The 55,572-nt window shown below is 66.9% G+C and carries 50 protein-coding genes, 1 tRNA gene and 5 pseudogenes (2 of these 56 running past the window's edge); 27 read left to right on the plus strand and 29 right to left on the minus strand.

From position 1 onward, the window contains the following. The 3 genes from ACT2FV_RS28710 to ACT2FV_RS28720 all read right to left on the minus strand — a co-directional run. On the minus strand, nt 1-1,891 hold the 5' portion of the coding sequence (locus ACT2FV_RS28710; RefSeq protein ID WP_059600343.1) for an ATP-binding cassette domain-containing protein. The gene continues 59 nt to the left of window position 1, outside the view; only the first 1,891 of its 1,950 coding nucleotides appear in the window; the start codon lies at nt 1,889-1,891; the stop codon falls past the left edge of the window. A gap of 162 nt (nt 1,892-2,053) precedes the next feature. Further along, nucleotides 2,054-2,458, minus strand: coding sequence for a DUF4399 domain-containing protein (locus ACT2FV_RS28715; RefSeq protein ID WP_059600451.1), 405 nt, complete (start codon nt 2,456-2,458; stop codon nt 2,054-2,056). An 11-nt stretch (nt 2,459-2,469) separates the two neighbouring features. Continuing rightward, the gene (locus ACT2FV_RS28720; protein ID WP_444505232.1) at nt 2,470-2,643 is read right to left on the minus strand and encodes a hypothetical protein; all 174 of its coding nucleotides are present in this window, start codon (nt 2,641-2,643) and stop codon (nt 2,470-2,472) included. A 12-nt stretch (nt 2,644-2,655) separates the two neighbouring features. Between ACT2FV_RS28720 and ACT2FV_RS28725 the strand changes: the two genes are divergently transcribed. The 3 genes and pseudogenes from ACT2FV_RS28725 to ACT2FV_RS28735 all read left to right on the plus strand — a co-directional run. Continuing rightward, the gene (locus ACT2FV_RS28725) at nt 2,656-2,838 is read left to right on the plus strand and encodes a rubredoxin (protein WP_006478164.1); all 183 of its coding nucleotides are present in this window, start codon (nt 2,656-2,658) and stop codon (nt 2,836-2,838) included. Nucleotides 2,839-2,985: 147 nt separating this feature from the next. Next, nucleotides 2,986-3,060 (plus strand) — tRNA-Arg (locus ACT2FV_RS28730). Nucleotides 3,061-3,344: 284 nt separating this feature from the next. After that, nucleotides 3,345-3,479: pseudogene (locus ACT2FV_RS28735) on the plus strand (Arm DNA-binding domain-containing protein); the annotation flags it as partial. Between the two features lie 300 nt (nt 3,480-3,779). On the opposite strand, the gene ACT2FV_RS28740 reads toward ACT2FV_RS28735, so the two are convergent. Further along, entirely contained in the window at nt 3,780-4,898 is a 1,119-nt protein-coding gene (locus ACT2FV_RS28740; RefSeq protein ID WP_444505233.1) for a right-handed parallel beta-helix repeat-containing protein, read from the minus strand. A gap of 399 nt (nt 4,899-5,297) precedes the next feature. On the opposite strand from ACT2FV_RS28740, the gene ACT2FV_RS28745 reads away from it, so the two are divergent. Continuing rightward, a complete protein-coding gene (locus tag ACT2FV_RS28745) occupies nt 5,298-5,729 on the plus strand; it encodes a hypothetical protein (RefSeq protein ID WP_444505234.1) in 432 nt (143 codons plus the stop codon). Nucleotides 5,730-5,772: 43 nt separating this feature from the next. Here the strand turns inward: ACT2FV_RS28745 and ACT2FV_RS28750 are convergent. Then, nucleotides 5,773-6,019 (minus strand): annotated as a pseudogene (locus ACT2FV_RS28750) (SDR family oxidoreductase); the annotation flags it as partial. A 2-nt stretch (nt 6,020-6,021) separates the two neighbouring features. Here ACT2FV_RS28750 and ACT2FV_RS28755 point away from each other — a divergent pair. Then, a pseudogene (locus ACT2FV_RS28755) lies at nt 6,022-6,279 on the plus strand (TetR/AcrR family transcriptional regulator); the annotation flags it as partial. Between the two features lie 81 nt (nt 6,280-6,360). On the opposite strand, the gene eco reads toward ACT2FV_RS28755, so the two are convergent. Next, a complete protein-coding gene (gene eco / locus ACT2FV_RS28760; protein WP_444505235.1) occupies nt 6,361-6,861 on the minus strand; it encodes a serine protease inhibitor ecotin in 501 nt (166 codons plus the stop codon). A 144-nt stretch (nt 6,862-7,005) separates the two neighbouring features. Here eco and ACT2FV_RS28765 point away from each other — a divergent pair, with 144 nt between their 5' ends. Beyond that, nucleotides 7,006-7,344: a hypothetical protein gene (locus ACT2FV_RS28765; protein WP_059605675.1), complete on the plus strand. Its 339-nt coding sequence runs from the start codon at nt 7,006-7,008 to the stop codon at nt 7,342-7,344. A 196-nt stretch (nt 7,345-7,540) separates the two neighbouring features. Here the strand turns inward: ACT2FV_RS28765 and ACT2FV_RS28770 are convergent, their stop codons facing one another. Next, complete coding sequence (locus ACT2FV_RS28770) at nt 7,541-7,942, minus strand: hypothetical protein (RefSeq protein ID WP_124626732.1); 402 nt, start codon at nt 7,940-7,942, stop codon at nt 7,541-7,543. Nucleotides 7,943-8,059: 117 nt separating this feature from the next. On the opposite strand from ACT2FV_RS28770, the gene ACT2FV_RS28775 reads away from it, so the two are divergent. Continuing rightward, a complete protein-coding gene (locus tag ACT2FV_RS28775) occupies nt 8,060-8,440 on the plus strand; it encodes a DUF5594 family protein (protein ID WP_059605672.1) in 381 nt (126 codons plus the stop codon). Between the two features lie 182 nt (nt 8,441-8,622). Beyond that, nucleotides 8,623-9,990 (plus strand): MFS transporter, encoded by a 1,368-nt coding sequence (locus tag ACT2FV_RS28780; RefSeq protein WP_444505236.1) that lies wholly within the window; start codon nt 8,623-8,625, stop codon nt 9,988-9,990. Nucleotides 9,991-10,015: 25 nt separating this feature from the next. Here ACT2FV_RS28780 and ACT2FV_RS28785 read toward each other — a convergent pair whose 3' ends face one another. The 3 genes from ACT2FV_RS28785 to ACT2FV_RS28795 all read right to left on the minus strand — a co-directional run bounded on the left by ACT2FV_RS28785 (nt 10,016) and on the right by ACT2FV_RS28795 (nt 12,356). Next, a complete protein-coding gene (locus ACT2FV_RS28785; RefSeq protein WP_151050298.1) occupies nt 10,016-10,594 on the minus strand; it encodes an AAA family ATPase in 579 nt (192 codons plus the stop codon). Then, complete coding sequence (gene otsA / locus ACT2FV_RS28790; RefSeq protein WP_124626726.1) at nt 10,587-12,008, minus strand: alpha,alpha-trehalose-phosphate synthase (UDP-forming); 1,422 nt, start codon at nt 12,006-12,008, stop codon at nt 10,587-10,589. Before otsA ends, ACT2FV_RS28785 begins: the two co-directional genes overlap by 8 nt. Nucleotides 12,009-12,146: 138 nt before the next feature. Further along, on the minus strand, nt 12,147-12,356 hold the full coding sequence (locus tag ACT2FV_RS28795) for a hypothetical protein (protein ID WP_124626724.1): 210 nt from the start codon (nt 12,354-12,356) through the stop codon (nt 12,147-12,149). Between the two features lie 248 nt (nt 12,357-12,604). Between ACT2FV_RS28795 and ACT2FV_RS28800 the strand changes: the two genes are divergently transcribed. Both ACT2FV_RS28800 and ACT2FV_RS28805 read left to right on the plus strand, forming a co-directional pair. Then, a complete protein-coding gene (locus tag ACT2FV_RS28800; RefSeq protein ID WP_175816146.1) occupies nt 12,605-13,195 on the plus strand; it encodes a hypothetical protein in 591 nt (196 codons plus the stop codon). After that, nucleotides 13,192-13,686, plus strand: a complete 495-nt coding sequence (locus tag ACT2FV_RS28805) for a hypothetical protein (RefSeq protein WP_124905481.1) — start codon at nt 13,192-13,194, stop codon at nt 13,684-13,686. Before ACT2FV_RS28800 ends, ACT2FV_RS28805 begins: the two co-directional genes overlap by 4 nt. Before the next feature lie 161 nt (nt 13,687-13,847). Here the strand turns inward: ACT2FV_RS28805 and ACT2FV_RS28810 are convergent, their stop codons facing one another. The 7 genes from ACT2FV_RS28810 to ACT2FV_RS28840 form a co-directional block, all read right to left on the minus strand. Continuing rightward, the gene (locus tag ACT2FV_RS28810; protein WP_059605653.1) at nt 13,848-14,279 is read right to left on the minus strand and encodes a hypothetical protein; all 432 of its coding nucleotides are present in this window, start codon (nt 14,277-14,279) and stop codon (nt 13,848-13,850) included. Further along, on the minus strand, nt 14,276-15,559 hold the full coding sequence (locus ACT2FV_RS28815) for a PAAR domain-containing protein (protein ID WP_444505237.1): 1,284 nt from the start codon (nt 15,557-15,559) through the stop codon (nt 14,276-14,278). Before ACT2FV_RS28815 ends, ACT2FV_RS28810 begins: the two co-directional genes overlap by 4 nt. A gap of 12 nt (nt 15,560-15,571) precedes the next feature. After that, a complete protein-coding gene (locus ACT2FV_RS28820) occupies nt 15,572-16,393 on the minus strand; it encodes a DcrB-related protein (protein WP_444505238.1) in 822 nt (273 codons plus the stop codon). 97 nt (nt 16,394-16,490) lie between these two features. Then, nucleotides 16,491-17,273: an ankyrin repeat domain-containing protein gene (locus ACT2FV_RS28825; RefSeq protein WP_151050289.1), complete on the minus strand. Its 783-nt coding sequence runs from the start codon at nt 17,271-17,273 to the stop codon at nt 16,491-16,493. Then, complete coding sequence (tssI, locus tag ACT2FV_RS28830; RefSeq protein ID WP_444505239.1) at nt 17,273-20,272, minus strand: type VI secretion system tip protein TssI/VgrG; 3,000 nt, start codon at nt 20,270-20,272, stop codon at nt 17,273-17,275. Before tssI ends, ACT2FV_RS28825 begins: the two co-directional genes overlap by 1 nt. 516 nt (nt 20,273-20,788) lie before the next feature. Next, on the minus strand, nt 20,789-22,126 hold the full coding sequence (locus ACT2FV_RS28835) for an ABC transporter ATP-binding protein (protein WP_059680481.1): 1,338 nt from the start codon (nt 22,124-22,126) through the stop codon (nt 20,789-20,791). A 22-nt stretch (nt 22,127-22,148) separates the two neighbouring features. Continuing rightward, nucleotides 22,149-23,906, minus strand: a complete 1,758-nt coding sequence (locus ACT2FV_RS28840; RefSeq protein WP_124621670.1) for an ABC transporter permease — start codon at nt 23,904-23,906, stop codon at nt 22,149-22,151. 505 nt (nt 23,907-24,411) lie between these two features. Here ACT2FV_RS28840 and ACT2FV_RS28845 point away from each other — a divergent pair. After that, the gene (locus ACT2FV_RS28845) at nt 24,412-24,678 is read left to right on the plus strand and encodes a double-stranded DNA-specific endonuclease (protein WP_014896379.1); all 267 of its coding nucleotides are present in this window, start codon (nt 24,412-24,414) and stop codon (nt 24,676-24,678) included. Between the two features lie 40 nt (nt 24,679-24,718). Here ACT2FV_RS28845 and ACT2FV_RS28850 read toward each other — a convergent pair whose 3' ends face one another. Continuing rightward, complete coding sequence (locus tag ACT2FV_RS28850) at nt 24,719-26,035, minus strand: ATP-binding protein (RefSeq protein WP_174920138.1); 1,317 nt, start codon at nt 26,033-26,035, stop codon at nt 24,719-24,721. Further along, the gene (locus ACT2FV_RS28855) at nt 26,019-26,744 is read right to left on the minus strand and encodes a response regulator (protein ID WP_059603692.1); all 726 of its coding nucleotides are present in this window, start codon (nt 26,742-26,744) and stop codon (nt 26,019-26,021) included. Before ACT2FV_RS28855 ends, ACT2FV_RS28850 begins: the two co-directional genes overlap by 17 nt. A gap of 224 nt (nt 26,745-26,968) precedes the next feature. Here ACT2FV_RS28855 and ACT2FV_RS28860 point away from each other — a divergent pair, with 224 nt between their 5' ends. After that, nucleotides 26,969-27,520 carry a Spy/CpxP family protein refolding chaperone gene (locus tag ACT2FV_RS28860; protein ID WP_124621666.1) on the plus strand — a complete coding sequence of 184 codons (552 nt, stop codon included), beginning with the start codon at nt 26,969-26,971 and terminating at the stop codon, nt 27,518-27,520. 70 nt (nt 27,521-27,590) lie between these two features. Here ACT2FV_RS28860 and ACT2FV_RS28865 read toward each other — a convergent pair whose 3' ends face one another. After that, complete coding sequence (locus ACT2FV_RS28865; RefSeq protein WP_151051068.1) at nt 27,591-28,289, minus strand: pirin family protein; 699 nt, start codon at nt 28,287-28,289, stop codon at nt 27,591-27,593. 369 nt (nt 28,290-28,658) lie between these two features. Here ACT2FV_RS28865 and ACT2FV_RS28870 point away from each other — a divergent pair, with 369 nt between their 5' ends. The 4 genes from ACT2FV_RS28870 (at nt 28,659) to ACT2FV_RS28885 (ending at nt 31,861) form a co-directional block, all read left to right on the plus strand. Then, nucleotides 28,659-29,435 carry an ABC transporter substrate-binding protein gene (locus ACT2FV_RS28870; protein ID WP_059603989.1) on the plus strand — a complete coding sequence of 259 codons (777 nt, stop codon included), beginning with the start codon at nt 28,659-28,661 and terminating at the stop codon, nt 29,433-29,435. Nucleotides 29,436-29,663: 228 nt separating this feature from the next. Continuing rightward, complete coding sequence (locus ACT2FV_RS28875) at nt 29,664-30,353, plus strand: ABC transporter permease (protein ID WP_059603702.1); 690 nt, start codon at nt 29,664-29,666, stop codon at nt 30,351-30,353. Next, the gene (locus tag ACT2FV_RS28880; protein WP_124621664.1) at nt 30,350-31,063 is read left to right on the plus strand and encodes an ABC transporter permease; all 714 of its coding nucleotides are present in this window, start codon (nt 30,350-30,352) and stop codon (nt 31,061-31,063) included. The genes ACT2FV_RS28875 and ACT2FV_RS28880 overlap by 4 nt, the downstream gene beginning before the upstream one ends. Before the next feature lie 18 nt (nt 31,064-31,081). Continuing rightward, nucleotides 31,082-31,861: an ABC transporter ATP-binding protein gene (locus ACT2FV_RS28885; protein WP_059527484.1), complete on the plus strand. Its 780-nt coding sequence runs from the start codon at nt 31,082-31,084 to the stop codon at nt 31,859-31,861. A 56-nt stretch (nt 31,862-31,917) separates the two neighbouring features. Here ACT2FV_RS28885 and ACT2FV_RS28890 read toward each other — a convergent pair whose 3' ends face one another. Then, the gene (locus ACT2FV_RS28890; protein ID WP_059603708.1) at nt 31,918-32,415 is read right to left on the minus strand and encodes a GNAT family N-acetyltransferase; all 498 of its coding nucleotides are present in this window, start codon (nt 32,413-32,415) and stop codon (nt 31,918-31,920) included. A gap of 136 nt (nt 32,416-32,551) precedes the next feature. On the opposite strand from ACT2FV_RS28890, the gene ACT2FV_RS28895 reads away from it, so the two are divergent. Further along, nucleotides 32,552-33,478: a LysR family transcriptional regulator gene (locus tag ACT2FV_RS28895; RefSeq protein WP_151051057.1), complete on the plus strand. Its 927-nt coding sequence runs from the start codon at nt 32,552-32,554 to the stop codon at nt 33,476-33,478. A 574-nt stretch (nt 33,479-34,052) separates the two neighbouring features. Beyond that, nucleotides 34,053-35,132: a porin gene (locus ACT2FV_RS28900; RefSeq protein WP_059603994.1), complete on the plus strand. Its 1,080-nt coding sequence runs from the start codon at nt 34,053-34,055 to the stop codon at nt 35,130-35,132. 141 nt (nt 35,133-35,273) lie between these two features. On the opposite strand, the gene ACT2FV_RS28905 is transcribed toward ACT2FV_RS28900, so the two are convergent. Beyond that, entirely contained in the window at nt 35,274-35,612 is a 339-nt protein-coding gene (locus ACT2FV_RS28905) for a P-II family nitrogen regulator (RefSeq protein WP_006398637.1), read from the minus strand. An 83-nt stretch (nt 35,613-35,695) separates the two neighbouring features. Then, complete coding sequence (locus ACT2FV_RS28910) at nt 35,696-37,417, minus strand: NAD+ synthase (protein WP_124621656.1); 1,722 nt, start codon at nt 37,415-37,417, stop codon at nt 35,696-35,698. A 109-nt stretch (nt 37,418-37,526) separates the two neighbouring features. Here ACT2FV_RS28910 and ACT2FV_RS28915 point away from each other — a divergent pair, with 109 nt between their 5' ends. Then, nucleotides 37,527-38,708: a GNAT family N-acetyltransferase gene (locus ACT2FV_RS28915; protein ID WP_444505240.1), complete on the plus strand. Its 1,182-nt coding sequence runs from the start codon at nt 37,527-37,529 to the stop codon at nt 38,706-38,708. Nucleotides 38,709-38,747: 39 nt separating this feature from the next. Here ACT2FV_RS28915 and ACT2FV_RS28920 read toward each other — a convergent pair. Further along, nucleotides 38,748-38,954 (minus strand): annotated as a pseudogene (locus ACT2FV_RS28920) (fibronectin type III-like domain-contianing protein); the annotation flags it as partial. A gap of 80 nt (nt 38,955-39,034) precedes the next feature. Between ACT2FV_RS28920 and ACT2FV_RS28925 the strand changes: the two are divergent. Next, nucleotides 39,035-39,916 carry a GIY-YIG nuclease family protein gene (locus ACT2FV_RS28925; protein WP_444505241.1) on the plus strand — a complete coding sequence of 294 codons (882 nt, stop codon included), beginning with the start codon at nt 39,035-39,037 and terminating at the stop codon, nt 39,914-39,916. 56 nt (nt 39,917-39,972) lie between these two features. On the opposite strand, the gene ppa is transcribed toward ACT2FV_RS28925, so the two are convergent. After that, on the minus strand, nt 39,973-40,500 hold the full coding sequence (ppa, locus tag ACT2FV_RS28930) for an inorganic diphosphatase (RefSeq protein ID WP_011885693.1): 528 nt from the start codon (nt 40,498-40,500) through the stop codon (nt 39,973-39,975). Between the two features lie 408 nt (nt 40,501-40,908). Here ppa and ACT2FV_RS28935 point away from each other — a divergent pair, with 408 nt between their 5' ends. The 3 genes from ACT2FV_RS28935 (at nt 40,909) to ACT2FV_RS28945 (ending at nt 44,615) form a co-directional block, all read left to right on the plus strand. Continuing rightward, a complete protein-coding gene (locus ACT2FV_RS28935) occupies nt 40,909-42,348 on the plus strand; it encodes an aldehyde dehydrogenase family protein (RefSeq protein ID WP_059603720.1) in 1,440 nt (479 codons plus the stop codon). Between the two features lie 75 nt (nt 42,349-42,423). Continuing rightward, on the plus strand, nt 42,424-43,182 hold the full coding sequence (locus ACT2FV_RS28940; protein WP_444505242.1) for an SDR family oxidoreductase: 759 nt from the start codon (nt 42,424-42,426) through the stop codon (nt 43,180-43,182). A gap of 128 nt (nt 43,183-43,310) precedes the next feature. Further along, nucleotides 43,311-44,615, plus strand: coding sequence for an MFS transporter (locus ACT2FV_RS28945; RefSeq protein WP_124621648.1), 1,305 nt, complete (start codon nt 43,311-43,313; stop codon nt 44,613-44,615). A 105-nt stretch (nt 44,616-44,720) separates the two neighbouring features. Here ACT2FV_RS28945 and ACT2FV_RS28950 read toward each other — a convergent pair whose 3' ends face one another. From ACT2FV_RS28950 to hemC, 3 genes are read right to left on the minus strand one after another with little or no spacing between them, the layout of a single operon-like run. Beyond that, nucleotides 44,721-45,908 (minus strand): heme biosynthesis protein HemY, encoded by a 1,188-nt coding sequence (locus ACT2FV_RS28950; protein ID WP_124901057.1) that lies wholly within the window; start codon nt 45,906-45,908, stop codon nt 44,721-44,723. Between the two features lie 2 nt (nt 45,909-45,910). Then, the gene (hemDX, locus tag ACT2FV_RS28955) at nt 45,911-47,887 is read right to left on the minus strand and encodes a fused uroporphyrinogen-III synthase HemD/membrane protein HemX (RefSeq protein WP_444505243.1); all 1,977 of its coding nucleotides are present in this window, start codon (nt 47,885-47,887) and stop codon (nt 45,911-45,913) included. Then, nucleotides 47,887-48,873: a hydroxymethylbilane synthase gene (gene hemC / locus ACT2FV_RS28960; RefSeq protein ID WP_174906298.1), complete on the minus strand. Its 987-nt coding sequence runs from the start codon at nt 48,871-48,873 to the stop codon at nt 47,887-47,889. Before hemC ends, hemDX begins: the two co-directional genes overlap by 1 nt. A gap of 218 nt (nt 48,874-49,091) precedes the next feature. Here hemC and ppc point away from each other — a divergent pair, with 218 nt between their 5' ends. Beyond that, nucleotides 49,092-52,106, plus strand: coding sequence for a phosphoenolpyruvate carboxylase (ppc, locus tag ACT2FV_RS28965; RefSeq protein ID WP_124621641.1), 3,015 nt, complete (start codon nt 49,092-49,094; stop codon nt 52,104-52,106). Nucleotides 52,107-52,254: 148 nt separating this feature from the next. Here the strand turns inward: ppc and ACT2FV_RS28970 are convergent, their stop codons facing one another. Then, the gene (locus ACT2FV_RS28970; protein ID WP_444505244.1) at nt 52,255-53,007 is read right to left on the minus strand and encodes a class I SAM-dependent methyltransferase; all 753 of its coding nucleotides are present in this window, start codon (nt 53,005-53,007) and stop codon (nt 52,255-52,257) included. A 182-nt stretch (nt 53,008-53,189) separates the two neighbouring features. Between ACT2FV_RS28970 and ACT2FV_RS28975 the strand changes: the two genes are divergently transcribed. From ACT2FV_RS28975 to argH, 3 genes and pseudogenes are all read left to right on the plus strand, one after another. Next, the gene (locus tag ACT2FV_RS28975) at nt 53,190-53,999 is read left to right on the plus strand and encodes a helix-turn-helix transcriptional regulator (protein ID WP_124901053.1); all 810 of its coding nucleotides are present in this window, start codon (nt 53,190-53,192) and stop codon (nt 53,997-53,999) included. A gap of 43 nt (nt 54,000-54,042) precedes the next feature. Beyond that, nucleotides 54,043-54,276, plus strand: a pseudogene (locus ACT2FV_RS28980) (FimD/PapC C-terminal domain-containing protein); the annotation flags it as partial. Nucleotides 54,277-54,387: 111 nt separating this feature from the next. Further along, nucleotides 54,388-55,572 carry the 5' portion of an argininosuccinate lyase gene (argH, locus tag ACT2FV_RS28985; RefSeq protein WP_124621635.1) on the plus strand. Its footprint extends 225 nt past the window's final position, so only the first 1,185 of its 1,410 coding nucleotides appear in the window; it begins with the start codon at nt 54,388-54,390; the stop codon falls past the right edge of the window.

Genomic DNA, 55,572 nt, shown 5'->3' on the forward strand with positions numbered 1-55,572 from the left:
CGTCATCGATCGCCGCGAACCGTTCGGTCAGGCGCGTGCCTTCCTGCGGATCCTTCGCGAAGATCGAACCATCCTCGAGCTGCGCATTGATCGTCTTCTGTTCTTCCTCGAGCGCCGCGATCTTCTCCGGCAGCCCATCGAGTTCGCGCTGCTCGTTGAACGACAGCTTCACCGTGCGCTGTGCGTTGCGGCCGGCCGCGCTTTTCGCCGCGTCTTCCTTGACCGGCGCCGCTTCCTTCACCGCGCGCTTCGCCGCCTCCTGCTGCGCGAGCTGCTGCGAACGCTCGCTCTGGATCTGCCAGTCGGTGAAGCCGCCGACGTATTCGCGCCACTTGCCGTCGCCCTCGGCCGCGATCACCGACGTCACGACGTTGTCGAGGAACGCGCGATCGTGGCTGACGAGCAGCACCGTGCCGTCGTAGTCGGCCAGCAGCTCTTCGAGCAGTTCGAGCGTCGGGATGTCGAGGTCGTTGGTCGGTTCGTCGAGCACCAGCACGTTGGCCGGACGCGCAAACAGGCGCGCGAGCAGCAGCCGGTTGCGCTCGCCGCCCGACAGCGACTTCACCGGCGAGCGTGCGCGCTCAGGCGCGAACAGGAAGTCGCCGAGATAGCTCATCACGTGCTTGCGCACGCCGCCGATCTCGACCCATTCGCTTCCGGGGCTGATCGTGTCGGCCAGGCTCTTTTCCTGGTCGAGCTGCGCGCGCATCTGGTCGAAGTACGCGACCTGCAGGTTCGTGCCGGTGCGCACCGTGCCTTCGTCGGGCTTCAGCTCGCCGAGGATCAGCTTGAGCAGCGTGGTCTTGCCCGCGCCGTTCGGGCCGACGAAGCCGATCTTGTCGCCGCGCATGACCGTCGTCGAGAAGCGCTCGACGACCGCGCGGCCGCCGTAGCGCTTCGTCACGTCCGTCAGCTCCGCGACGATCTTGCCCGACTTCTCGCCCTGCGCGACGTCGAGCTTCACGTTGCCCTGCGAATTGCGGCGCTCCGCGCGCTCGTTGCGCATCTGCTCGAGCCGCGCGATGCGGCCGACGCTGCGCGTGCGGCGCGCCTCGACGCCCTTGCGGATCCAAACTTCTTCCTGCGCGAGCAGCTTGTCGAACTTCTCGTTTTCCACGCGCTCGACTTCGAGCTGCTGCGCCTTGCGCGTCTGGTACGCGGAGAAATTGCCCGGATACGACAGCAGCCGGCCGCGATCGAGCTCGACGATGCGCGTCGCGACGCGGTCGAGGAACGCGCGATCGTGGGTGATGAACAGCAGGCCCGCGCGCTGCGCGACGAGCAGTTCTTCCAGCCAGCGGATGCCGTCGAAGTCGAGGTGGTTGGTCGGTTCGTCGAGCAGCAGCACGTCGGGCTGCACCACGAGCGCGCGCGCCAGCGCGACACGCTTCTGCATCCCGCCCGACAGCGCGTCGACCTGCGCATCGCCGTCCGTCAGGCCGATCTGCGCGAGCGTCATCGATACGCGCGTACGCCAATTCCACGCATCGTGCGCATCGAGTGACGACTGCAGCGCGTTCATCCGCGCGAGCAACGCGTCGTGCTCGGCGCCTTCGGGCGTCTCCGCAAGGCGGTGCGCGATCGAATCGTATTCTTCGAGCACTTCGCGCGTGTGCGTGAGCCCCGAGGCGACGGCCTCGAACACGGTCGCGCCCGGTTCGAATTCGGGCTCCTGCGGCACGTAGACGGTCACAAGCTCCTGCTGGCGCGTAATCAGCCCGTCGTCGGGCTTCGCCAGCCCGGCGACGATCTTCAGCAGCGACGACTTGCCCGCGCCGTTGCGACCGATCAGGCCGACGCGCTCGCCGGCCTCCAGCGAGAAATCCGCGTGATCGAGCAACGCGACGTGACCGAACGCGAGTTGCGCGCCGGTAATGGAATAAAGCGACATGGGGAGGCGGCGAAGAGAGAAATCGGAAGCGCCCATTGTACCGGTGGCGGACGCGTGCGCCGGGATGGCCGGACGGACTAGGCCGGTGCGCGGTTCATTTCGTGCCGTGGCGGGCATCCGGCCGCACCTTCCCGGCCGGGTGCCCGCATGCGGAAGATGCGATTACTTTACGTTGACCGAGATCGTCGAGCTCAGCTCGGGACCGTACGAGCGGTGCGCGCCGTCGCCGAGCTGCAGCGTCAGCGTGTGCTGGCCGGGCGGCAGCTTCACATCGGTTTCGGTCTGGCCCTTGCCAAAGTGCAGCGAATGGTCTGTCGCGGGGATCACGTCGCCCTTCGGCACCGGCTGGCCGTCGATCAGCAGGTGATGGTGGCCCGTGTCCGGCGTCATGTCGCCGGCCGGCTTGAGCCCCATGCCTTCGAGGCCGAACTTCACGTGCACGGGGCTCGACACCGTCGCGCCATCCTTCGGCTCGACGAAGAACACGCGCGCCTCGGCACGCGCGAGCGTCGACACGGCCAGTGCCGCGACACATACTGCACCCGCGATCCACTTCTTGTTGAGCATCGTTTTCTCCTTCAGATTGAAAGGCTCACGAAGCATACACTGCGTGCCCGGCCCGCGCGATGATGGAAATTGTTCGCGATGCGCACGTTTAAAACGACGTTGCGGAGGCGTTCGGCGAAATTCCGGTACCATTGCGCCTTTCGTCCGCCGGACAGACGGTGGGCGGCATCACAGATCTTCATCATTCCGAGCACCACATGAGCGAAGTAACCGAATACCAGAGCTGGGTCTGCCTGATTTGCGGGTGGGTCTACAACGAAGCGGAAGGCCTGCCCGACGAGGGCATCCCCGCCGGCACCCGTTTCGCCGACATTCCCGCCGACTGGCGCTGCCCGCTGTGCGACGTGGGTAAGGAAGATTTCGTCGTCGTCGATTTCTGATTCGGGCTTCCGGACACGATCGAGCGCGCGCGGCGCGCATCGGCACGCATTCCGTCCGCCGATGCGCCGCGCGTTTGCTATACTCTGCGCGCTGTCCACATCGCCGTCCCGTTCGCGTCTTCTGTACGCGAAACTGCGGACATGGCTCTCCCCGTAGTTCAATGGATAGAACAAGCGCCTCCTAAGCGCTAGATACAGGTTCGATTCCTGTCGGGGAGACCAGCCTAGTTCCCAATACTTCCCAAGCTTTACCAAAAAGTCGCGCACATCCTTGTGTCATCTAGGCTTTTGCTACCATCACTGCCCAAAGTTGCCCAGTACAAGCAACCCACCTTGGGGGCATTTTTTGGAACATGCCTCCATGCCCCCACGTCATGCCGAAGCGCGCTACCCCGCTCACCGAGATGCAGATCCGCAAGGCCAAGCCTGCCGACAAGCCCTATCGCCTCGCAGACGGCAAGGGGCTGTACCTAGAGGTAACGCCGAACGGATCGCGCTAATGGCGGATGAAGTACCGATTCGACGGCAACGAGAAGCGCGCCGCCTTCGGCGCCTATCCAGAGGTGACACTGGCTGAGGCTCGACAGGCCTGTCTCAATGCGCGGAAGCAACTGGCCTCCGGCACCGATCCGACCGAGCAGAAGCGAGAAGCGAAACGCACCCGAGCGATCGAGCCCGCATCGACGTTTGAGGCTGTCGCGCGCGAGTGGTTTACGATCCAGAAGGATGGCTGGACCGAAGTGTATGCGGCCAAAGTGCATGGATTCATACCAAGAACACGTTCGGGCGGTCGAGTCGTACCTGAAACCCGCATCGCCCGCATTTGCTGCATCCGGGCGCTGATTCGTCCACGTTCCCGCCTGGTCCCCTGTTCGGCCCCGACCACCTACGTTCGGGCTTTGCCACACAACACCCGCCCGCCTTGCAGCCTCACCGCCCCGTCACTGCATCAATCCGGTCCTGACCTGCGGCATCAGACTCGCATTCGCGCCCGTCACGGCAAACGTCCCCGTCGGCGACGCCCCGGCCGGCAGCGCCAGCAGACTGCCGTCCCCGAGCCGATTCGCATCGACGACGATCTGGTTCGCCGCGCAACCATTCGTCAACAGCCAGACCGGCAAGCCGGCAATCGACGAGAACGTGTTGCCCGTCACACTGAACGAACACACGTTCCCGTACGCCCGGAAACCCGCATAGCCGGAGCCCGCCACGCGGTTGTCCGCCACGGTGACATCCGACACGGTTCCCGACCATGTATCCAGCTCGATCGCGCCCTGCTGCGTCGGCTGCAGCCCGTTGTTCACGTTCGCGGTCTGGATGTTGGTCACGGTATTGCCCGTGATGACGACGTTCGAAGACCCGTAGGTTTTCCAGCTGTCCTCCTGTGCGACCAGAATTCCCGCCGCCTTCTCGACGCCGTCGACCGTATTGTTCGAGATCGTTACCGCCTGCCCGCCAACGACGGTGATGCCGCGCCCCCACGCGTTGCCCGACACCGCGTTACGGTCGATCAGCACGTTGTTGCTCAGGCGGCCGTCGCCGAGATAGCTGACCACGGCGATCAGGTCGTCACCGGTGCCGGCCACCGTATTGTTCTGCACCAGCACGTTGGTCGAACCGTAAGTCGTATGGATGCCGTCGGCCAGCGTCGCCCGGACAGTATTGCCCACGATCGCGATACCGTTGCCGCCGAACACGAAGATCCCGGCACTCGCGCCGCCCTGGATCGTCACGCCGAGCACCTGAACGTCCGAGCCCGTCACCTCGACTTTCGTCGACTCGGGCGTCGTGAGGCGCGTCGTGCCGGTGCCGGCCAGCGTCACGCCGACGAGCGTCGAACCGGCGCCACTCATCACGATCGTCTGGTCGGCCGGATTCGTGGCGGCCAGCGTCGCGCCGTATCCGGAAATCACCGCCTGGGGCACCGTCACGGCAAGCGAATGCCCGACGACGTAGCGTCCCGGTGCGATGACCAGGCGTTGGCCGGCACGCAGGCTGTCGAATGCTTTCTGCAACGCGTCGGCCTGGTCGCTGCCGTCGCTGGCCGGGAAAACCGTCACATCGGCGACGAGAACGGGTTTGGTGCCATTGGAAGGCAGAAGCGTCGCACCGGACGCCGTACCGGTCGCCCCGGCGGTCGACGCCGGGCTGCCGGAACTCGTCGATGAAGCCGCTGCGCCGGATGCAGCACCGGCAGGTGCGCCGGACGATGTCGATGTGCCCGCAACGGTCTGCGCGCCTGCGGCAGCGTTGTCGTCACCGCCGCCACATGCGGCAAGACAAAGGCAGAGCGCGGCAAACGTCGCCCGATCGACTGTACGCATACGAAGTTCCGCTAGCCCAAATTGGCGTCATCGTAAGTACGCTTGATCACTTTGTAAATGAATTCCGCATTTCACCTGTGAAATAGTTCGTTATCCTCTTCCATTCATCGCCGCGTCATCACGACGACATGCGACATGCGATCGCACCCGGACCTGGCGCAATCGACATGTACCGTAGATTACGTAGAATCCCGAACCTTCATCCGCACTCGGACCTCGACCATGACTCAAACACTCGCGGCCCTGGCCATGTCGTCGGCGCTGATCTGCACGGCGAATGCCGCCGATGTCGCAAGCGCGACCGGCACGGCAACGCCGAAGCAGCGATACGTCAGCCCCGGCGTCGCCAACGTCGCGGATGCGGCAACACGCCGGCCGGAACGCGCGTCGCCCGTTGCTCGCTGCAGCGAACTGGCCGCCGGCATCGATGCCGTCAAACATGCGCCGGACCGCGGCCACAAGGTCGTGCGCGGCATCGGCCCGGACGGCAAGCCGCGCAACGAGCTGCATGCTTACGACAAACGAGCGGATCTGGAGGTCGAGCATCGGCAGCTCGGCTGCCCGTAGTCAACGTCACTCCGTCCGATCGGGTCGCACCGGCCATCGCCCCTTACACATTCGCGCCGCCGTCGGTCGCCAACTCCGTCCCGTTGATCGACCTGCCCTTCCAGCCCGACGACGAGCGCGACGAGCGCCGCCACATCCTCGGCCTTGCCGTACTGCGGACCCGCCATCCGCGAACGTTGTGCGGCGGTGTGCTCACCATCGGCCGGATTCATGTCGGTATCGGTCGCCCCCGAATGCACGAGATTGACCGTGATGCCGTACGCGCCGAGATCGTGCGCAAGCCCCTGCGTTTAGCGGTGCGGTACGGCACACGCTGATCGCGATGCGCAAGCGGACGGTCGCCGCATTACGCGCGCGGCTTGGCGAAGGCGTGGTAACCGGCGAGCTCTCCGCGCACGCGAACTTCGATGCGATCGCGCGCTACTCCGTGACGGTCCAACTGGGGATGGCAATTCGGACGCGCTACGGCACGAGCCGTCGCGATGTGGAGGCGGTCGCGCAAACCGCGCTGGCCGCATGGCCGGCGCTCGCGGATGCGAGCGGCGGATAGTGACGGGCTCCGGAGAGAAGCCCGCAAGACCGGGCGGCCGCGCAGCGGCAAGCGCCCCGCATGACCGCGCCGGTCGGTGCGTTACTGCGTGACGGCGTGCTGCACGTCCTTCGACGCATGCCACACACGGTAGCGCACGTCGAAACCGTCCGGCACGTACACGACGAGCGGCAGGCGGCTGTTGTAGCGCAGCAGCTGGCCGTCACCGCGCACTTGCACGAAGCGCTGCTGCGGCGCCTGGCCCGGGCAGGCCATCAGCGTCGATGCCGGCCCCTTCACGTCGGTCAGCCGGTAGTACGTATAGCCCCAGCCCTTCACGTCCTCTGCGGTCAACTCGCCGCCGAACCATTGCTGGTTGCAGTCGGTCTGCAGCATCTTGCCGATCATCAGCTCGACGCGCGCATCGCCTTCGTTCTCGAGCGCGGGCAGCGCGATCACCGCGCGCTGCTGGCCAGCCGCCGGCTGCGGGAACATCTTGATCGATTCGGCCGGCACGGCGGGCGCCGATGCGAGCCCCGCCGCGCAGGCGGCGGCGGTCGTCACGCAAACGGCGGCCAGGGCGGCCCGGATCGCGAATTTCATCGATGTGCTCCTGATAAACAAAAATAGGCCCCGATGCTAACACTTTCGTCGCACGACCTTACGAGGCTGTAATTTGGCGACACAATTGCAAACAGCCGGCAATCCCCGCGCGCGGTACTTATAGGGGAACCAACGGAGAACATCATGCTGAAGCTCATTGCCGCCGCCGGCGTCGCCACGCTGCTGGCCGGGTGCGTCGTCGGTCCGGACGCCGGATACGGATACGGCTACGGACAGACCTACTATTCCGATCCCGGCTACGCGTACGGGCCGGCCTACGGGGCATCCCCCGTCTATGGCACGGTCAATATCTGGGGTGGCGGCGGCGGACGCGACTGGGATCGCGGACACCGCGACTACCGCCGCTGGGATCGCGATCGGGGCGATCGTGGGGACCATGGCGGCTGGGGACGCGGCGGCGGACGTCGCGGCGACTGGAACGATGGCGGCGGCGGACGCGGCGACGGCGGCCATCGTCACTGATCCCGCGGATCCAATTGCAACCGTTTGTATCCGCACGCGGCCTCGCGCGGCCGCCGTCTGGCGCCCAAAATCCGGCGCCCGAGAAACGACGAAGGCCCTCGCATCACGCGAGGGCCTTTCCTTTTGTCTTCCTGCACACCCGCGATTCACTCAATCGGCACCGGCCACGCGGCGACGAGCCCGATCACCGGCCCACTTACCAGCCGGCCGGCCGCGCATAGCCGCCCGACACCGGCGCGCCGCACACGTACGGGCGCTGATAGCGGTCGTAGCAATAGTCCTGGCCGTCGTCCTGGTACTGCGCCTGCTGATAGGTCGGATAAGCCGGCTGCTGGTAAGCCGGGGCCTGATAGTACGTCGGCGGCTGATAGGCCGGTGCCTGATACACGGGCGCCTGGTACGCGACGGGCGGATTCATCGCAGATGTCACGATCGCGCCGAGCACCGCGCCGCCGATCAGCGCGCCGATCACGGCGCCCCCGTCGCGACCATGCGCGGACGCCGGGCCCGCCACGGCGAGCGAACCGGCGAGGACACATACTGCGGCAATTCTTTTCATGATGGACTCCCACGCGAAGTGGTACTGGATGCGATGCATTGTGGCTGCGCGCGGCCGTAATAGATGCAGCAAGTGGTAACGCGCCATTACGCGTATCACGCACACCGAAACGCGGCGCGGCCGTGCTACGATTTTCGGCACACAGGAGACGCCTTCATGCAGCCCGAAACCGCCCGCCGTTTCGATACCGAATTCGCGCCGCGCATTGCGCAGGCGATCGCCGCCTACTTCGCCGATCACGTGCTGACCGACGTCGTCCCGTACGGCGGGCACGGGCAACCGACGCGCGTGCAGATCCGCAGCGCGCCGCACGAGCACGTGAGCGGCTTCGTGCATCCGCTGAACCTCGAACTGACCTGGGACACCGACGAGATCGAACGACTGATGGCACCCGACGGGCCCGCGCGATTCGAGCACTACCTGAGCGCGCTGCCGAGGAAGCTGAGCGCATGGCAGGGCGCGCGCGACATCGATCTCGCGTCGCGCACGCAGGCCGCCCCGCTCGTGCGGCTCGGCGGTCTCGACTTCGAAGGCTGAGTGCACGCACCGGCCGCCGGCCGGCGGCGGCGTCGCTCGACGCGGCCCGGTGATACACTCGACCGGTCCCGCTCCGGCGCCGCCAGGCTGACCGGGCCGTTCACCACCGCCTCCGCCCGCGAGCATGGTTGCGCACGCAACCGGCATCCGGGTACGCGGCCAATCACGCCTTCGCTCCCGTCATGAACGCCGATACCGGCCTGCCGCTTCCGCAACGCTACTGGGCAATCGTCTGCGTCGCATTGGGCATCACGCTCGCCGTGCTCGACGGCGCCATCGCGAACGTCGCGCTGCCGACGATCGCGCGCGACCTGCACGCGTCCGATGCCGCATCGATCTGGATCGTCAACGCGTACCAGCTCGCGGTCACGATCACGCTGCTGCCGCTCGCATCGCTCGGCGAACGCATCGGCTATCGCCGCATCTACATCGCCGGGCTCGGGCTGTTCACCGCGGCGTCGCTCGGCTGCGCGCTCGCCGGCTCGCTGCCCATGCTCGCCGTGATGCGCGTGATACAGGGGTTCGGTGCGGCCGGCATCATGAGCGTGAACGCGGCGCTCGTGCGGATGATCTACCCGTCGTCGATGCTCGGGCGCGGGCTGTCGATCAATGCGATGGTGGTCGCGCTGTCGTCGGCGATCGGCCCGACGGTCGCATCGGCGATCCTGTCGTTCGCGTCGTGGCCCTGGCTGTTCGCGGTCAACGTGCCGATCGGCATCGCCGCGGTGTTGGGCAGTCTCCGTGCACTGCCGGCCAACCCGCTGCACGACGCGCCGTACGACTTCCCGAGCGCGCTGATGAACGCGTGCGTGTTCGGCCTGCTGATCATGGCCGTCGACGGGCTCGGCCACGGCGAAAGCCACGCGTACGTCGCGGCCGAACTGGCGATCGCGTTCACCGTCGGCTACTTCTTCGTGAAGCGACAACTGTCGCAGCCGGCGCCGCTGCTGCCGGTCGACCTGATGCGCATCCCGATGTTCGCGCTGTCGATCTGCACGTCCGTTGCATCGTTCACGTCGCAGATGCTTGCGTTCGTCGCGCTGCCGTTCTGGCTGCAGCATTCGCTCGGTTTCTCGCAAGTCGAAACCGGCCTCTACATGACACCGTGGCCGCTCGTGATCGTATTCGCCGCGCCGCTCGCCGGCGTGCTGTCGGATCGCTACTCGGCCGGCATCCTCGGCGGAATCGGACTTGCGCTGTTCGCGGCCGGGCTACTGTCGCTCGCGACGATCGGCGCGCATCCGGGCACCGTCGACATCGTGTGGCGGATGGCGCTGTGCGGCGCGGGTTTCGGGCTGTTCCAGTCGCCGAACAATCGAGCGATGCTGTCGTCGGCGCCGCGCGAGCGCAGCGGCGGCGCGGGCGGGATGCTGAGCACGGCACGCCTGACGGGCCAGACGCTCGGTGCCGCGCTCGTCGCACTGATTTTCGGGCTGGCGCCCGACCGCGGGCCGACGATCGCGCTCTATGTCGCCAAGGTGTTCGCGGCGCTCGCCGCGGTGGTCAGCATGCTGCGCATCGCGTCGCCGCGCCCCGACGCGGCAACCTGACGCCGCCGCGCGTGGCGAGCGCCGGTCACGCGGCGTCGAGCACGTCCATCACGAAGCGCACGCGCGCCTTCACGCTCACGCACGGCAGCTCGATCAGCCGATACCCATACGCCGTATAGCAGTCGACCATTGCATCGTAGGTGCGCACCGCCTCGGCGAAATCCTGCCGGCGCTCGGTATCCTGTATGTAGATGTCGCGCCACGGCGGCGCAATGAACACGCGCCGGTGATAACGGAAGCGCCGCGCCGCGGCCTCCGCATGCGCGGGTACCGCGAGGCCCGTCAGGCGCAGGTAGCCGATCACGTCCGGGACGCCGCGGTCGAAGAACACTGGCCCGCGCGCGCCTCGTGCGAGATGGTACGAACGCATCTCCCAGTTCAGCATCAGCTCGGCGAACGCGGCCCGGTCGCGCCAAGGCAGCGCCGGACCGTCGATCGCCATCTGGTCGCGGATCACACCACGCCCGGCCTCGTGCGAGCGCGCGAAACCGCTGCGCTCGAGCGCATCGAGCAACGTGCTCTTGCCGGAGCCGGGGCCGCCCGTGACGACGAAGAAGCGGGCGGACACCTCCTGCGCGCCGCCCTCCTCCACGCGCTCAGACATGCGCGACTCGCCGGCCCGCGCGCTGCGTGACCGACGCCGCCGCCGCGACGCTGCGCAGGTCGGCGACGAACGTATCGCGCCAGACCGACAGGTTGTTCTCGCGCAGCCGCGCGAGGTTCTCCTCGTGACGCGCCTGCCGCTCCGCGAGCGGCATCGACAGCGCGCGCTCGAGCGCGTCGGCCATCTGCGACAGGTCGTAGGGATTGACGAGCAGCGCACCGGTCAACTCGGCCGCCGCGCCCGCGAACTCCGACAGCACGAGCACGCCCGGATCGGCCGGATCCTGCGATGCGACGTACTCCTTGGCGACGAGATTCATCCCGTCGCGCAACGGCGTCACGTAGCCGACCTGCGACATCCGGAAGAACGCCATGAGCAGATTGCGCTCGTACTTGCGGTTCAGGTACTGGATCGGCGTCCAGTCGAGCTGCGAGAAGCGGCCGTTGATGCGGCCGGCCTCCCCCTCGAGCATTTCGCGAATGCGCTGGTAGGTCTGCACGTCGGAGCGCGTCGGCGGCGCGATCTGCACGAGCGACACGCGCCCCTGCCAGCCCGGCGCGTTGGCGAGCATCCGCTCGAACGACTGGAAGCGTTCGACGAGCCCCTTCGAATAGTCGAGCCGGTCGACGCTCATCACGAGCTTGCGGCCGGCGAGCGCATCGCTCAGCATCTTCACCGGCTTGCGCGAGCCGTACTGGACGGCTGCCTCGGCGATCGCATCCGGATGCACGCCGATCGGATAGGCGGCGACCTTCACGATGCGGCCGTGCGCATGCAGCATCCCGTCGTCGCTCGCCGCGCCGACGCCGCGCCGCTCGATGTAGTCGGTAAACGCCTGCTTGTCGGCATCGGTCTGGAAACCCGCGATGTCGTACGCGCACATGAACTTCACGAGTTCCTCGTGCGGCGGCACGAGGCGCAGCATGTCGGGCGACGGAAACGGAATGTGCAGGAAGAAGCCGATCGGATTCTTCACGCCGAGCTCGCGCAGGCAATGCGCGAACGGCAGCAGGTGATAGTCGTGCACCCAGATCAGGTCGTCGGGCCGCAGCAGCGCGGCGAGCTGCTTCGCGAGCATCGCGTTCACGCGCAGATAGCCCGCGTACTCCTGCCGGTCGAAGCGCGCGAGATCGCCGCGGTAGTGAAACACCGGCCACAGCGTCGCGTTCGAGAAGCCGCGGTAGTACTGATCGTAGTCGCGCCGGGTCAGCCCGAGCGTCGCATACGTGACGTTGCCGTCCCGCTGGATTGCGGGTGCGGCGTCGGGCGTACCGACGATCTCGCCGTTCCAGCCGAACCAGACGCCGCCGGTTTCCTTCAGCGCGTCCATCACGCCGACCGCGAGGCCGCCTGCGCTCGGGCGCGTGTCCTCGCCGGCGGCGACACGATTCGATACCACGATCAATCTGCTCATGCGACTTCCCCTCCTCGATTCGATTGGCTGGCGCGCGACGCGCGCCAAAGCGGGCGCGGCGGCCCGAAGGCGGCCGCGCGGCGATTCAGTTCCGAGAATTGCAATGAAATACGGCGGTGGAATGCGGCTACGACGAAATCAGGCGTCCTGCTCCTGACCGAGGTCGCGTTGATAGTCGAGCCCTTCCGGGCGAGCGCCGCCCTGGTTGTGATCGCCGTCGGACGGCGTGTCGTCGGGCGCGCCCGCAGGCGGCGCCGATGGCGCGTCGGTCCGCGGACGCGGGCGGTCTTCCGGACGGCCGGCCGCCGCGTCGGGTGGCCGAGGTGATAACCGTTTCGAACGGCGCATGGCTGGGTGTCTCATATGCGGCGCGGCGCGAGGCCGTCGTAGAAACATTCCATAGCAAAACAGTCTAGGTCGCTTCGTTGTGCACGAAGGTAACAATTACCTTCAATTTGTAACGTTTCGACCCTTCGTCGAGCATCTATCCGACAATTACGCCGCCCGCGCGCACGCGGCCTGCCGCGCGGCGATTTGTCAAAGCTTTGCAGTTTTCCTATGACAATTGCGAAACAATGACGCGGCATCAGGCGTGCATGCGTCGCCGCTCACCCAGACAGGACTTGCACTCAGGGATGAACATTCGTTTCGAATCGCCGCGCCGGGCCACGCCGGCGCGCGTCATGCTGGCCGCGATCGCCACGGCCGCACTGCTGTCCGGCTGCAATTCGTTGTACAGCGAAGGCGCGACAGCCGGCGCCGGTATCGCGGGCGCCGCGATCGCCTCCAAGGTCACCAACAACGCCGCCGTCGCGACGGGCATCGGCCTGGGCGCCGTCGCCGGCGCACGGGCTGGTGTCCAGTACACGCAGCGCGTTGCGCACCGCTACACGCAGGAACAGATCGCGAAGGCCGCCGGCCCGCTCGACGTCGGCGGCGTCGCGCCCTGGTCGACGCACCATTCGTTCCCGATCGAGGACGACGAGCAGGGCCGCGTGACGGTCAGCCGGATGATCAGCATCGGCCCGCTCGACTGCAAGGAAATCGTGTTCGCGGTCGACACGCCGGCGAAAGCCGACAAGGCCGCCGAATCGGCGTTCTACGTCGCCACGATCTGCCGCGACGGCCCCGTGTGGAAATGGGCGTCGGCCGAACCCGCGACCGAACGCTGGGGCGCGCTGCAATGAGCGTCGCGATCCGTATCGCGGCGATCGGCGTTCTGTGCGCGGCGACGGTCGCGCTGTCGGGCTGCGGATCGGTCGGCGCGGCGAGCGGCGCACTGGCCGGCGCGGCGACGGGCCTCGTCACCGCGAATCCGGCGGTCGGCGTCGGCGTCGGGATCGCCGTGCAGGCGGCGACCGACGAAGCCGTCAACCGCACGATGAAGCAGCTCCATCAGAATCAGCAGGACGCGATCGCGAAGGCGGCAGGCAGCCTGGCCGTCGGCGAAGTGAAGCCGTGGAAGGTGAAGAACACGCTGCCGCTGGAAAACGGCGAAGGCGAAGTGCGCGTCACGCGTGCGTACTCGACAGCGCTCGCGCTGTGCAAGGAATTCGCATTCTCGGTGAAGGACGGCGACAAGGCCGACTGGTATTTCGCGAATGCGTGCCAGCAAGGCACGCACTGGAAGTGGGCGTCGGCCGAACCGGCCGTCGACCGCTGGGGGAATTTGCAGTAACGGGGCGATGCGCCGCGCATCGTGCGCGGCACCCGTGTCGTTCTGCGTACTTTCGTGGTTACAGACGCGTACGAAGCTGCGCCACGCGTTCCTTGATCTTCGCGGACAGCGCATCGTCCGGGTTGTAATCCAGGGCGGCACAAAATGGGCGGGGCTCGTGCCTAGCGGCTCCAGACATCGATCAAGGATCGCTGCAATTCCTTGTTTTTGGCCAGGCTCGCGATATAGGCGAAGTGATCCTCGTCTTCATCGAGCTCGGGCAGATTCGGATCGAACGTGTCATCGCCAACCCACCAGGCGGGATACTGAATCGCATCGCCATCAATGGAAAAAGTCGTCATCCCGCGGTGGAAGTCGTGTTCGTACTTGACGTTGTGTCCGAGATCCGCGAAGTTCCAGCGTTTTTTGTTCCATTGAAGATAAAGCTGCCGATCCGCCGCGAAGACAGCAACGTCCTGGCCCTCGACAGAGATGTAATTCCCCCGCGCCACGTAACCGTCTCCGACCAGCGCGGAAAACACGCCTGTCTCCACATTCAGCTCAACGAAGCTCGACGGGCGATTGATCACGCCGAGTTGCACGTTCTTCATCATTTTCCAACCTTCGCGATGCCAGTAAGAATGTCCATTGAAGGGTTGCTGCGTGTCCCCGCAGCGATCACCCCCTCCGGACTACCATATTTCTGAAGCAATGCTTCATACGTCGGGCCATACTTGTTTCCGTATTTCGCCATATTGCGCTCATACAACGTCGGCAGCTTGTCCTCGGCGTATTTCGACATCCGGGTTTGATTGCGCATGTCGACGATCTGCCGCCCAATCGTTTCTTCGCTGGCGCCGCTGGCGCGCATGTCGGATACCCATGCACTCTCGTCGGCCAGGCCCTGATGGTATTCGAGCCGCACGTTCCGGGCATTGGCAACTTGCTCCGCATTCGTCCAGTCGACCGGCCACTTGGGCGCCGCAAACTCGGATCCCTCCACCGGCGTGTATCCGTAGACACCCTTTGGATTGCTGACGAGGTCCACCGGCATCGAATCGACCACGTAATCGAAAGGACTCGTCGCTCCGGCCTTGGGCAGCGTGCCGGCAAGCGCGTCGGCGGCGGCTTCCCCGGCAGAGATTTCGCCCGCAACGGACCCGGCGCCCTTCGCACCGCCAACGAGCCCGGCCCCCTTTGCCGCACCAGCCCCTCCCAGGAGGCTGCCGCCAAGCATCGACCACTTCTGCCCGTCCGACCCTTCTCCAAACACCTTGCCGCCGATCCATGACCCGACTTCCCCGCCGACGAACCCGCCGGCCGCGCCCAGAATCGCGATCGCCGGGCCGGCGAGCACGGCGGTCGCCGCCACGCCGACCGCCAGCATCGTCCAGTTCACCCACGCCGGGATTTCAGGATTGAACTCCCCGACCGCCGGGCCGCCGATGAATACGTTCGGCGATCCGTCGTTGATCAACGCGCCGCACATCATCCGGTCCTCCTTGCGGCTCGCCGGCTGGCTGTTGATGAAGACCGTCGACGAACCCTGCGCGACCACCTGCGGCGGACCCGCGTGATCGCTGCACAGGCCCAGGCTCAGGATGGCCCGCATCGCCGCGCGACTGTTGATGAAGACGTTGGGCGAACCCTTTATGAGACTTCCGGTGACATGCCGCGGCGCCCATGACATCGTGCCCAGCACTTCGCCGAGACCGCCGCCCGCAGCAGCGCCCGCCGCGATTGCAGCGACGACCGTCAACGCAGCACCGCCCGTCGCGACCACCGCGACGGCACCGATTACTGCACCCGCGATCAGCCCGGCGATCATCCATCCCTTGGATGCCGTATGCGCGATCGGATCGCCCAACCGCGCAGCCGCGAGTAATGTATCCACGCCCGCTCCCCGTCAGCCCGCGTTCGCAACCGCGGTCAGATAAGCACGCACGGCCCCGACGCTCTGCATGCCGGTCATGCCCTTCACCGCCGTCACACCGCCAAGTCGATCGCTCAGCGATGCGTGCTCGCGCAAATCCACCGTCCACAGCGCGAATTGACGGCCGTCCTTCGCGGGCCACGCCGATTGCCCGTCCGGGGCCGGCTGCAGCACCAGCGGTTCGCCACCCGAGCCGAAGAATGCAGTGTCGTCGAACATTTCCGTGACGTCGTGCCGGTACAGTTCGGCCATGCCCGTGAGCACGTACAGCGTCGCGCTCGGCTCGTGCAGCACGAACACGATGCCGGCCTCGTCCTGGCCGAGCGCGATCGGCACGAAGGCCGCCCGATCGGGCCGGGCCAGCACGACACTCGCGAGCAGGTTCTTGTATTCCTTGCTCTTGTCGTCGGTAAACGACTTCGGACAAGTGCCGATGAAACTGATCGCCACGCGTTCGCGCCCGGCCCTCGGCGACATCACGACCGTCTGGCGCTGATGCAGCGGTGCACCTTCCGACACCCAGCGATAATCGATTTCACGGGCGGTTTCGCCGTCGATTTCCCGGTTTTCCAGATGCTTCAATTCGAAACGCGGCAGCGACTTGCGCATCTCCGAGACCAGCCGCGTCACGAACGTATCGACCGTGTCGTCCGGCTCCATCGGCGCGCGCGAAACCACGAAAGTGAATCCGCTACTACCGCTACCCGTTTCATCGACCGTAAACAGGTGAATCGTCTTGTCTTTGAAGTGCGCCGGCAACTGAATGACGGCATCGTTCATCTGATATTCGGACATGCTCTTCTCGGTTCGGCCGGCCCGTCGGGGCCGGTGCCGGATTGACACTGTTCGCCGGCTGCACGGCCGCAGCCGGCGCAACCGTCACGGGGCGACGTTACCGCACGCCAGCCGCGACCAGACGCTTGTGAATGGCTTCGATGCGGCCCTGCTGCGGCGAACCTTTCGGCGTCTGTTGCAGTTCGTCGCCGAGGACCTTCGCGTACGCGAGACCGTTGTCGTTCTTCACCGACGGATCGGCGCCGTGCGCGAGCAGATAATCGACGACGTCCCATTGCCGCAGGCGCGTCGCTTCAAAAAGCGCGGTTTCTTTCATCGAATCCCGCACATTGACGTTCGCCTTGTGCTCGACCAGTACGCGCATTTGCGGCAACAGCGTGTCCTTGCAGGTCGCGAAGAGCAGCGGCGTATCGCCGTCGTACTTGAGATCCGGATTCATGCCGCCGGCGAGCAACGCTTTGAGCAGGTTCGGCGTGTCGGCCCGCGCGGCCAGATATGCAACGTTCGCACCATTCTCGCCGAACGGTTGTTCGGGCTTCGCGCCGTCCCGCACCAGTTCGCTGACGATCTGAAGGCGCACGTTGGCGGCGTCCGTCTTCACCGGCACGGCTTCCTGCACTGCGAACGACAACAGGCTCGCCTTCCTGTTGCCCAGGGCAGCGAGATCGGTATGCGGCGCGAGCGCCTTGACCTGCTCCAGATTCCCGTCGCGAATGGCACGCGCCAGCTCGAGCGGCTGTCCCGTGAAAAAATCTTCGGGCGGGTAACGTTTGAAGTCTGCCATTTTTGTTTCCTGTGCTTGAGTCGGCCACCAGAACGGCGACGACAAACCGATTACCGCGACAACCGCGCCCGCGGCGATGACCTTGCTGTATTTCATCAATGTCCCTGAAGTTGACCGAGCAGCGACGATTGCTGCTCCGCGACGGTCGTATTCAATCCGCTCGTCACCTGCCCCATCATGTGCCGCTGGACCGTCGTCACGCTGGTGCCCGGAATGGTGATCTGCTCGCCGACGGCCTTGGGCATCAGGTGGGCCGTCACATCGCTGATCGGGCCGAGCCCGCCTTCCTGCGAGCCCGTCAGGATGTCGCCGTCGACGCGATAGTTCGTGATCGACGACGACCGCGGCGTGGCTCCGTACAGCGGCAACGTTTCAGGATTGAGGCCTGCCGCGTTGAAGGTGGTCGCGCCAGCGCCGCTCGCCTGCGATGCAGCCGACGCCAACCCGCCGCCGAGCGAATGGCCGGTGAGGTCGAGGCCGCCCGCATTACCGGAGCCGTAGATCTTCTTGCCGAGGGTCACGGCGCGATCGTAGTACGGCGAATTGTCGCCCAGCCCCTGGCTGAGGTTGTTCGACCAGTCCTCCTTGACCGTCGGCTGCGTGCCCTTGAATGCCAGCGTCGGCTTCATGCTGTCGCCGAACACCGCAGGATCGGGTGCGTAGACCTGCGCGCCGAAATTGCTGCCGGGGATCTTCAGATCTTGCGGCCGCATGCCGAACTTCTTCAGCGCTTCCGGATCGTTCGACACGTTCTTCCATCCCGGCGGCGCCGTCCCCGGCGTGTACACCGCTTCCGCCAGCTTGGCCAGTTGCTGCGCCTTCACCGTCGCCTGAAGCTTGCGTGCCGCGGCCTGCACCTTCGGATCGGCAGACGCGAGACCCGCGGCGATGACCGCCTGCTGATTCGCCCACTCGATCGCCATCGCCTGCTCGGGCGTGACGAAAAGCCCCTGGTTCAGATGGATCACCGGACCATCGAGGAAAATGCCGCTCTGATTGATCAGGATGCTCGATGCGCCGTGGGACAACTTGATGCTGTCCGGCTTCAGCGTCACGATGCTTGCGCCGACCCGATGCTCGATCTCGTCCGTCGCCTGATAGCTCTGCTTGCCGGGTCCGGCGTCGCCAGCCAGCGCTTGCACGCCAACGGTGTTGGCCGTCGTGAAGCGCGCTTTCGCGATCTTTTCCGACAGGCTGCCTTCTGCGACATGCTTGCTCTCGTCGCCTTTGAGCACCGACACGTTCCGCGCACCGGATTCGACCGTGTGAGACTCGCTGTCCTTGACGATCGTCTTCATGTCCTTCTGCGCATGCAGAAAGACCTCCTGGGCGCCATTCACGTCCGAGAATCGCAGTTCGTTGAAGCCCTCGCCCTTGTGCGTCTGACTGCGCATCCCCATCGTTTGGCCGCCGCTGCCGTGATACGGGTTGCCCGAATCGCCGTTGAACACACGGCCGACGACGATGGGGTTGTCCGGATCGCCCTGATTGAACGAGACGAGCACCTCCTGGCCGATCCGCGGAATCGCCGAGCCGCCCCATCCCTTGCCTGCCCATGGTTGCGATACGCGCACCCACATCGAATCGGAACCGTCGAGCTTGCCGCGCCGGTCCCACAGGAAATGGAGCTTGACCCGGCTGCCGTCGGTGTGAATTTCCTCGCCCTTCGGCCCGACCACGATCGCGGATTGCGTGCCCTGCATATGTGGCTTGGGCGTACGCCGCTCCGGCCTGAACGGAATGTCGATCGGCAGGCACGTAAACGTGTTGTGGTACGGCAGTTTGGAGGTCTGCTGGGTATAGTCGTTCGCGACCTGGTGACGAACGCGAAGAATCACGAAATCCTTGTTGTTGTAGGCGGACGTGCCGTGGTTGACCAGCGTGAAGCGCCCGCTCGTCGTCATCCCGTGCGCGTGACCGGCGCCGTTGAAACGATGCGCGAGCGCTTCTTCCGCTTCCATCGCGTAGCACGCGTAACGCTGCCCGTCGTCGCCGTGGTCATACAGCGAATGGAACTGGTAACGCTCCGTCGTCTGGATGTTCGGGTGCTTCAGATTGACGGTCGGCACCTCGACATGCATCAGTTGCGACGACGGCTGGTTGTAGTTGAAATCCCGGTACGTGATCTTGCCGACCCGGAAACTGAATGCCTCGTCCCATCGATCGATGCCGTTCTGCTCGCTGGCCGCGCTGTTGGCTTCGTACGGAATGGTCTTCAGGTTCGGAATCGGCTGGAACACCGCGTTGGTGTCGCCGATCACGAGGATGTGCTTGTCCTTTTCGTAACGGATCGTCCAGATCAGCCCCTCCTGCTCCATTAGGCGCGAGCAGAAACTGTAGTACGACTCGTCGTACATGACGATGTATTCGAGCTTCGGACGTTCGCCCTGCATCGCGAACTCGAAATCCGAAAAACCCATCTCGCGGAAAATGTCGCTCAGGATGTCCGGTGGCGTCTGGTTCTGGAAGATCCGGCAATCGGTCGAGCGGGTGAGAAACCAGAACCACGGCACGACCGACATTTCGTAGCGGGTCACCGAACCCGATTTCCCGACGCGGCCGAACGACGCAACGTAACCGTCGAAATATCGCTTCGTCTCGGTATCCGCAGCCGACGTGACGACGCGCGTCAGACTGAAATCGCGGCTCTGGGGCTCGAGCGTGATCTTGACCCGCTGCCCGACGATTTCCTGCGGTTCGATATTGTTGCGATGGGAAAGCAGGTCGAGATGTGTTTCGGTTAACTGATTGACGTGTTCGTCGATGATCGCCGCGCTGACCAGCAGCACGTCCGGGCCGAGTGGCGTTTCGATCGTGATGAAGCGATTGTCCTGGGTCAGGCGCGGAAGCGCACCCGTCAGGCTGTTGATGGCCTCGGCGATCGACTCCGGGGCCTTGCCCATCAGCGACAAGCCGGTTTGCGCCAGTTGCACCGCGCTCGCGGCACCGCCCAGCAGCCCCGCGCCTGGCATGCCGGTCAGCGCCCCCAGTTGGCCCGCCATGCCGGCAAGCGAACCCAGGTTGCTCAAACCGCCGACCAAAGCCGCACCGCCCCCTCCCATCCCGTCGGGGTTTCCGTTTGCTGCGAAACTCATCGTTAACCTCGTTCTTTTTTGTCGGGCGAACCCGCCGCAATCCGGTCGCCATCGCACCACCAAGGCGCTCTCAGCCGCCTTGGTGGCGCCAAATATATCAAACTGTAGGGAAATTCATAACCACTTGTCAGCATTCGATATTCGGCGCCGAAAGCAGTCCGATCGATCAGCAGATCGATCCCCGATACTTATTGCTGGTGGACGGGTGCGATCGCGCGCCGGTCGAAGCGCGCGGCACCGATGCGGTAGGCATTCAACGCGTGGTGAAGAGAAGGACGGCGTCGGAAGTGAACGAAGCATTGCCGTCGAAGAGTGAAACCGGGCGCGCGAATCCTCGGCGAACGCCATCCGCAGCGCCCCCGCAGGGCCACGATCCGACAATCAGGTGATCCATGACCCGGCGCCCGTTGCGGACGCCAGGATCGGGCCGCAGACTCTTGGCCCATCGCGGCCGAATCCCGCCGCAGCGAGCATCCGGATGATTCCGGTGGATGCACCGGAATCGCCCCGACCGAATCAGGACTCGACGTCCTCGAGACTGAAGATTTCGGTCTGGTCGTTGTACGAGAAGATCTCGCCGTAACGGCCCCAGTCGATCACCGCGTCGAGGGTTTCCTCGGCCGCGCCGTCCGACAGGAAATCCTCCAGCTCCTGCTCGAAACGCACGCGCGGCGCGCGATGGCCGGGGCGCTCGTTCAACACCTTCTTGATCCGCGCGGCGAGCGGCACGTGCTTCAGCAGATGATCGGCGAACATCAGCTTGCGCTCCTGCGTGCCGAATTCCGCGAACACGCGCCCCGGCGGCGTCAGGAACACGTCCCCTTCCCGCACGTCGGCGAAGCCGAGGTACTGCAGCACTTCGGCGATCGGGAACAGGTCGTCGACCTCCAGATGCAGCGTGCGTGCGATTTCGGGCATGTCGGCGCGACCGTGATACGGCGCCATCGCGAGCGTCTCGATCAGGCCGGCCATCAGGTTGGTCGACACCTGCGGCAGCCAGCTGCCGAGCTCGAGCCCCTTCTTCGTCGCCTCGCCGGTCTGGCGCGCGGTCATCTTCGCGTAGATGTCGTCGACGAGCTTGCGGAAGGCCGGGTCAAGGCGGTTGCGCGGATGCTTGAACGGCACCTTGATCTCGGCGATCACACGGCCCGGGTTCGACGACAGCACGAGGATCCGGTCGCACATGAACACCGCTTCCTCGATGTTGTGCGTGACGATCAGCACCGACTTGATCGGCATCCGGCCTTGCGTCCACAGGTCGAGCAGGTCGGTACGCAGCGTTTCGGCCGTCAGCACGTCGAGCGCCGAGAACGGCTCGTCCATCAGCAGGATCGTCGGGTCGACCACGAGCGCACGCGCGAAGCCCACGCGCTGACGCATGCCGCCCGACAGCTCACGCGGGTAGGCGTTCTCGAAGCCGTCGAGACCGATCAGGTCGATCGCGGCGAGCGCGCGTTCGCGTCGCTCGCGTGCGCCGACGCCGAGCGCTTCCAGCCCGGCTTCCACGTTCTGCAGCACGGTGAGCCACGGGAACAGCGCGAAGGTCTGGAACACCATCGCGACGCCTTCGGCCGGGCCGGTCAGCGGCTTGCCGAGATAGGTCACTTCACCGCCGGTCGGCTCGATCAGCCCCGCGATGATCCGCAGCAGCGTGGACTTGCCCGAGCCCGAACGACCGAGCAGCCCGACGATCTCGCCTTCGCGCAGCGACAGGTTCGCGTCGTCGAGCACGAGCAGTTCGCCCTGCGTCTTGTTGAAGCCGCGGCAGACGTGATCCACGCGCAGGATTTCCTCACCGAGGCGCGGCGGCTGGGACGTCTGGACGGGGGCGTTTATGGCATTCGGATTGTGCATCGCGTTTCGCTCTCAATCGGTCTCAGTCGAGCCGCAGCTTCGCTTCGGCGAAGGCATACAGCGGGCGCCACAGCAGGCGGTTGAACAGGGTAACGAACAGTGACATCACGGCGATGCCCAGAATGATCTTCGGAAAGTCGCCGGCGGCGGTGGTCTGCGCGATATATGCGCCGAGGCCGTGCGCCTCGATCCTGGTCGTGCCCCACTGCACCGCTTCCGACACGATGCTCGCGTTCCACGCGCCGCCCGATGCGGTGATCGCGCCGGTCACGTAATACGGAAAGATGCCGGGCAGGATCGCCTGGCGCCACCACTGCCAGCCGCGGATCCGGAAGTTCGTCGCGGCTTCGCGATAGTCGTTCGGATAGGACGTCGCGCCCGCGATGACGTTGAACAGGATATACCACTGCGTGCCGAGCACGATCAGCGGCGACAGCCAGATATCGGCGTTCAGATGGAAGCGCGCGATCACGATCACGAACACCGGGAACAGCAGGTTCGCCGGGAACGCGGCGAGGAACTGCGCGAGCGGCTGCAGCTTCTCGGCGAGTTTCGGGCGCAGCCCGACCCACACGCCGACAGGTACCCAGATCACGGACGCGATCGAAATCAGCACGACCACGCGCAGCAGTGTGATGAGCCCGAGCATGATCACGTGGCCGACTTCGGCCATCGTCACGCCGGTCGACACGAAGCTGACGACACGCCACACGATATAGGCCGTGCCGAGCAGCAAGAACGCCGCCCACGCGATGTCGACCGTGCGCGACGCCTTCTTCTCGACCTTGGGCAGCGTGAAGCGCATCGCGCCCGACAGCGGCAGACGCAGCGGAATCCGCGCGGCCTTCGCGAAGAACCAGCCGGCCGGCACGAGCAGCTGATGGATCAGGCGCGTACGGCGCACGAGGTCGAGCAGCCAGGATTGCGGTGCGTCGCCCGACGCGGTGTTCTCCATCCGGAACTTGTCGGCCCACGCGATCAGCGGGCGGAACAGGAACTGGTCATAGGCCAGGATCACCACCGTCATCGTCAGGATCACCCAGCCGATCGCACCGAGGTTCTTGTCCGAGATCGCCTGGGCGAGATATGCGCCGATCCCGGGCAGCGTGATGGTCTGGTTGCCGACGGTGATGGCCTCCGACGCGACGACGAAGAACCAGCCGCCCGACATCGACATCATCATGTTCCAGATCAGCCCCGGCATCGAGAACGGCACCTCGAGCTTCCAGAACCGCTGCCACGACGTCAGGTGGAAGCCGCGCGACACTTCGTCCAGATCGCGCGGCACCGTGCGCAGCGACTGGTAGAAGCTGAACGTCATGTTCCACGCCTGGCTCGTGAAGATCGCGAAGATCGCGGCCAGTTCGGCGCCGAGCACGCGGCTCGGGAACAGCGCGAGGAAGAACGTCACCGTAAACGAGATGAAGCCGAGCACCGGCACCGACTGCAGGATGTCGAGGATCGGGATCAGCACCATGCCGGCGCGGCGGCTTTTCGCGGCGAGCGTGCCGTAGATCAGCGTGAACGCGAGCGACGCGACCATCGCGGCGAGCATCCGCAGCGTGGTGCGCAACGCGTATTCGGGCAGGTTCGACGGATCGAGCGAGATCTTCTGGGTCTGAAGGGTCCCGATCGGCGCCATCGTTTCATGAAAGCCGACGACCGCCATCGCGATCAGGCAGATGATCAGCGGGAACGCGATGAAGTCCCACCGGTTCGGCAGAACGCGCCACGCGGACGCGTTGGCGGTCCGGTTCGGATTGAAGAATCCGACGTCCATCAGGCGCCCTCCCCGGTAAGGCCGAACGAAGCCGGCAGACGATGTTGATTCATGGCAAAGCGCACGGGCGCGGTAATTCGACGCGGTAATTCGATTGATTCACGATCTGACGCCGGCGCGAGGCGCCGTGCGTGCAGGCTGCGCTCCCGGCGCGGCGAGTCGGGCCGCGACGGCACGACACTACACCAACCTGTATTTCAGGTTCAACCGTCCGGGGCCGGCGCGGGGCCGCGCGACGCGCGAACGGCGCACGGATCGTGCCCGGCACGCGGGCGAACAACAGGCGTGGGATACGGAGCAGCCCGACCGCGGTCCTCCGGCCGGCATGCAGGCCCCGAATTATGCCGTGATCTGGGCCGGCCGGGAACCCGCCAACCGCACGCGGACGCAAACCATGCCGGACGTCAGCGGACGATTGCGGCGAAGCAGGTATGATCGGGGCTAGCCCCTGGCGTCGGTGTTGACCACAGCCGCCAGGGATCGACCGACCAGCGGGAGGAAGGGAATGGCAGGAAACTTGGTGATCGTCTGCCGCGATCAGGATGCCGATGCGTTCTACGAGCTGATGCAGGAGTATGGGTCGTTCCAGACGCGGCTGTCGTCGACGGCATGGTACCTGAACATGAACATCGTGCCGGAATCGCTGCAGGAGGAGATTCTGGAGCGCCTCGGCCGCTACACGACCGTCTATATCTTCGAGGCCACGAGCGTGACCTACAACACCATCGACAGCAACGCCGCCGAGACGCTCGGCACGCTGTTCGGCGAATGATGCCACGCGGCGCCTGCCCGGCAGGCGCCGCATCCGCCGCTTATGCGGCCTGGGCGTGCAGTTCGTCCTTCGGCACCGCGTCGAACGGGAACGTCATCGCCACGCGCAGGCCGCCCTCGGGACGATTGCCGATCTCGCACGCCCCGCCCAGCCTCAGCACCAACCGCTCGACGATCGCGAGCCCGAGCCCGCTGTGGCCGTTGCCGCCGCGCGCCGGGTCGAGCCGCACGAACGGCCGCGTCGCGGCCGCGAGGTCGCGCGGCGCGATCCCGCCGCCGCTGTCGCTGACCGACAGCACGTAACCCGTCGGCGTACGCGCCGTCTCGACGAGCACGGGTGGCGCGCCGTACGCATGCGCATTGTCCAGCAGGTTCGAGAGGATCCGGTCGAGCGTCGCGGTCGGCAGGCAGAAACCTTCGTCGGCGGCCAGATGCGTCTGGACCGCCGGCGCGTTCGGTGCGACCGCGCGATAGCTGCGCGCGATCCGCTCGCAGGTCTGGTCGACCGGCACGGGCTCGCTGCGGTCCGCCCCGCCGTGCGCGAACACGAGGAACTGGTCGACGATGTGCGACATCGAGTCGACATCGCGCACCACACCGTCGCGCAGCCGCGCGTCGTCCATCATTTCCGCGCGCAGGCGCATCCGCGCGAGCGGCGTGCGCAGGTCGTGCGCGACGCCGGCCAGCATCACCGCGCGATCGCTCTCGGCCTGCGACACCTGTTCCACCATCTGGTTGAAGCCGTGTGTGAGCTGGCGCAGCTCACGCGGGCCGCGCTCGCGCAGCGGCGGCACCGGCTGGCCGCGGCCGAAGCGCGCGACCGCGCGCGCCAGCGAGCGCAGCGGCTGCTGCAGTTGCCAGGCCGCGAACAGCGCGGCGATCACGCCTGCCGAGAAGATCGTGCCGAGCCACAGCAGCATCCGGTCGAGCGAGCGCGGCGGGCGCAGCGGCTGCACCGGCACCACGATCCAGTTGCGATCGGTCGGTTCCTTGACCCACAGCACCGGCGGATGGCCCGGCGCGCCGATCTCGACCCGGGTGCCGGCCGGCATGCGCTCGCTCACGTCGTCGCGGAAACGCTTGAGCGGCGCCGGCAGGTTCGAGCCTGCGCTCGTCGGCACGTCGGGACTGTCCGGCGACACCAGCCGCACCCGTGACGGCAGCGGCTGGTCGGGCGTGCGCTCGACGTGCTGGCGCACGGCGTCGACGAGGAAGGCGGCCTCCTCGACCGCGTAACGCGTCTGCATCTGGCTGCGCTCGAGGCGCATCGCGAAGAACCACGCGAAGTGCGACAGGAGCAGCACGCCGACGACCAGCAGCGCCAGCCGTCCGAACAGTGAATCAATGGGTTTGCGCATGGGCCTCGCCGTCGGGCACGAACACGTAGCCGCGCCCGCGGACCGTCTGGATGAAGCGCGGCGTCGACGGATCCGTTTCCAGGATGCGGCGCAGGCGCCACACCTGGACGTCGATGCCGCGGTCGGTGCCGTCGTACTCGGGCCCGTGCAGCAGCTCGAGCAACCGCTCGCGCGTGAGCGTGCGCAGCGAGTGGTTCACGAAGATCTTCAGCAGCGCGAATTCGCTGCTCGACAGCGTCGCCGGCTTGCCGTCGACCGACAGCGTGCGCCCCTGGAAGTCGAGCACGAAGCGGCCGAACGCGAACGGCTCGCGCTGCTCGGGCGCCGCCGCCGACGGCGTCGCCCGGCGGCGGCGCAGCACGGCCTGGACGCGCGCGAGCAGCTCGCGCGGGTTGAACGGCTTGCCGAGGTAGTCGTCCGCGCCGAGTTCGAGCCCGACGATGCGGTCGACGTCGTCCGCGCGCGCCGTCAGCATGATCACGGGGATGTCGTCGCCGGCCGCGCGCAGCTGGCGCAGCGCGGTCAGGCCGTCCACGCCGGGCATCATCAGGTCCAGCACGATCAGGTCGGGCCGCTCGCGCTCGAGACGCTTCTCGAGCGTCGCCGCGTCGTGCAGCACGGACACTTCCATCCCCTGGCGCACGAGATAGTCGCGCAGCAGGTCACGGAGTTCTTGGTCGTCGTCGACGATGAGGATCTGGGTAGTCATGGCTCGAAGTTTACCGCGCGAGCGCGGAGTCGAAGAACGGTTCAAAGGAACGAAAGGGTTACTGCGGGTTACGACGCAAGGGAACTGTAATGCACCGTAACCCGGCAGCCACCCCACGTAACACCCGCCGGGGCACGCGCCGCTAACCTGCGTCTTACCGGATGCGGCACACGCGTCACCCGCGCACCGCATCGCCGGACCCTTTGGATACAGGAGTTTCTGAAATGTATAAGAACACTTCCCGCGTGGCCATTGCGGCCGCCACCGTGCTCGCTCTCGCATTCGGCACCGCGCATGCCGCGCAGCCCACCGACATGCCGCCGCCGGGCGGCCCCGGCATGCACCAGATGCACGGCGGCCATGACGGCGGCCCGTTCGGCGTGATCATGAAGCTGCACGATCAGCTGAAGCTCAACGCATCGCAGGAGCAGCAATGGCAGACGGCCGTCAACACGATGAAGCAGAACCATGAGGCGATGCGCAAGAGCCACGAGCAGATGCGCGAGCAATTCAAGGCACAGCAGAATCAGCCGATCCTCGACCTGAACGCGATGCACGCCGCCCGCCAGCAGGCCGAGCAGCAGAATGCGCAGCTGCGCGAGCAGAGTTCGGCCGCCTGGCTCGCGTTCTACAACGGACTGAACGACCAGCAGAAAACGACGGTCAGCACCGCGCTGAAGCAGCAATTCGCGCGGATGGAGCAGCGTCACGAGACGATGAAGGAACGCTGGCAGCAGCACCGCGCGGCAAAGGCCGCGTCGGCGCCGGCGCAGTAAGCCGGCGGGCCGCCTCCCCGGGCGGCATCGCGGGGGACGCGGGTACTCGGCTCGCGTCCCCTGTTTCGTTTCAGGCGACGTCGAACAGCAGCACCTCGGCCGCCCGGCCGCGTGCGAACGCGATCGCGTCCACCCCGGCGATCCGCGCGCCGTCGCCCGCGGCCAGCGCGTGGCCGTTGACTTCCACGTCGCCGCGCGCGACGTGCACATAAGTACCGCGTCCGGCCGGCACGCCGATTGCCACCTCCTCGTCGCCGTCAAGCAGCCCCACGAAGATCCGCGCATCCGCACCGATCGACAGCGCGCCGTCGTCGCCGTCCGCAGACGCGACGAGCCGCAGGCGGCCGCGCTTCTCGTCGTCGGCGAAACGCCGTTGAGCGTAACCGGGCCGCCCGCCGCGCTCGGCCGGCTGCAGCCAGATCTGCAGCAGATGCAGCACCCGGTCGCGCGACGCATTGGTTTCACTGTGCATGAGCCCCGTGCCGGCGCTCATCCGCTGGATGCCGCCGGCCCGCACGATGGCGCCGTTGCCAAGGCTGTCGCGATGCGCGAGCGCGCCGTCCAATACGTAGGTGACGATTTCTAGGTCGCGGCGCGGCTGCATCCCGAAGCCGCGCGTCGGCGCGATCCGGTCCTCGCTCAGCACGCGCAGCGCGCCGAACGGCGGATGCGCGGCCTCGGCGTGGCCGACAAGCGGAAAGCTGTGACTCGACTCGAGCCAGCCTTGGCGCGTGTGGCAGCGGTCGGCGGCGCGGCGGATCTGGAACATGGGGCGGGCACTCCGGCAGGGCAGACATTCTTTCTTCGGGTTTACCTGCACTGTAGGGGCGCGCCAAGCGCGCCACAATCCGCCGTCCGCGCACCGCATCGTTGCACTCACGAAACCAATCGACGCAATGCTCGTTGCGAATACCACGATTGCCGCAACGAGCAGATCGAAGAATCCATCGGTCACGCCGGATTGCCGTTTTCCGGGTATCGCGTTCGGGTAAAATACCGCCCTTTTGGCGTTCGCCCGTCCGGCGAGCGCCGTTGCCAGCGCGCCGAAACACGAATTTTGGCCGTCTAGAATACGCCGCGGCGCCCGGCCCGACCGGCCGCGAGCGCCCTCCCGGAAGTGAGCGACAAAAGGATGGAAATGAAGAAGGCCGCCCTGTGCGCCGCCCTCGCCCTCGTGGCGGGCAGCGCCTTCGCGAAAGAGTGGAAGACCGTGCGGATCGGTGTCGACGCCAGCTACCCGCCGTTCGAGTCGACCGCGCCGAGCGGCGAGATCGTCGGTTTCGACGTCGATCTCACCAAGGAAATCTGCAAGCGCATCAACGTGAAGTGCGTGTGGGTCGCGCAGGATCTCGACGGGATCATTCCCGCGCTGAAGGCGAAGAAGTACGACGTCATCGTGTCGTCGCTGACCGTCACGGACAAGCGTCGCGAGCAGATTGACTTCTCCGACAAGGTGTACGACGCACCCGCGCGGATGATCGCGAAGGCCGGCTCGCCGCTGCTGCCGACGGTCGCGTCGCTCAAGGGCAAGCACGTCGGCGTCGAGCAAGGTTCGACGCAGGAATCCTACGCGAAGGCGTACTGGGAACCGCAAGGCGTGACGATCATTCCTTACCAGAACCAGGACCAGGTCTATGCCGATCTCGGCTCGGGCCGCCTCGACGCGACGCTGCAAGATGAACTGCAGGCCGACTACGGCTTCCTGCGCACGCCGCGCGGCAAGGGCTTCGCGTTCGCCGGTCCGGAAGTGAAGGATCCGAAGACGATCGGCGACGGCACCGCGATCGGCCTGCGCAAGGAAGACACGGACCTGAAGCTCAAGATCAACAAGGCGCTGGCCGACATGCACAAGGACGGCACGTACGACCGGCTGTCGCGCAAGTATTTCTCGTTCAGCGTCTACTCGGCTCGCTGAGCGCCGACAATGACGGGAAGCGGATGCGGGGGCGCCCCGCGTCCGGTAGTACAGGCAGTCAACCACGCGCCGCCCGCGCCTCGCCCGCCGCTCCCCGCGACGGGCTGGCCCGGCACCGTTGCCGGGGGCGGACGGACATGATACGCACGGGGCGTTCCGCGCAGCTTGGCGGGCGCGTCTTTCGCGGCGCACCGCGTGCGCCGTCCGGGACCACACCAGGGACCACATATGTTTCTACAAGGCTACGGCCCGCTGATCCTCGCAGGCACCTGGCAAACCGTCAAACTGGCGGTGCTTTCGCTCGCGCTCTCGTTCCTGCTGGGCCTGCTCGGCGCGGGCGCGAAGCTGTCGCGCAACCGCTTCACGCACGGCGCCGGCACCGTCTACACCACGCTGATCCGCGGCGTGCCCGACCTCGTGCTGATGCTGCTGCTGTTCTACAGCCTGCAGATCTGGCTGAACATGGCGACCGATGCACTCGGCTGGGACCAGATCGACATCGACCCGTTCCTCGCCGGCGTGCTCGTGCTCGGCTTCATCTACGGCGCGTACTTCACCGAGACCTTCCGCGGGGCGTTCCTGTCGGTGCCGCGCGGCCAGCTCGAGGCCGGCAGCGCGTACGGAATGACCAACTGGCAGGTGTTCACTCGGATCATGTTCCCGCAGATGATGCGCTTCGCGCTGCCGGGCATCGGCAACAACTGGCAGGTGCTCGTGAAGTCGACCGCACTGGTGTCGATCATCGGCCTCGCGGACGTCGTGAAGGCGTCGCAGGACGCCGGCAAGGGCACGCTGCGGTTCTTCTTCTTCACGCTGATCGCGGGAGCGGTCTACCTCGCCATCACGACGATCTCGAACTTCGTGCTGATGTGGCTCGAAAAGCGCTACTCGACCGGTGTCCGCAAGGCTGACCTATGATCGAACTCATCCAAGAATACTGGCGCAACTACCTCTACACCGACGGCTTCCGGATCACCGGCGTCGCAATCACGCTGTGGTTGCTGGTCGTGTCGATCGGACTCGGCTTCTGCCTGTCGGTGCCGCTCGCGGTAGCCCGCGTGTCGAAAAGGAAGTGGCTGTCGAGCGCCGTGTGGCTCTACACGTACGTGTTCCGCGGCACACCGCTGTACGTGCAATTGCTGCTCTGCTACACCGGCCTCTACAGCCTGCAGGTCGTGCGCGGCACGCCGCTACTCGATGCGTTCTTCCGCGACGGGATGCACTGCACGCTGCTCGCGTTCACGCTGAACACCTGCGCGTACACCACCGAGATTTTCGCGGGCGCGATCAAGGCGACGTCATACGGCGAGATCGAAGCCGCGCGCGCATACGGGATGACGCCGTTCACGATGTATCGCCGCGTGATCCTGCCATCGGCGCTGCGCCGCGCGCTGCCGCTGTACAGCAACGAAGTGATCCTGATGCTGCACGCGACCACCGTCGCGTTCACCGCGACCGTGCCGGATATCCTGAAGATCGCGCGCGACGTGAACTCGGCGACCTACATGTCGTTCCACGCATTCGGGATCGCCGCCCTGCTCTATCTCGTGATCTCGTTCACGCTCGTGTGGCTGTTCCGCCAGGCCGAGCGTCGCTGGCTCGCGTATCTGCGCCCGCAAGGCAAGTAAGTTTTCGCAGGACTATTGATGAATTCCCAGACTCAGAAGCTTTTCGTCGACGATCTGCACAAGCGGTACGGCGACAACGAGGTGCTCAAGGGCGTGTCGCTGAAAGCGAACTCGGGCGACGTGATCAGCGTGATCGGCTCGTCCGGTTCCGGCAAGAGCACGATGCTGCGCTGTATCAACTTCCTCGAGCAGCCGAACGCGGGCCGCATCATCGTCGACGGCGAGGAAGTGCGCACCACGCCGGACAAGACGGGCGCGCTGCGCGCGGCCGATTCGAAGCAGCTGCAGCGCGTGCGCACCAAGCTGTCGATGGTGTTCCAGCATTTCAATCTCTGGTCGCACATGAACGTGATCGAGAACGTGATGGAAGCGCCCGTCAACGTGCTCGGCATCCCGAAGAAGGAAGCCGAAGACCGTGCGCGCGAGTATCTCGAAAAGGTCGGCCTCGCGCCGCGCGTCGAGAAGCAGTATCCGTCGCACCTGTCGGGCGGGCAGCAGCAGCGTGTCGCGATCGCGCGCGCGCTGGCGATGCATCCGGACGTCATGCTGTTCGACGAGCCCACGTCGGCGCTCGACCCGGAACTGGTCGGTGAAGTGCTGAAGGTGATGCAGAAGCTGGCCGAGGAAGGCCGCACGATGATCGTCGTCACGCACGAGATGGGTTTCGCGCGCAACGTGTCGAATCACGTGATGTTCCTGCACCAGGGGCGCGTCGAGGAAGAAGGCGTGCCGTCCGAGGTGTTCGCCAACCCGAAGAGCGAACGCCTGCGCGGGTTCCTGTCGGGTAGTCTCAAGTAACGCGCGCGACACGCGAACGGGCGCCCGCGGTTCGCCGCGCGGCGCCCGTTTTGCGTTTACGCGGCGCTCACCGGTTCGCTGTCGGCGAATGCGCGCAGTTCATCGCCCGCGAGCCGGTAACGCACCCATTCGCTCTGCGGCGCGGCGCCGACGCTCTCGTAGAAACGGATCGCCGGCTCGTTCCAGTCGAGCACGCTCCATTCGAAGCGCCCGCATCCGGTGTCCACGGCGATGCGCGCGAGCGCCTTCAGCAGCCGCAGCCCGGCACCCGCGCCGCGAAAGCGCGGCGACACGTACAGATCCTCGAGATAGAGCCCCTGCCGGGCGAGCCACGTCGAATACGAGAAGAAATACACGGCGAAGCCGGCCGGCTCGCCGTCGACCTCGCAGATCAGCGCGCGCGCGGGCGACCCTTCGCCGAACAGGCTGCGCTCGAGCGACGCGGGCGTCGCGACCACTTCATGCTCCGCCTTCTCGTAGATGGCCAGCTCGGTGATGAAACGCAGGATTTGCGGCACGTCGGCGACGGTGGCGGAACGAATGTCGATTTGCACGGTGGGGAGCCCTCCTTCGGCCCGGATTGAAAACGGAATGCGGCACCCGCGCAAGCGCGCCTGGCGTCGGACAGATCGACATGCTACGTTCACGGCTCAACTGCAGGAAGTGCAGTTTCGTCATCCTGACATGAACATGATGCATCCCGACCTGCGCCGTCTCGACCTGAACCTGCTGCTCGCGTTCGACGCGCTGTACCGCCACCGGTCGGTCGCCGCGGCCGCGCACGAGCTGGCGATGAGCCCGTCCGCGCTGAGCCACGCGCTCGCCCGGCTGCGCGACGCGATCGGCGATGCGCTGTTTGTGCGGCTCGGCAACGAGATGCAGCCGACCGTGCGCGCCGACGACATCGCCACCTGGGCCGGCGATGCGCTCGACACGATGTCGAGGGGGCTCGCCCGCGCACGCCGCTTCGATCCCGCGCAAAGTGACCATACGTTCGTGTTCGCCGCGAGCGACTACACGGCATTCGCCGTGCTGCCGGCGTTGCTCGCGCGCATCGAGCAGGTCGCGCCGCGGCTGCGGATCCGCGTCGTCCACTCCGACCGCAAGATTTCGATCGACGAACTCGCGGCCGGCCGGATCGACTTCGCGCTCGGCTATCACGAGGAGTCGGCCGCCGACGCGCCGGGTATCGAGGATTTCGACTGGTTCTCGGACGACTACATCGTGATCGCGAGCGCCACGCATCCCGACATCCACCGGCGCCTGACGCTCGACCAGTACCTCGCGGCACGCCACGTGGTCGTCACGCCGTGGAACGAGTCGCGCGGCGTCATCGACTACGTGCTCGACCGCCTCGGCCTCGCACGGCAGGTCGCCGTGCAGTTGCCGAGCGTGCTGGCCGCACCGTTCGTGATCGCGGAATCGGCACTCCTGATGACGGTGCCGAACCGTGCCGCGCAGGCGCTGCGCCACGCGGCGCCGATCCGCATCTTCCCCGCGCCGTTCGAGATCCCGCGCTACACGGTGAAGGTCTACTCGCACGCGAAGCACGCGCGCAGCGACGCGCACCGATGGCTTCACGCGCAATTGCTCGCCGCACGGCCCGAGCAAGGTTGAGTCGGAAACGCTTGTACGACGGGCGCTGCCACCCTGCCGCCCGACCGTTTCCGGCATCACGCCGGCCGCAGCAGGCCGCCGCCTACTTATTACGAAATACTTACCAATTTTGTCGCTTCCGTGCTTACGCTCGCGCTCCGGCAACGTCAATAGTGGCAATCCTTGACCCATCGCCGCGGAATCCATGTCTGCCTTGCCGGACAAGGGTTTTCCGGTAATCGACCGGCTCCGCGATGCCCGCCGCGCACCGTGTTGCATGGCAAATTGGCGACACGTGTTAGTCAAACAACGATTTCCGTCGCCACAAAATTGTATTTTTGCTAAATTAGTAACCAAAGTAGCAAAACGAAGTTCGTGAAATGTAGTTTAGCTTCACGACACAACAAGGAGACCCCGCAAGCCGACCCGGCCGCGCGGGACCGCTCAACGGTTTTCCGTCCGCTTGCCCGCGTGCCGCGCTTACCGGCCCTGCACGAGGTCTCCCTGGTTATCCCGCTTTTCGCTTTTGCCCGGCGCTCGCTGCTCCGGGCATCTCGTGCAGTCTGGGTTGACTTTTTGACAGGGTATGGAGGAGATGATGAAGAAAGCTTTGGTCGCGGCCGCGCTGATGGCTGCTGGGGTGGTTACGGCGCACGCGCAGAGCAGCGTCACGCTGTATGGCCGTCTGGATGCCGGCATCGAGTACTTGAACGGCCTGCAAAACGGCCACCAAGTGCGCGCGGAAAGCGGCGACTGGGGCACGAGCCTGTGGGGCTTGAAGGGCAGCGAGGACATCGGCGGTGGCAACAAGGTCCTGTTCCACCTCGAAGGCGCGTTCAACACGATGACGGGCGGCTTCAGCGGCTCGATCTGGGATCGTTTCGCGACCGTCGGCATTTCGAACGACCGCTACGGTACGCTGCTGCTGGGTCGCGAACTCGCGATCGCCAACGGCGTGTGGGACTTCGATCCGCTGGGCCAGTCGAGCTGGTCGTCGGCATCGCTCGTGCGCGGCCGCAACTGGAACAAGACCAGCAACAACGTGTCGTACCAGTCGCCGCAGTTCTACGGCTTCGACTTCTACGGCCAGTTCGCGTTCTCGAACTCGACCAGCTTCAACGGCAACACGACGGCCGGCCAGCCGGGTCGTGCAGCCGGCGCGCAGGTTACCTACACGAACTCGCTGTTCCAGTTGCGCGGCATCTACGACGAAACGCGCGACAGCAACGGCCGCTTCTCGGACGTGTTCAACTACTCGCGTGAATACTTCGCGGGCGTGAACGTGTTCCTCGGCCAGTTCAAGGTGCAGGCGGCCTACCAGTCGTCGCACGCGGACGGCAGCGGCGGCCCGGCCGTCAACAACGGCATCACCGGCACCCAGCAGGTCTGGGGTGGCGTGACGTGGCAGGCAACGCCGGCGGCAGCGCTGATCGCGGCCGTGTACCACGTGAACGCCAACCACGGCGGCGGCAACGCGAACATCTACACGGTCGGCGGCTCGTACAACATTTCGAAGCGCACGCTGTTCGACGTGCAGGTCGCGACGGTGCGCAACAGCTCGACGGCCAACTTCGGCCTGAACGCGAACGGCGCCGGCACGGCCGTCTCGACGGGCAACCCGCATCCGGGCGGCAGCCAGACCGGCGTCTACGCCGGCATCCAGCACCTGTTCTGATCAGGCGCCGTCCAGAGAACGATTCGACAACACTTTCCACGCTGCTGCGAGAGGCGCGTATCGGTGCGGTACCCAACCGGGTATCCGCACCGTTTTTTATTGGCGAGCCGGGATCGAGCGATCCACGGCCCGATGCGGCGCTCAGACCGCCGCTTCGTTCTCTTCGCCGGTGCGGATGCGGATCACGCGCTCGACGTCCGACACGAAGATCTTGCCGTCGCCGATCTTGCCCGTGCGCGCCGCGCCGATCACCGCATCGATCACCTGGTCGACCTGCGCTTCCGCGACGACCACCTCGATCTTCATCTTCGGCAGGAAGTCGACCACGTATTCGGCGCCGCGATACAGCTCGGTGTGCCCTTTCTGGCGGCCAAAGCCTTTCACTTCCGTCACGGTCAGGCCGGTGAGGCCCACTTCGGCGAGCGCTTCGCGGACTTCGTCCAGCTTGAACGGCTTGATGATGGCGGTGATGCGTTTCATGATGGTTGTCCCTCAATGCTCGTTTGGATGCAAAATCGCGATCCCGATTGTAAGCCGGCCGGCCGCGTACGGCCCAGCACGGCTCAGTCGAGACGTTCGGTAAAGCGTGACGTGATCGGATAGCGCCAGTCGCGCCCGAATGCGCGATGCGTGACGCGAATACCGATCGGCGCCTGGCGGCGCTTGTATTCGTTGATCTTGATGAGTCGCGTCACGCGCGCGACGTCGGCCTCCGCATAGCCGGCCGCGACGATCTCCGCGAGCGGACGGTCCTCCTCCATGTACATCCGCATGATCGCGTCGAGCACGTCGTACGGCGGCAGGCTGTCCTGGTCCGTCTGATTCTCGCGCAGCTCGGCCGACGGCGCGCGCGTCAGGATCCGCTCGGGAATCACGTCGCGCAGTTCGTAGTCTGTCGTTGCGTTGCGATAGCGGCACAGCCGGTAGACCAGCGTTTTCGCGATGTCCTTGATCACCGCGAAGCCGCCGGCCATGTCGCCGTACAGCGTGCAGTAGCCGACCGCCATCTCGCTCTTGTTGCCGGTCGTCAACACGATCGAGCCGAACTTGTTCGACAGCGCCATCAGCAGCGTGCCGCGGATGCGCGCCTGGATGTTCTCTTCCGTCGCGTCCTCCGCGCGGCCCGCGAATTCGCCCGCGAGCGCCGCACGGAACGCGTCGAACATCGGAGCGATCGCGATCTCGTCGTAACGCACGCCGACGCGCCGCGCCATCTCCGCCGCGTCGGTGGTCGAGATGTCGGCCGTGTAGCGCGACGGCATCATCACCGCGCGCACGCGCTCCGGCCCAAGCGCGTCGCAGGCGACCGCGAGCACCAGCGCCGAATCGACGCCGCCCGACAGCCCGATCAGCACACCGGGAAAACCATTCTTGCCGATGTAGTCGCGCACGCCGGTCACGAGCGCGCGATAGACCTGCGCGTCGACCGGCAGCTCGGGCGCGATCGCGCCGGGCAGCGGGCGCGGCCCGTCGAATTCGACGATCGCGTGCCCTTCGTCGAACTGCGGCATCTTCGCGACGAGCGCGCCCTGCGCGTCGAGCACGAACGAGCCGCCGTCGAACACGAGCTCGTCCTGGCCGCCGACGAGGTTCACGTACACCATCGGCAGCCCGGTTTCGCGGATCCGCGCGCGCAGGATGTCGATGCGCAGCGCTTCCTTGTTCATGTGGTACGGGGAACCGTTCGGGATCAGCAGCACCTGCGCGCCCGCAGCCTTCGCGATCTGTGCGGCCGACGCATGCCAGGCGTCCTCGCAGATGATCACGCCGTATCTGACGCCGTTGAGCTCGAACACGAGCGGCTCGGTGTCCGTCGCGAAGTAGCGCTTCTCGTCGAACACGTCTGCGTTCGGCAGATCCTGCTTGCGGTACGTACCGACGATCTCGCCGCCGACGATCAGCGACACCGCGTTGTAGGTGTCGGTCGGCGGCACGCCGCGCTCGATCGGGCGGTTTGCATTACCATCGACGGCTGGCGCGTGCGGATCGCCGCCCGACGCATCGCCGCCTGCGCTCCGCAACGGATGGCCGACCAGCACCGCGAGCCCGTCGAACGCGCGCAGCGCATCGGCGAGCGTGTCGAGCGCGGCGGCCGCCGCCGTGTAGAACGCGGGCCGCAGCAGCAGGTCTTCCGGCGGGTAGCCGGACAGCGCGAGTTCGGGCGCGATCATCAGGTGCGCACCATCGTTGTGCGCGGCGCGGGCGGCAGCGACGATCCGCGCGACGTTGCCGGCGAAATCGCCGACGGTGACGTTGATCTGGGCGAGAGCGAGTCGGGTCTTCATGACGGGATTGGCGCAGCCCGGTGGCGCGCCCTGAACGGCTGACGAAATCGTCCCGGACGCGGGCCACGGCGGCACGCATCCGGCGGCATCCAACAGTACGGATTCACGCTTGAAACACGAACGCATCGATTATCGCACGGGCATCCTGTCGTCCCCCGCGGAGGTGCCGGCCGACGAATGGAACGCGCTGCTCGAGCGCGACGCGCAGCCGACGCCGTTCCTGCGCCACGAATTCCTCGACGCGCTGCACGTCGCGCGCTGCGCGGTCGACGACACCGGCTGGTCGCCGCACTTCGTCACGTTGACCGACGCGCGCACGGGCCGGCTCGCGGCCGCCGCCCCCGTCTACGCGAAACAGCATTCGTACGGAGAATACGTGTTCGACTGGGCGTGGGCCGACGCGTACCAGCGCAACAACCTGCCCTATTACCCGAAGCTGCTGTGCGCGGTGCCGTTCACGCCCGTGCAGGGCACGCGCCTGCTCGCCGCCGACGACGACGCACGCCGCCGGCTCGCGGCCACGCTGCTGGCGTTCGCCGAGCAGAGCGACGTGTCGTCGCTGCACGTGCTGTTCCCGACCGGCGACGAAGCGCGGCTGCTCGAATCGATGGGGATGATGCTGCGCGAAGGCGTGCAGTTCCACTGGCTCAACGACGGCTATCGCGACTTCGACGACTTCCTCGGCACGCTCGAGCAGAAGAAGCGCAAGAACATCCGCGCGGAACGGCGCAAGGTGCGCGATGCCGGTGTCACGTTCCGGCGGCTCACCGGCGAGCAGATCACCGACGCCGACTGGCGCTTCTTCACGCGCTGCTATCGGCAGACCTACCGCGAGCACTATTCGAGCCCGTACCTGAACCTCGACTTCTTCCGCGCGATCGGCGCGACGATGCCGGAGAACCTGCTGCTCGTGATCGCCGAGGCCGACGGCAAGCCGATCGCGAGCTCGCTCGCCGTGTACCGGCGCGGCGCGAACGGCATCGGCGGCACGCTGTACGGCCGCTACTGGGGCGCGCTCGAACACGTGCCCTGCCTGCATTTCGAAACTGCCTACTACCAGTTGCTCGAGTTCTGCATCGAGGCCGGGCTCGACACGTTCGAGGGCGGTGCGCAGGGCGAGCACAAGCTCGCGCGCGGCTTCCTGCCGACCGTCACGCATTCCGCGCACTGGCTCGCGCATCCGGCGTTCTCCGATGCGGTCGCGCGCTTTCTCGAACGCGAGACCGAGCATATCCACGCGTACGTCGACGAGCTGCGCGAACACGATCCGTTCCGGCGGGGCGCCGGGTAGCATCGGCACACCTGCACAGCGACCATCTGCCCGTCCTCTTCAGTGCGCGACGTGCGTCACCGTCTGCGACACCGCCCGCGGGTCACGCGACGACGCGGCCGCCGACAGCCCGCAACTGCCTGCACCGATCCGCCACGCGTGCGCATTCGCATCCCGGACCGCGAAGCGCTGCGCCGGCACCGCGATGCTGACGGTGCGCGCCTCGCCCGGCTGCAGCGCAATCTTCATCCAGCCGACGAGCCGCTTGCGCGACGGTCACGGCGATCGGTGGCGTTGACGCACGCCATTTCTGAGACACTGACGGCTTCGCATCCCGCCGCCTTCCCATGTCCTGGTTTCTGTATCTGATCGAGTGCGCCGATGACAGCGTCTACACGGGCATCACGACCGACGTCGCCGCGCGCTTCGACGAGCATGCGTCCGGCAAGGGCGCGCGCTATACGCGCTCGCGCAAGCCGCGCGCCGTGCTCGCATCGTTCCCGCTGCCCGACCGGTCGATCGCATCGCGCGCCGAGTACTGGGTGAAGCGGCTCACGGCCGCGCAGAAACGCGAGCTGGCGGCCGGGATCAGGACGCTCGAATCGGTGTTGCCGGCCGGGATGTCGCTCGACGGAAACGTCGACGCCGCCGAGCCGCAGGACGGCACACGCGGAAGGAAGAAGGTGAAGGCGAAGCGCGCCGACATTGCGAACGAGCCGGCCGAAACCAGAGGGGCTCGCGATAAAGCCGCGAAGAGCGGAACTACCGGAAAAAAGCCCGGGGCCGCGAAAACCCCGAAGCACGCACGAGCCGCAACGGCACCAACGTCGGCAAAAGCCTCGCCGGTCACCTTGAAACGTGCCAGGACCGCCGACGATACGGAAGGGAAAAAGACCGCCTCGCGCGGCACGCCGGCAAAACGGGGCAAGCCGGTCACGAACGCATCGCCCAAACGGAAAGCGGCGGCAGCCGGCGGCAAGCCCGCCGCGGACGGACGCGCCGCCCCTGCTTCCGCCCCGGCGCGCGGGCGTTCGTCGGCAAGGAGGGGCGCCGCCGAAATCATCGAGGCCGTCGCGCCCCCCGTTGCCCCCGTTGCCCCCGCACGCCGCGCAACGGAAGCGAAACGTGCGAAGACTGCGGCAAGTGCGGGCGCCCAGCCCGCTGCGGCGCGCAAGAAAACCCTCGCACACGCCATCCCGCGCGCAAAACAAAACCGCGCGGCCTCCTGAGGAGACACGCGCGGCTTGCGTTCCGAACGAACCGGCCGCGAGGCCGGCCTGCCGGCTTACTTCTTGTAGTTCGCGGCGCCGTCGGCGATTTCCTTGTGCGCGGCGTCGATGCCGGCCCAGCCTTCGACCTTCACCCACTTGCCCTTCTCGAGCGCCTTGTATTGCTCGAAGAAGTGCTTGATCTGGTCCTTCAGGTACTCGGGCACGTCGTCGATCGACTTCAGGTTCGCCGTCATCGGGCAGACCTTGTCGTGCGGCACGGCGACGAGCTTAGCGTCGACGCCCGACTCGTCGGTCATCTGCAGCATGCCGAGCACGCGCGAACGCACGATCGAGCCGGCCAGCAGCGGGAACGGCGTGATCACCAGCACGTCGACCGGATCGCCGTCGCCCGACAGCGTCTGCGGGATGTAGCCGTAGTTCACCGGGTAGCGCATGCCCGTGCCGATGAAGCGGTCGACGACGAGGAGACCCAGCTCCTTGTCCGCCTCGTACTTCACCGGATCGCTTTGCGCGGGGATCTCGATGATCACGTTGAAATCGTGCGGCAGGTCCTTGCCGGCCGGAACATGATTGAAGCTCATAGCGCTCTCTGTTGGTCGATGGGAATTCAGGACAGGGCGCCGCGGCCGATGCACCGCCGCGGGCGTCCCCGCAGGGAATGCGCCATTATAGCCAATCGACCGGTGGCGTCCGGATGACGATCGGCGCGATAATCGTTCCGGATGTCCGGCCGCCGAACCACGGGCGACGTTCATGGAATCCGGGAACCGCTGAAGCACCGACAGATTTGCATGGGACCGGACCAAGCGCTGAAACGCCAAGTCCGATCGACCGCGAAGCATGGGACCCGAGTAAGTACTGAAGCGCTAACTCGGATCGACCGCGAAGCATGGGACCCGAGTAAGTACTGAAGCGCTAACTCGGATCGACCGCGAAGCATGGGACCCGAGTAAGCGCTAAAGCGCTAACTCGGGTCGACAGGAGCAGGCATGGAAGAGGCGAAGCACTTCATCGCGGGCGAATGGACGTTGCCCGCGCAACTGGAGACGATTCCGGTCGTCGACCCATCCGACGGCCAGCCATTCGCAACGATCGCGCGCGGCACCGCGCCCGACATCGAGCGCGCGGTCGCGGCGGCCCGCGACGCGTTCTCGGGCCCGTGGGGCGCGGCGAGCGCCGCCGAGCGCGGCCGCGTGCTGATGCGGCTGTCCGCGCGCGTCGCCGACCACCTCGAGGAACTCGCCGCGATCGAGGCGCGCGACACCGGCAAGCCGTTGAAGCAGGCGCGTGCCGACGCCGCCGCGCTCGCACGCTACTTCGAGTTCTACGCGGGCGCCGCCGACAAGCTGCACGGCGAGACCCTCCCCTATCAGGCCGGATACACGGTGCTGACGGTGCGCGAGCCGCACGGCGTCACCGGCCACATCGTGCCGTGGAACTACCCGATGCAGATCTTCGGGCGCAGCGTCGGCGCGGCGCTCGCGGCCGGCAACGCATGCGTCGTGAAGCCGGCCGAGGATGCGTGCCTGTCCGTGCTGCGCGTGGCCGAGCTGGCCGCCGAAGCCGGGCTGCCCTCCGGTGCGCTGAACGTCGTCACCGGGTACGGCCATGAAGCCGGCGCCGCGCTTGCGCGCCATCCCGGCATCGACCACATCTCGTTCACGGGCTCGCCCGCGACCGGCAAGCTGGTCACGCAGATGGCCGCCGAGAACCATGTCCCCGTCACGCTCGAGCTCGGCGGCAAGTCGCCGCAGATCGTGTTCGCCGACGCCGATCTCGACGCGGCGCTGCCCGTGCTCGTGTCGGCGATCGTGCAGAACGGCGGGCAGACCTGCTCGGCCGGCAGCCGCGTGCTGATCGAGCGCGCGGTCTACGAACCGCTCGTCGAACGGCTCGCCACCGCCTTCAACGGGCTGCGGGTCGGCCCGAGCCGCGCGGATCTCGACTGCGGCCCGCTGATCAACGCGAAGCAGCAACAGCGCGTGTGGGATTTCCTCTCCGACGCGCAGCACGACGGCATTCCGATGGCCGCGCACGGCCAGGTCGTCGCCGAGGCGCCCGAAAGCGGCTTCTACCAGGCCCCCGCGCTGCTGCGCGACGTGCCGCCATCGCACCGCCTCGCGCAGGAGGAAGTGTTCGGCCCGGTGCTCGCCGCAATGCGTTTCGTCGACGAAGACGAAGCGATTGCGCTCGCGAACGGCACGCCGTACGGCCTCGTCGCGGGCATCTGGACCCGCGACGGCGCACGCCAGCTGCGTCTCGCGCGCCGCCTGCGCGCGGGGCAGGTCTTCGTCAACAACTACGGAGCGGGCGGCGGCGTCGAGCTGCCGTTCGGCGGCGTCGGCCACTCGGGGCATGGTCGCGAGAAAGGCTTCGAGGCGCTATACGGCTTCACCGCGCTGAAGACGATCGCGATCCGGCACGGCTGAACCAGACAAACGCGGCCGGCCACGACCGGCCGCGCACCGAAATACCACGCACGATTCCAACACAGGAGACACATCATGCGGCTGAGCGGCAAGACGGCCATCGTCACGGGCGGCGGTTCAGGCTTCGGCGAGGGAATCGCGAAGACCTATGCACGAGAAGGCGCGAACGTCGTCGTCAACGACCTGAACGGCGCGGCGGCCGAGCGCGTCGCGAGCGAGATCGCGCTGGCGGGCGGCAAGGCGATCGCGGTCGCGGGCGACGTGTCGAAGGACACCGACTGGCGCGCACTGCTCCAGGCCGCGCTCGACGATTTCCATTCGGTGCAGATCGTCGTGAACAACGCCGGCACCACGCACCGCAACAAGCCGGTCCTCGACGTGACGGAAGCCGAGTTCGACCGCGTGTATGCCGTCAACATGAAGAGCCTGTTCTGGAGCGTGCAGACGTTCGTGCCGTATTTCCGCACCCAGGGCGGCGGCGTGTTCGTGAACGTCGCGTCGACGGCCGGCGTGCGGCCGCGCCCGGGCCTCGTCTGGTACAACAGCACGAAGGGCGCGATGATCACCGCGAGCAAGTCGCTCGCGGCCGAGCTCGGCGCCGACCGGATCCGCGTGAACTGCATCAACCCGGTGCTCGGCGAGACGGCCCTGATGACCGAGTTCATGGGCTGCGAGGACACACCGGAGAATCGCCGCCGGTTCCTGGCGACGATTCCGCTCGGCCGCTTCTCGACGCCGCAGGACATCGCGAACGCGGCGCTGTACCTCGCGTCCGACGAAGCCGAGTTCATCACCGGCGTCTGCCTCGAAGTCGACGGCGGGCGCTGCATCTAGCCGCACCACCGTAATTGCGTGCACCGGCATCGCCGGCCGGCGCCGCATCCAAGCATCATCATTGCTTCGCACGACCGGATCGGGCGCCGACGCGCCGGCTCCGGACAACGACAAGAACTGGAGACAACATGGCAACATCGACGCAGTCGCTGCCGGGCTCGTCCGGCGCATTCGAGGAAGCAACCTACCGCAAGGTGTCCTGGCGGCTCACGCCGCTCCTGCTGCTGTGCTACGTGGTCGCGTATCTCGACCGCGTGAACGTCGGCTTCGCGAAGCTGCAGATGGCGAGCGACCTGAATCTCAGCGACACGGTCTACGGGCTCGGCGCCGGGATCTTCTTCTTCGGCTACTTCCTGTTCGAAGTGCCGAGCAACATCATCCTGCACAAGGTCGGCGCGCGCGTCTGGATCGCGCGCATCATGGCGACGTGGGGCGTGATCTCGATCCTGACGATGTTCGTCACGACGCCCGCGATGTTCTACGTGATGCGCTTCCTGCTCGGCGTCGCCGAAGCCGGCTTCTTCCCCGGCGTGATCCTGTACCTCACCTACTGGTATCCCGCGCACCGGCGCGGCCGGATGACGACGTTCTTCATGACGGCAGTCGCCTTGTCCGGCGTGATCGGCGGGCCGCTCTCCGGCTTCATCCTGAAGGCGTTCAACGGCGTGAGCGGCTGGCACGGCTGGCAATGGCTGTTCCTGCTCGAAGGGATCCCGTCGGTGCTGGCCGGCGTGCTCGTATTCTTCGCGCTCGACGACCGGATCGCGAAGGCCAAATGGCTCACCGACGACGAAAAGGCGCTGCTCGCGCGCAACGTCGACGCGGAGGAAGCGACCAAGGAAGACCTGCCGCTCGGCGCGGTAATGGCGAGCCCGCGCGTATGGCTGATGGCGCTCATCTACTTCTCGTTCGTGATGGGACTGTACGGCGTCGGCTTCTGGCTGCCGACGATCATCAAGGCGACCGGCGTGACCGACACCTTCATGATCGGCCTGCTGTCGGCGGTTCCGTATGCGGCGGCGGTGGTCGCGATGATTCTGATCGCGCGCAGCGCGGACAAGCGGCGCGAACGACGCTGGCACCTTGCGATTCCGGCCGCGTTCGGCGCGCTCGGGCTCGTGCTGTCGGTGATATGGGCGCACCAGACGGCGCTCGCGATGCTCGGCCTCACGCTCGCGACGATGGGCATCCTGACGACGCTGCCGCTGTTCTGGAGCCTGCCGACCGCGTTCCTCGGCGGTGCGGCAGCCGCAGCGGGCATCGCGATGATCAACTCGATCGGCAACCTCGCGGGCTTCCTGAGCCCGTACTTGATGGGCTGGCTCAAGCAGGTCACGGGCGCCAACGACGCGGGCATGTACATGCTCGCCGGGTTCCTCGTGCTCGGCGGGCTGCTCGCGCTGTCGGTGCCGAAGCGGCTCGTCGACAAGTGACGCGGCACGTGACGACGTGCCTGCCGCAGGGCAATGCATGAAGAAGCCCCGAAGGCCGGTTGGCGTTCGGGGCTTTTTTACGCGCGGCGGGCAAGCGCCGCCGCGTCAGACCACGGTGATCGCGAGCGCGCTTTCGCGGTAGTGCTTCGCCGCCTTGTCGGTTTCGCCAAGATGCTCGAACAGGCGTGCGAGCGCACGGTGCGCACGCACCTTCAGCGCCTCGTTGTCGGCCTGCTTCAACGCGGCTTCGAGGAACGACTGCGCCTTGCCCCACAGCTGCTGCTGCTGGCAGAGACGGCCAAGCGCGAACAGCAGGTCGGCATCGTCCGGGTGATCCTTCTTCCACCCTTCGGCCTTCTGGATCAGCGGCAACGCATCGCCGCCGGCCGTATCCGGATAGCGGCGCAGCAGGCGCGCATCCCAGTTGTGCGCGAGCGCGTCCTCGACGATGCGGCGCGCTTCGGTGCGGCGCTCGAGCGTCACCAGCAGGTCGGCCGCGAGATCGGCCAGGCGCGGCGACTGGCGCTCGAGCGGCGACAGCGACTGCCACACCTCGAGCAGCGCGTCCGGGTCATGCCGGCGTTCGCGCAGCAGATTCTCCGCCGCCTGCTGGCGCAGCCGCACGGCCGCAGCCGGATGCAGCGCCTCGCGCTTCTCGAGCGCCTTCGCGAGCTTCAGCACCTCGGCCCAGTTCTTCAACTGCTGCTGCGCGCGCAGGGCGACCTGCTGCGCATGGATGCGCTTGCCGCCCGCCTGCAGGTCGGCCAGCGCGGCGAGCGCACCGTCGGCATCGCGCGCATCCGCGCGCATGTCGGCCGCGGCGAGCAGCCGTGCATCCTGCCATTCCGGCGCGTCGACCTTCGACAGCCAGTCGTCGCGGCGCGTGTACTCGTGCATCCGGTGCGCGGCGGTCGCCGCGACGAGACTTGCGGCGCCCTGGTTCGCATCGACCGCGAGCGCGTCGCGCGCGGCCTTCTCGGCGCGCGAGAAGCGGCCCGCGTACAAGTTCGCGATCGCATCGCGCAGCGACGCCTGTGCCTTCTCGTTGCGCGAACGCGCACGATAGGCGGCGACCCGCTGCGGCATGCGCCAGATGTTGCGCACGATGCGCAGCAGCGCGTACACGACGATGAACAACACGACGATGGAGATCACGAACAGGTTCAGCGACACGTCGACCCGGTACGGCGGATAGACGAGCAGCACCTGCCCCGCGTCGAAACGGCCGACGGTGGCGAGTGCCGCGGCGATCGCGAACAGGATCGCGAGCCAGACGATTCCTCGAAGCGTCATCGTTACCCCCGACTCTTGAACTGCTGAACGGCGTTCAGGCTCGTGTTCAGGTTCGGCACGGCGACCGTCAGCGATGCGCCGTCGACCTGCTTGAGCAGATCCTCGACGGTTTGCGTGTCCCTCGATGCCTGGTCGAAATACTTGCCGAGCGCGGCCTGCGCCGCATGCAGGTCGGCCTTCATCGCGCCGTCATTGCGCGCGAGCAGCGACAGCCGCGCGGTGAGCAGGCGCAGCTTCACGTTCTCGCGCACGAAGTAGCCCTGGTCGGGCGACGCGAGCATCGCGTCGGCGTTGTCGATCCGGCGCACCTGCACGAGCCCCTTCAGCTGCTGGCCGAGCCCCGCCGAGAAGTCATGCCACCACACCTTCCAGCGCGGCTCGCCGGCCACGGCCGCAGCCGACGACGCGGTATCGGCCGGCACGGCCTTCGGCGCCGCGTGCGGGACGATCGCCTCGCCCGACAGCGGCAGCGCGTCGATCTTCGCGATCGCGTCGTCGAGCTTGATCGCGAGGCCCGTGAGGTCGGCCGACGGTGCGGCTTTCAGCTTCTCGATGTCCTGCGCGAGCGCCTTGCGCACCGTGACGGCCTGCGCGCTCTGGGACGTCGCGAGGCGCGCATCGGCATTCTGCAGCGCGATCAGCGCGAGTTGCGTGTTCCCCGTCAGCTGCAGTTGCTGGCTCGCGCTCGACAGCATCTGGTCGACTTCCTCGAGCATCCAGGCGTCGCGGTTGCGCGACAGGTCCTGGTATTGCTGCTGCAGCGCCTGCTGCGCGCTCTGCGCGTCGGCGAGCTTGCCGTCGAGCTGCGCGAGCTGCGTGTCGACCTGATGCGTGCTCGCGAGCGCCTGCTCCGTCTTCGTACGGGTCTCGGCCGTCTGCGCATCGAGCGCCTTCTGGCGCGCGACGAACGAATCGTCGAGCCGGTCGACCTTGCGGTTCAGCGCATAGCCGCCCACACCCGCCGCGCAGCCGAGCACGACGACGACGAACCACAGCGCCGCGCTGCCACCGCGGCGCGCATGCGGTTCGGACGCGAGATAAGGAGGACTGGACGGCGGTGCGGATGCAGCGGCCGGCTGGGAAGCGACGCCTTTGGAATCGTTGGTATCTGTCATGCGTTTAGTCACCGGTGCGGCTGTCGCCGGTTGGACGGCCTCGTCGGCCATCGTTCGAAACGCGCGGACGATGCGCTCATCGCCCGCGCCGGTCAGCGTAATCCTATCAAAACCCAGTGCGCGCGCGGTCTGCTCGATGCGCGGGTGCGGCGTCACGAGCGGCGCATGCTTCAGCGCCTCGATCTCGACGTCATTCAGATGCGTGCGCGCGAGTTCGTGCAGGTTGCGCACGCCCTCCGAGCTCGTGACGAGCCACGCGTGCGGCGCGCCGGCGAGCAGCGCATGCACGCGCTCCCACGCGCCGATGCGCGGCTCGGGCACCACGCGCCGGTACGCGGCGACCAGCGTGACCTCCGCGCCGGCTTCGCGCAGCCGCTCGGCGAGCCATTCGCGACCGCCGTCGCCGCGCACGATCAGCACGCGCTGGCCGGCGAGCGCATGCGCGCCGCCGAACGCGGTCTCGATGCTCGCGAACAGGTGTTCCGAATCGTAATGCGGGACGCCGTCATCGGCGAGCGCCTGCGGTGCGATCACGCGATGCGCGGGCGCCGCGATGCCGTGGCGCGCGAGCGCCGCGACGCTGCCGGGGCCGACGACACCGACCGGCAGCGCATTCGGCCAGATCGCGCCGTACTGCGCGAGCGCGCGGTCGATCGCGTTCGGCGACACGAAGATCACGAGCGCGTAACGCCCAAGCGCCGCGAACGCGGCGTCGAGCGGCACCGGATCGTCGACCGGCGCGATGTCGATCAGCGGGAATTCGAGCACGTCGCAACCGGCCTCGGCCAGTTGGGCCGCAAGCGCGGCCGACTGGCCGTCCGGGCGCGTCAGGACGGCGGTGAACCCGCGCGCGCCGCCCGCCATCAGGCGTCGCCCTTGCCGGCCTGCGAGCCGGCGAGCAGTGCGTTGACGATGTCGCGCGCGCCTTGCGCCTCGAGCTCGTCGGACACCGCGCGGCCGAGCGCGATCGCATCGGCGACGGTCATGACGGCACCGCACTCCTCGGCGGTCAGCACGCGCTGTCCGTCGGTCGTCGACACGCGGCCCGTCAGGTACAACTCGCCCGCGCGCCACACCGCGTGGGCGGCGAGCGGCACCTCGCAGCTGCCGCCGAGCGCGCGCGACACCATCCGCTCGGCCTCGACCGCGAGCGCGGTCCGCGGGTCGTGCAGCGGCGCGAGCCATCCGGCCACGTCCGTACGACGCGCGGCAATTTCGATGCCGAGCGCGCCCTGGCCGGCGGCCGGCGGGCTGTCCTCGACGCCGATAAGCGCGCGGATTCGCGCTTCGAGGCCAAGGCGCTTCAGGCCCGCGGCCGCGAGAATGATCGCCGCATAGTCGCCGCGATCGAGCTTCGACAGGCGCGTGTCGAGGTTGCCGCGTAGCGGCAGCACGTTCAGGTGCGGATAACGCGCACGCAGCATCGCCTCTCGTCGCAGGCTCGACGTGCCGACGACCGCACCGGCAGGCAGCGCGTCGAGCGACGCGTAGTCGTTCGACACGAACGCGTCGCGCGGATCCTCGCGCTCCATGATCGCGGCGAGCGCGAAGCCGTCGGGAAGCGCCATCGGCACATCCTTCAGCGAATGCACGGCCAGGTCGGCGCGACCGTCGGCGAGCGCATTCTCCAGCTCCTTCACGAACAGGCCCTTGCCGCCGACCTTCGACAGCGTACGATCGAGAATCTGATCGCCACGGGTCGTCATCCCGAGGATTTTCACGTCACAAGCTGGATATAATTTGCGCAGCGCATCACGCACATGTTCGGCTTGCCACATCGCCAGGCGGCTCTCGCGCGAGGCAATCGTCAGCGTCACGGGGGATTGTGCCGAAGAGATCTCGGAATTCATTGCAGGAACAATCGAAGGACGGGATTGAAGATCGAACAATGGTAGCACGCACGCCCCGGCCCGCCCGGGCCCGGCGCCTGCGCCCGCCGCGCTTCGGCGCCGGCGGCGACACCGATGCGCGGATGTGCCGCACGTAGCTGGTTGCTTGACCGCAGTTCCCGTAGTTTCCGTAGTCCCCGCAGTCCCTTTTGACTCGAGCTTTCCCAAGGAAACCCATCGTGAAGTCTTCCGGATCGGCGCGTACGGCGCGCCGCAATGCTGCCTTGCCCTCCTCCGACGCCCAGACGGGCTCCATCGCCACCGCCGCGAACGGCCGTGCGAAACCGGCAACGAAACCGAAAGACCCGATACGTCAGACAAAACGCGCGACCAAGGCCGCCGGCCCGGCTGCCCGCAAGGCCGGCGCGGCGAAGCCCGGCGCCCGCACGCGCGAGGACAAGGACGGTCCGCTGTTCGAGGACATCCGCTACCTCGGCCGCCTGCTCGGCGACGTCGTGCGCGAACAGGAAGGCGACACCGTGTTCGACGTCGTCGAGACCATTCGCCAGACGGCGGTGAAGTTTCGCCGCGAGGACGACAGCGAGGCGGCACAAACGCTGGAGAAGAAGCTGCGCAAGCTGACGCCGGAGCAGACGGTGAGCGTCGTGCGCGCGTTCAGCTATTTCTCGCATCTGGCGAACATCGCGGAAGACCGCCATCACAACCGCCGCCGCCGCATCCACGCGCTGGCCGGATCCGCGGCACAGCCCGGCACCGTCGCGTATGCGCTCGAGCAGCTGAAGACGACCGGCAACGCGTCGAAGCGCCTGCTGCAGCGCTTCTTCGACGATGCGCTGATCGTGCCGGTGCTGACCGCGCATCCGACCGAAGTGCAGCGCAAGAGCATCCTCGACGCGCAGCACGACATCGCGCGCCTGCTCGCCGAGCGCGACCAGCCGCTGACGGCGCGCGAACGCTCGTACAACGAATCGATGCTGCGCGCACGCGTGACCGCGCTGTGGCAGACCCGCATGCTGCGCGACGCGCGCCTGACGGTCGGCGACGAGATCGAGAACGCGCTGTCGTACTACCGCGCGACGTTCCTTGACGAACTGCCCGCGCTGTATGGCGACATCGAGGCCGCGCTCGCCGAGCACGGCCTGTCCGCGCGCGTGCCCGCATTCTTCCAGATGGGCAGCTGGATCGGCGGCGACCGCGACGGCAACCCGAACGTGACCGCCCCGACGCTCGAAGAAGCGATCAACCGCCAGTCCGCGGTGATTCTCGAACACTATCTGGAACAGGTGCACAAGCTCGGCGCCGAGCTGTCGGTGTCGAACCTGCTGGTCGGCGCGAACGACGCCGTGAAAGCGCTCGCGGCCGCGTCGCCCGACCAGTCGCCGCACCGTGTCGACGAACCGTATCGCCGTGCGCTGATCGGCATCTACACACGGCTCGCCGCAAGCGCGCGCGTACGACTGGGCGAAGGCACGGTGCCGGTGCGCAGCGCCGGCCGCGGCGCGCCGCCGGTGCGCGCGGTGCCCTACGCCGATTCCGAAGCCTTCGTCGCCGACCTCAAGGTGCTGACCGCCTCGCTCGACGAACACCACGGCACGTCGCTCGCCGCGCCGCGCCTCGCACCGCTCGTGCGCGCGGCCGAAGTGTTCGGATTCCATCTCGCGAGCATCGACCTGCGCCAGAGCTCCGACATCCACGAAGCCGTGGTCGCCGAGCTGTTCGCGCGTGCCGGCGTACATGCGGACTACGCGTCGCTCTCCGAGGACGACAAGCTGATCGCGCTGCTTGCCGCGCTGGCCGATCCGCGCCCGCTGCGCTCGCCGTACATCGAATACTCGGCGCTCGCGCAAAGCGAGCTGGGCGTGTTCGAGAAGGCACGCGAGGTGCGTGCGCAGTTCGGCCCGCGTGCGGTACGCAACTACATCATTTCGCACACCGAGACGGTCAGCGACCTCGTCGAAGTCCTGCTGCTGCAGAAGGAAACCGGGCTGCTCGAAGGCGCATTCGGCGCCGCTCACGACAGCGCGCGCAATGGCCTGATGGTGATTCCGCTGTTCGAGACGATCCCGGACCTGCGCGATGCTGCGCGCATCATGCGCGAATACTTCGCACTGCCGGGCATCGACGCGCTGATCGCGCACCAGGGTGCCGAGCAGGAAGTGATGCTCGGCTACTCGGACAGCAACAAGGACGGCGGCTTCCTGACATCGAACTGGGAGCTGTATCGCGCGGAGCTCGCGCTCGTCGACCTGTTCCGCGAACGCAAGATCACGCTGCGGCTGTTCCATGGCCGCGGCGGCACGGTCGGCCGCGGAGGCGGCCCGACCTACCAGGCGATCCTGTCGCAGCCGCCGGGCACCGTGAACGGCCAGATCCGCCTGACGGAACAGGGCGAGGTGATCGCGAGCAAGTTCGCGAACCCCGAGATCGGCCGGCGCAACCTGGAGACCGTGGTCGCCGCGACGCTCGAGGCGTCGCTGCTGCCGCAATCGAACGCGCCCGCGCAGCTGCCCGCGTTCGAAGCCGCGATGCAGACGCTGTCCGACGCCGCGATGGCGTCGTATCGCGCGCTCGTCTACGAAACGCCCGGCTTCACCGACTACTTCTTCTCGTCGACGCCGATCACCGAGATCGCCGAGCTGAACATCGGCAGCCGCCCGGCCTCGCGCAAGCTGCAGGATCCGAAGAATCGCAGGATCGAAGACCTGCGTGCGATTCCGTGGGGCTTCTCGTGGGGCCAGTGCCGACTGCTGCTGACGGGCTGGTACGGCTTCGGCAGCGCGGTGAGCGCGTATCTCGACGGCGCGCCGGACGCGGCCGAACGCACGAAGCGCCTGACGCTGCTCAAGAAGATGAACAAGACGTGGCCGTTCTTCGCGAACCTGCTGTCGAACATGGACATGGTGCTTGCGAAGACCGATCTCGCGGTCGCGTCGCGCTATGCGCAGCTGGTCGCCGACCGCAAGCTGCGCAAGCACGTGTTCGAGCGGATTGTCGCGGAATGGGAGCGCACGTCGCAGGCGCTCGCGGAAATCACCGGGCACGCTGGCCGCCTCGCGACCAACCCGCTGCTCGCGCGCTCGATCAAGAACCGCTTCCCGTATCTCGATCCACTGAACCACCTGCAGGTCGAGCTGATCAAGCGTCACCGCGCGGGCGACACGAACGCGCGGCTGCGCCGCGGGATTCACCTGACCATCAACGGGATCGCGGCCGGCCTGCGCAATACGGGCTGATCCGTGCGCGGCGCGGGCCTGCTCCGCGCCGCGCCGGCGTTGCGAAACGCGCGCCGCAAAACGAAAGCCGCGATACGCAACCACGCGTATCGCGGCTTTTTCGCGTGGAACGGCACGACGGCGCCGGCCGCCGTGTCGCCCCATACGCTCATTGCGCGTCGATCAGCAGCGCGTCGTGCTCGAACGACCCGTCCGGCTGCACTGCGTAGTAGCCGCGCACCTCGTCTGGCGCATGCGCCCACAGCGCGCGGATGCCCGCGACGCTGTCGGCCGGCGTGCGGATGCGCTCGACCCATGTGTCGAAATCGATCGGCAGGCGCCAGCGGCTCTGCACGTGCGCGTCGAACCCGGCGCCGCGGAACATCGCGAGCCATTCGTCGGCACGGTAGTCGCGCACGTGGGACGCGTCGCGCAGCACTTCGGCGGCCTGCAGATACGTGTCGAGCAGCGGATGATCGTTGCCCGCGATATCGATCACCAGCACGCGGCCGCCCGGCTTCAGCACGCGACGCACCTCCGCAAGCGCAGCGCTCACGTCGTGCCAGTGGTGCGCGCTCATCCGGCTGATTACCCAGTCGAAAGTGCCGGCTTCGAACGGCAGCCGTTCAGCCGGCCCCTGCTGCGTGCGGATGTTCGCGAGCCCGCGCTCGCGCGCGGCGGCGGCAACGGTCGCGAGCATCGGCGCCGCGAGATCGTAGGCGACCACGTCGCGCACGTGCGGCGCGACCGCGAAGCTCGCATGGCCCGCACCGCAACCGAGATCGAGCACCGCGGCGTCGGGCGTCGCGCGCACGGCGTCTGCCAGTGCCTGCAGATCGGCGCCCGTCGCGTGGACCGTGCTCGTCAGGTAGGCGGCGGCCGTCGTGCCGAATGCGTCGGCGACCTGGTCGTGGTGTTTCATCGTTCGCTCCTTCGTTGGGTGGGACGCCCGCTGCCTGCCAGCGCGCGAATCGCTACAATAGGGCCGCGCTTGTACCAGTACAAGTTAAGCAGTTATTCTGGTATTTGTTACACCTGCCTGATTTCCGGCCCGATCTACGCCGCGCGTCGCGCGCCCCTTTTTGTCGTTTCAGCCGTTTCCGCATGAACCAGCCGTCCTCCGCCCCCACCCCGCCGCTCGACGCCACACCCGCCCGCGCCCTCGGCGAATTCATCCGCGCGCATCGCGAACGGCTGTCGCCTCAGGCCGTCGGCCTGCCGCCCGGCCCACGCCGCCGCACGCCGGGGCTGCGGCGCGAGGAAGTCGCGCAGCTGTGCGGCGTCAGCCCGACCTGGTACACGTGGATCGAGCAGGGCCGCCCGGTGTCGGCGTCGGCCGATGCGCTCGCGCGGATCGCCGTCGCGCTGCAACTGTCGAAGGCCGAACGCGCGTACCTGTTCGAACTGGCCGCGCAGCGCGATCCGGCCGAGCCCGATGTCGCGGCTGGCGACCTGCCGCCCACGCTCGCGGCGACCGTCGCCGCGATCGCCACGCCTGCATATGTGCTCGACCGGCAATGGAACGCGCTCGCATGGAACGCGCCGGCCGCAGCGCTGTTCACGGGCTGGCTCGACGGCGAGCACGACCGCAACCTGCTGCGCTTCACGTTCATGGCGCCGGCCGCGCGCACGTTGATCGTCGACTGGGAAACCCGCGCGCGCCGGCTCGCGGCCGAATTCCGCGCCGACTCGATCCGCCACCTCGCCGATGCGCCGACCCGCGCGCTGATCGACGCGCTGATGGCCGGCAGCGATGCATTCGCGCAGTATTGGGCGTCGCAGGACGTGTTCGAGCGCGAAGGCGGCCTGCGCGAGTTCGACCATCCGGTCGACGGCCGGCTCGTGTACCAGCAGATCACGCTGAAGCCCGCGCACCGCGAAGACCTGAAGCTGGTCGTGCTCGTGCGCGATTGAGGCGGCTCAGAAGCTGATCGTCGCGGTGATCGATGCGCAGACGCTGCGCGCGCCGGACGGCACGCCGCTGCCGCCCGGCCTCGACGTTCGCCACGTCGAAAGCGGCCAGCGCACGATCGTCGGCTACGACGGCCTGACCTTCGTCGACGGCCTCGTCCAGAACAATCACCTCGAAATCTCGGGCGGCGGCCGCGACTGCGCCGTCGAATTCGCGTACCGGCGCCCGGACGACGGCACGCTGCCGCGGATCGGACCGCTGACCTGCGGCCCCCGGTAATCCGCGCCCGTTCGCGGCCGACGCGCGCGCCGGCCGCCAGCCCCGCGAATGCTAGAATTGCGGGATTCCCTCGGCGGCGCACGCCGCCCAACTCCCCTTCGAAGAATCGCCATGACGTCCCAACTGCACAAAAAGGGCGAGGCCTGGTCGGCCCGCTTCTCGGAACCGATGTCGGAGCTGGTCAAGCGCTACACGTCGTCGGTGTTTTTCGACAAGCGCCTCGCGCTCGTCGACATCGCCGGCTCGCTCGCGCACGCGAGCATGCTCGCGGCGCAGAAGATCATCAGCGCCGACGACCTCGCCGCGATCGAACGCGGGATGACGCAGATCAAGGGCGAGATCGAGCGCGGCGAATTCGAATGGCAGCTGGATCTCGAGGACGTCCACCTGAACATCGAGGCGCGCCTGACCGCGCTGATCGGTGACGCCGGCAAGCGCCTGCACACGGGCCGCTCGCGCAACGATCAGGTCGCGACCGACATCCGTCTGTGGCTGCGCGGCGAGATCGACCGCATCGGCGGCCTCCTGAACGACCTGCGCGGCGCGCTGATCGACCTCGCTGAAAAGAATGCGGACACGATCATGCCGGGCTTCACGCACCTGCAGGTCGCGCAGCCGGTCACGTTCGGCCATCACCTGCTCGCGTACGTCGAAATGTTCACGCGTGACGCCGAGCGCATGCGCGACTGCCGCACCCGCGTGAACCGCCTGCCGCTCGGCGCGGCCGCGCTCGCCGGCACCAGCTACCCGATCGACCGTCATGCCGTGGCGAAGACGCTCGGCTTCGACGGCATCTGCGCGAACTCGCTCGACGCGGTGTCGGATCGCGACTTCGCGATCGAATTCACGGCGGCATCCGCGCTCGTGATGACGCACGTGTCGCGCTTCTCCGAAGAACTCGTGCTGTGGATGAGCCCGCGCGTCGGCTTCATCGACATCGCCGACCGCTTCTGCACCGGCAGCTCGATCATGCCGCAGAAGAAGAACCCGGACGTGCCCGAGCTCGCACGCGGCAAGACGGGCCGCGTGAACGGCCACCTGATGGCGCTCCTCACGCTGATGAAGGGCCAGCCGCTCGCGTACAACAAGGACAACCAGGAAGACAAGGAACCGCTGTTCGACACGGTCGACACGGTCGCCGACACGCTGCGGATCTTCGCCGAGATGGTCGCCGGCATCACGGTGAAGCCGGACGCGATGCGCGCGGCCGCGCTGCAGGGCTTCTCGACCGCCACCGACCTCGCCGACTATCTCGTGAAGCGCGGGCTGCCGTTCCGCGACGCGCACGAAGCCGTC

This window comes from Burkholderia sp. PR2, from assembly GCF_052372875.1.
Taxonomy (GTDB): domain Bacteria; phylum Pseudomonadota; class Gammaproteobacteria; order Burkholderiales; family Burkholderiaceae; genus Burkholderia; species Burkholderia diffusa.

Bases quoted from the DNA above. Each gene is read 5' to 3' on its own strand.
- ACT2FV_RS28715 (WP_059600451.1), bottom strand. From the start codon at position 2,458: ATGCTCAACAAGAAGTGGATCGCGGGTGCAGTATGTGTCGCGGCACTG.
- ACT2FV_RS28720 (WP_444505232.1), bottom strand. From the start codon at position 2,643: ATGATGAAGATCTGTGATGCCGCCCACCGTCTGTCCGGCGGACGAAAG.
- ACT2FV_RS28725 (WP_006478164.1), top strand. From the start codon at position 2,656: ATGAGCGAAGTAACCGAATACCAGAGCTGGGTCTGCCTGATTTGCGGG.
- ACT2FV_RS28745 (WP_444505234.1), top strand. From the start codon at position 5,298: ATGCGATCGCACCCGGACCTGGCGCAATCGACATGTACCGTAGATTAC.
- eco (WP_444505235.1), bottom strand. From the start codon at position 6,861: ATGAAATTCGCGATCCGGGCCGCCCTGGCCGCCGTTTGCGTGACGACC.
- ACT2FV_RS28765 (WP_059605675.1), top strand. From the start codon at position 7,006: ATGCTGAAGCTCATTGCCGCCGCCGGCGTCGCCACGCTGCTGGCCGGG.
- ACT2FV_RS28770 (WP_124626732.1), bottom strand. From the start codon at position 7,942: ATGCATCGCATCCAGTACCACTTCGCGTGGGAGTCCATCATGAAAAGA.
- ACT2FV_RS28775 (WP_059605672.1), top strand. From the start codon at position 8,060: ATGCAGCCCGAAACCGCCCGCCGTTTCGATACCGAATTCGCGCCGCGC.
- ACT2FV_RS28780 (WP_444505236.1), top strand. From the start codon at position 8,623: ATGAACGCCGATACCGGCCTGCCGCTTCCGCAACGCTACTGGGCAATC.
- ACT2FV_RS28785 (WP_151050298.1), bottom strand. From the start codon at position 10,594: ATGTCTGAGCGCGTGGAGGAGGGCGGCGCGCAGGAGGTGTCCGCCCGC.
- otsA (WP_124626726.1), bottom strand. From the start codon at position 12,008: ATGAGCAGATTGATCGTGGTATCGAATCGTGTCGCCGCCGGCGAGGAC.
- ACT2FV_RS28795 (WP_124626724.1), bottom strand. From the start codon at position 12,356: ATGCGCCGTTCGAAACGGTTATCACCTCGGCCACCCGACGCGGCGGCC.
- ACT2FV_RS28800 (WP_175816146.1), top strand. From the start codon at position 12,605: ATGCGTCGCCGCTCACCCAGACAGGACTTGCACTCAGGGATGAACATT.
- ACT2FV_RS28805 (WP_124905481.1), top strand. From the start codon at position 13,192: ATGAGCGTCGCGATCCGTATCGCGGCGATCGGCGTTCTGTGCGCGGCG.
- ACT2FV_RS28810 (WP_059605653.1), bottom strand. From the start codon at position 14,279: ATGATGAAGAACGTGCAACTCGGCGTGATCAATCGCCCGTCGAGCTTC.
- ACT2FV_RS28820 (WP_444505238.1), bottom strand. From the start codon at position 16,393: ATGTCCGAATATCAGATGAACGATGCCGTCATTCAGTTGCCGGCGCAC.
- ACT2FV_RS28825 (WP_151050289.1), bottom strand. From the start codon at position 17,273: ATGAAATACAGCAAGGTCATCGCCGCGGGCGCGGTTGTCGCGGTAATC.
- tssI (WP_444505239.1), bottom strand. From the start codon at position 20,272: ATGAGTTTCGCAGCAAACGGAAACCCCGACGGGATGGGAGGGGGCGGT.
- ACT2FV_RS28835 (WP_059680481.1), bottom strand. From the start codon at position 22,126: ATGCACAATCCGAATGCCATAAACGCCCCCGTCCAGACGTCCCAGCCG.
- ACT2FV_RS28840 (WP_124621670.1), bottom strand. From the start codon at position 23,906: ATGGACGTCGGATTCTTCAATCCGAACCGGACCGCCAACGCGTCCGCG.
- ACT2FV_RS28845 (WP_014896379.1), top strand. From the start codon at position 24,412: ATGGCAGGAAACTTGGTGATCGTCTGCCGCGATCAGGATGCCGATGCG.
- ACT2FV_RS28850 (WP_174920138.1), bottom strand. From the start codon at position 26,035: ATGCGCAAACCCATTGATTCACTGTTCGGACGGCTGGCGCTGCTGGTC.
- ACT2FV_RS28855 (WP_059603692.1), bottom strand. From the start codon at position 26,744: ATGACTACCCAGATCCTCATCGTCGACGACGACCAAGAACTCCGTGAC.
- ACT2FV_RS28860 (WP_124621666.1), top strand. From the start codon at position 26,969: ATGTATAAGAACACTTCCCGCGTGGCCATTGCGGCCGCCACCGTGCTC.
- ACT2FV_RS28865 (WP_151051068.1), bottom strand. From the start codon at position 28,289: ATGTTCCAGATCCGCCGCGCCGCCGACCGCTGCCACACGCGCCAAGGC.
- ACT2FV_RS28870 (WP_059603989.1), top strand. From the start codon at position 28,659: ATGAAGAAGGCCGCCCTGTGCGCCGCCCTCGCCCTCGTGGCGGGCAGC.
- ACT2FV_RS28875 (WP_059603702.1), top strand. From the start codon at position 29,664: ATGTTTCTACAAGGCTACGGCCCGCTGATCCTCGCAGGCACCTGGCAA.
- ACT2FV_RS28880 (WP_124621664.1), top strand. From the start codon at position 30,350: ATGATCGAACTCATCCAAGAATACTGGCGCAACTACCTCTACACCGAC.
- ACT2FV_RS28885 (WP_059527484.1), top strand. From the start codon at position 31,082: ATGAATTCCCAGACTCAGAAGCTTTTCGTCGACGATCTGCACAAGCGG.
- ACT2FV_RS28895 (WP_151051057.1), top strand. From the start codon at position 32,552: ATGATGCATCCCGACCTGCGCCGTCTCGACCTGAACCTGCTGCTCGCG.
- ACT2FV_RS28900 (WP_059603994.1), top strand. From the start codon at position 34,053: ATGATGAAGAAAGCTTTGGTCGCGGCCGCGCTGATGGCTGCTGGGGTG.
- ACT2FV_RS28905 (WP_006398637.1), bottom strand. From the start codon at position 35,612: ATGAAACGCATCACCGCCATCATCAAGCCGTTCAAGCTGGACGAAGTC.
- ACT2FV_RS28910 (WP_124621656.1), bottom strand. From the start codon at position 37,417: ATGAAGACCCGACTCGCTCTCGCCCAGATCAACGTCACCGTCGGCGAT.
- ACT2FV_RS28925 (WP_444505241.1), top strand. From the start codon at position 39,035: ATGTCCTGGTTTCTGTATCTGATCGAGTGCGCCGATGACAGCGTCTAC.
- ppa (WP_011885693.1), bottom strand. From the start codon at position 40,500: ATGAGCTTCAATCATGTTCCGGCCGGCAAGGACCTGCCGCACGATTTC.
- ACT2FV_RS28935 (WP_059603720.1), top strand. From the start codon at position 40,909: ATGGAAGAGGCGAAGCACTTCATCGCGGGCGAATGGACGTTGCCCGCG.
- ACT2FV_RS28940 (WP_444505242.1), top strand. From the start codon at position 42,424: ATGCGGCTGAGCGGCAAGACGGCCATCGTCACGGGCGGCGGTTCAGGC.
- ACT2FV_RS28945 (WP_124621648.1), top strand. From the start codon at position 43,311: ATGGCAACATCGACGCAGTCGCTGCCGGGCTCGTCCGGCGCATTCGAG.
- ACT2FV_RS28950 (WP_124901057.1), bottom strand. From the start codon at position 45,908: ATGACGCTTCGAGGAATCGTCTGGCTCGCGATCCTGTTCGCGATCGCC.
- hemDX (WP_444505243.1), bottom strand. From the start codon at position 47,887: ATGGCGGGCGGCGCGCGCGGGTTCACCGCCGTCCTGACGCGCCCGGAC.
- hemC (WP_174906298.1), bottom strand. From the start codon at position 48,873: ATGAATTCCGAGATCTCTTCGGCACAATCCCCCGTGACGCTGACGATT.
- ACT2FV_RS28970 (WP_444505244.1), bottom strand. From the start codon at position 53,007: ATGAAACACCACGACCAGGTCGCCGACGCATTCGGCACGACGGCCGCC.
- ACT2FV_RS28975 (WP_124901053.1), top strand. From the start codon at position 53,190: ATGAACCAGCCGTCCTCCGCCCCCACCCCGCCGCTCGACGCCACACCC.